This is a genomic window from Streptosporangium sp. NPDC050148, assembly GCF_055586505.1.
The window spans coordinates 293,907-338,267 of sequence record NZ_JBVJIA010000004.1 but is presented as its reverse complement, the minus strand read 5'-3'; the positions used below and the strand labels follow the sequence as shown (position 1 = coordinate 338,267).

Genomic DNA, 44,361 nt, shown 5'->3' with positions numbered 1-44,361 from the left:
ACCACCCGGTGGACCGCTGGGCCAAGCCGGAAGAGTTCGTGGAGCCCCCCCCCCCCCCCCCGACCACCCCCCCCCCCCCCCCCCCCTCCCCCCCCCCCCTCCCCCCCCCCTCCCCCCCCCCCCCCCCCCCCCCCCCCCCCCTCTGCCCCCCCCCCCCCCCCCCCCCCCCCCCCCCTCTCCCCCCCCCTCCCCCCCCCCCCCCCCCCCCCCCCCCCCGCCGCGTGAAACCCGTGCGGACCCTACTCGCCGGTCTTCTCGGCGAGGGTCACCGTGACCGTCTGGGGCTGCCCGTCCCGGACGTAGGACAGGGTCACCCGCTGGCCCGGCTTGAAGCCGCGGACCGCGCCGACCACGGTGGCGGCCTCGTCCACGACCGTGTCGTCGATCTTCGTGATCAGGTCGCCCTGCCTGATGCCCGCCTCGGCCGCGGGGCTGCCCTCGGTGACCTGGCCGACCAGGGCACCGCCCGCGTCGCCGGTGGCGTCGGTCACGCTCACGCCGAGGAAGGCGTGCGAGACCGAGCCGTCCTTGATCAGTTCCTGGGCGACCTGGTTGGCGGTGGTGATGGGGATGGCGAAGCCGACGCCGATGCTGCCCTCGCCGCCGTTGGTGGCGATGGCCGTGTTGATGCCCACCACCTGCCCGGCGGCGTTGACCAGCGCGCCTCCCGAGTTGCCCGGGTTGATCGCCGCGTCGGTCTGGATGGCCCCGCCGATGGTCGTGGGGGCGGCGCCGCCCTGCTGTTCCTGCCCGCCCCAGCCGGGCGGGAGCTGCTGCTGCCCCTGGCCCCCGCCGACGGTCAGCGTGCGGTTCAGCGCGCTGACGATCCCCGCGGTCACCGACCCGGACAGGCCCAGCGGGCTGCCGATGGCCAGGACGGGGTCGCCCACCTTGAGCCGGTCGCTGTCGCCGATCGAGGCCTTGGTGAGGCCGGAGACGCCCTGCGCCTTGATGACCGCGAGGTCGGTGGCCGGGTCGGTGCCGACGATCTCGGCGGTGGCGCTCTTGCCGTCGCTGAACCTGACGGTCACCCGGTGCCCCTCGCCGCCCTGTCCCCCGGCCGCGACCACGTGGTTGTTGGTCAGGATCAGGCCGTCGGAGGAGAGCACCACCCCGGAGCCCTCACCCCCACCGGCGGCGGTCCTGACCTCGATGGACACCACGGACGGCTGGACGGCCTCGGCGATGTCGGCGACCGTCGTCACGTTGCCCACCCGGCTGACGACCGGGCCCGACGACGAGACCGCCGCGACGGGCTCGTTCAGGGCCGTCGCGGCGAAGGCCCCTGCAACCCCGCCGCCGAGGGCCATGGCCGCCAGCGCGAGCCCGGCCCCCACCTTCTGTCCCGCGCTCAGCCGCCCCCGCGGCGCGGGCGCCCCACCGGACGCGCCGTGGGCGCCCCAGGCCCCGGGCGTCCCGTGCCCCCCGTACCCGCCGTGCCCGCCGGTGTGCCCGGGAGCGTCGGCGCCGAGGTGCTCGGGCACCGGGTGGATCAGCGTCGGCTGCGGCGCGGTGTCGTCGGTACGGGAGCGGTAGGCCCCGGCCCGCGGCGGTTCCTTGCCGAACTGGGTCCATCCGTCGTTCCGGGGGGTCGCCTCGGTCGGTGTGGCCTGCTGCTCGTTCCTTGTCGGGTCCATGTCTTCCCCCACGTCCCACATCCCCCCGGTTCGACGGGGTGGAAACCGGTGTCCACCGGTTGAGGAAAAGCATGCCCGACGACGCGTAAGACCTGGTTAAGCGTGTGATCGGGATGATCGCCTTCTCCTGACAACGGCTTTATCAGCCGTGCTCGGAGCCCTGTCCGAGGCCGGAGATCGGGCCCGGGAAATTCTCCGGGACGGCCGCGGAGCCGGTGACCGGGCCCGTCGGCGCGGGCCCGGGACGCGCCCGGGCCCGCCTCGTTCCTCCGTCCCGCCGTCCGCGGACGCCCGCCTCCGCCCCCGTCCGGCGCGGCCCGGCCCGGCCCCGGTCACGATCGGGGCCGGGCGGGGGCGCGACGGCCGAAGGCCCGGAGGCCGGACAGGGGCGCGACGTGACGGCCGGGTGCCCGCCGGAGAGCCGGTCGGTGCCCGCTAGAAGGTGAAGCCCTGATCCGTGCCGTTCCCCTGCGTTCTCTCCAGTTCGGCGCCCAGGCCGGGCACCAGGCGTTCGAGGGCCTCGTGCCATTCCCGATGACGTCCGGGGTGTTCCACCATTGCTCCGCACGTCCTGCACATGAGTGGCTGGGGTTGCGTCATGTGAGATCCCTCCGGGATAGACGACCGACGGCACCGGCCCACGGCGGTACGACGCCTTCCCGAACGCCTTTCCGCCGGACCCGGTTGAACGGATCTTCCCTTTCGGGCGGGTCCGGAACCGGATGTTCGGGGACGCTTTCTCCCGTACGGGCTACGCGCGAGCCGGTGAGAACCGCGGGGAGCACCGGGATCCGTCCCCGCCCGTACCGGGAACATGGTCAGGACGACGGCGTGGCGGGCCAGTACTCGTCGCGCAGCAGGCGCTTGTAGAGCTTCCCCGTCGGGTGCCGGGGCAGCGCGTCGCGGAAGTCCACCGACCGGGGGCACTTGTAGACCGCCAGGTGGGCCTGGCAGTACTCGATCAGCTCGGCCTCCAGCCCGGGGCCGGCCATGTCCATGGAGGTCGGCTGGACGACGGCCTTGACCTGCTCGCCCAGCTCCTCGTCGGGTACGCCGAAGACGGCCACGTCCGCCACCTTGGGGTGGACGGACAGGACGTTCTCGGCCTCCTGCGGGTAGACGTTGACCCCGCCACAGATGATCATGTACGAGCGGCGGTCGGTGAGGTAGAGGAAGCCCTCCTCGTCGACGTAGCCGATGTCCCCCAGGGTCGTCCAGCCCCGGCCGAGCGGGTCGCGGGAGGACATCGTCTTGGCCTCGTCGCCGTGGTAGACGAACTGGGGGCCGTCGGAGAAGTAGACCGTGCCGTGCTCGCGCGGGGGCAGCTCGTTGCCCTCCTCGTCGCAGATGTGGACGACGCCGAGCAGGGGGCGGCCGACGGTGCCCTTGTGCTCCAGCCAGTCCTTCGAGCCGACGTACAGGAAGCCGTTGCCCTCGGTCCCGGCGTAGTACTCGTGGACGATCGGCCCCCACCAGTCGATCATCCGCTCCTTGACGGGGATCGGGCAGGGGGCGGCGGCGTGGATGGCGCAGGCCAGCGAGGACAGGTCGTAGCGGGCGCGGGTCTCGTCGGGCAGCTTGAGCATCTTGATGAACATGGTCGGCACCCACTGCGAGTGGGTGACGCGGTGGCGCTCGATGAGCGCGAGCGCCTGCTCGGGGTCGAACCTCTCCATCACCACGATCGTGGCGCCCAGCCGCTGGAAGCTCATGGAGTAGCGCAGCGGGGCCGCGTGGTAGAGCGGCGCCGTGGAGAGGTAGACGCTGTCGGCCGAGGGCGCGAACAGGAACTGGATGAGCTGCAGCAGCGGCCCCGGGGTGTCCAGCGGGGCCGCGGACAGGGCGGGCTTGACGCCCTTGGGACGGCCGGTGGTCCCGGAGGAGTAGAGCATGTCCGCGCCCTGGCACTCGTCCTCGACGGGCGTGGCGGGACGGGCGGCGACCGCCTTCTCGTACGGCTCGAAGCCCGGGACGGTGCCGTCCAGCATGAGCCTGAGTTTGACCCTGGGGGTCAGGTCGGTGACGGAGGCGGCCACGTCCGCGAGCGCGGCCGAGGAGATGAAGACCTGGGCCTCGCAGTTGTCGACGATGTAGGCGAGCTCTTCGGTCTTCAGCCGGGAGCTGATGGCGGTGTAGTAGAGGCCGGAGCGGTGCGCGGCCCAGGCGACGGCCAGGAACAGCGGGTGGTTCTCCAGCATGAAGGCGATGTGGTCGCCCGGCCGCAGCCCGGCGGAGCGGAAGAGGTGGGCCAGGCGGTTGGACTGCTCGTCCAGCTCGCGGTAGGTGACGACCCGCCCGGACTCCGCCATGATCACAGCGGGTTTGTCCGGCGATACTGCTGCGATGGCTCCCGGGTGCATGAAACCGAACATTACTCGGTTCGGGGTGCACTGAGAAGACCCGCACGTCACGGAGCCCGGCCCCCGCGAGGGGACCGGGCTCCGTTCGTCATCGGTGCGGCGGCGTCACGTCACGGGCCGGTCCCGCGCAGGGGCCGGGCTCCGCGTGCCCGAGGATCAGGCGTGGTGGTAGACGGGCTTCCAGCCGCTCTGGTAGCCGTTGGGGTGGCCGTGGTGCCCGCGGCTCACCTTGACGTAGATGTGCTCGGCGTTCTTGCCCTCGAAGGAGTAGGAGGCCGGCTTCTTCGAGCAGTTCTTGAAGCGGGTGACGTCGGTCGAGCCGTCGAAGTTCACGACCTTGAAGGTCTCCCACGCGCAGGAGTGCTTCGACCTGCCCCACCACTTGTGGTTGGTGAGCGTGCTGTCGACGGTGTAGTGGTATTCGTGCACCCACTTCCACTGGTGCTTCTTGTACCACTTCTTCACCCAGACGCACTTCTTCTTGCCGTGGTACCAGCCGCACTTCTTGACGAGCTTGGAGTACTTCTTCCAGTACCAGTGCTTGACGGCCTTCTTCTCCACGGTGACCTTGCCTTCGGCCTCCGCCCTCTCGTCACCGGAGGTGTAGGGCCCCCAGGTGTCGGAGAAGTAGGGAGCCGTCACGGCGGCGTTCTGGACGGGGGCGGCGGTCTCGGCGTTGGCCATCGCCGGGGCGCCCGTCGCGAGCAGGGCCGCCGCTCCGGCGCCCAGAATGATTCGGGTGGCGAATCGCATGTGAGGGGTTCCTCTCGGGTGTGAGGATTTTGTCTCCCCTGTTGTACGACGTCCCGATTGCCCGTTACTTTCACTTCGCTTGAAACCCGAGGTCACTCCATTGATCACTTTCCTTTTTGCTGGACAAATCCTGGAATATCGCTAAAAGGCGGCCCGATCGCGGTCGGCCGGAGCGGCGGGATTCCCCCGGCGGGACGACGGACGGCCCGTCCCCCCGGGAGATCTCCCGGGGGGACGGGCCGTCACGGTGACCGCGGGATCAGGCGGCGGTGCGCTCGCTCGTCCCGGTCGTCCCGGCCGTCCGAGCCGGGGTGAGCGCGATGGCCAGGACCTCGCGCACGTCGCTCACCGTGTGCACGGTGAGCTCGTCGCGCACGGCCTGCGGCACGTCGTCCAGGTCGGGCTCGTTGCGCGCCGGGATCAGCACGGTGGTGATGCCCGCCCGGTGGGCGGCCAGCAGCTTCTGCTTGACCCCGCCGATCGGCAGCACCCGGCCGGTGAGGGAGACCTCACCGGTCATCGCCACGTCGGCGCGGACCTGCCGCCCGGACAGCAGCGAGGCCAGGGCCGTGATCAGGGTGACGCCCGCGGACGGGCCGTCCTTGGGAACGGCTCCGGCCGGGAAGTGGACGTGCACCGAGCGGTCCTTGAGGGACCCGACCGGCAGCTCCAGCTCCGCGCCGCGCGAGCGCAGGTAGGACAGGGCGATCCTGGCCGACTCCTTCATGACGTCGCCGAGCTGGCCGGTCAGGGTCAGGCCGGTGTCGCCGGTCTCGGGGTCGGCCAGGGACGCCTCCACGTAGAGGACGTCGCCGCCCGCCCCGGTGACCGCCAGCCCGGTGGCCACGCCGGGCACCGCCGTACGCTGGCTGGACTCGGGAAGCGAGGACTCCGGCACGTGACGCGGGCGTCCCAGGTAGGGCACGAGGTCGCCCACCTGCACGGGCAGCTCGCCCTCGCCGAGGGCGACGTTGGCCGTCACCTTGCGCAGGATCCTGGCGATCGAGCGCTCCAGCGACCGGACCCCGGCCTCGCGGGTGTACTCCCCGGCGAGCGAGCGCAGCGCGTCCTCGCCGATGACGACGTCCTCGGCGGTGAGGCCGGCCTTGTCGAGCTGGCGCGGGAGCAGGTGGTCGCGGGCGATGGCGACCTTCTCGTCCTCGGTGTAGCCGTCCAGCGTGACGATCTCCATGCGGTCCAGCAGCGGGCCGGGCACGGACTCCAGCACGTTGGCGGTCGCCAGGAACAGCACGTCGCTCAGGTCGAGCTCGACCTCCAGGTAGTGGTCGCGGAAGGTGTGGTTCTGCGCCGGGTCGAGCACCTCCAGCAGCGCGGCCGTCGGGTCGCCCCGGTAGTCGGAGCCGACCTTGTCGATCTCGTCGAGCAGCACGACCGGGTTCATCGAGCCGGCCTCGCGGATGGCCCGGACGATCCGGCCGGACTGCGCGCCGACGTAGGTGCGCCGGTGGCCGCGGATCTCGGCCTCGTCGCGGACGCCGCCGAGGGCGACGCGGACGAACGTACGGCCCATGGCGCGGGCCACGGACTCGCCGAGCGAGGTCTTGCCGACCCCGGGGGGACCGGCCAGCGCGAGCACGGCTCCGCTGCGGCGACCGCCGACCACGCCCAGGCCCTTCTCGGCCCTGCGCCCGCGGACGGCCAGGTACTCGATGATGCGGTCCTTGACGTCGTCGAGGCCGGTGTGGTCGGCGTCCAGGACGGCGCGGGCCGCGGCGATGTCGTAGGAGTCCTCGGTCCGCTCGTTCCAGGGGATGTCCAGGACGGTGTCGAGCCAGGTGCGGATCCAGCCGGTCTCGGGAGACTGGTCGGAGGTCCGCTCCAGCTTGTCGACCTCCTTGAGCGCGGCCTCGCGCACCTTGGCGGGCAGGTCGGCGGCCTCGACGCGGGCGCGGTAGTCCTCCTCCTCGGAGGCGGAGGTGTCGCCGTTGAGCTCGGCGAGCTCCTTGCGGACCGCGGCCAGCTGCTGGCGGAGCAGGAACTCGCGCTGCTGCTTCTCCATGCCCTCCTGGACGTCCTTGCGGATCGTCTCGGCCACGTCGAGCTCCGCCAGGTGCTCGCGCGACCACTCGACCAGCATCGCGAGGCGGTCGGCCGGGTCGGCGGTCTGCAGGATCTCGGCCTTGCGCGGGGTGCTCAGCCAGGGGGCGTAGCCGGAGTTGTCGGCCAGCACCGAGGGGTCGCTCATCTGGTTGACCGCGTCGACGACCTGCCAGGCGCCCCGCTTCTGCAGGATCGTGGTGGCCAGCGCCTTGTACTCCTTGGCGAGCTCGTGGGCCCGCTCACCGGCCGCGATCACGGGGATGACCGTGGCCTCCACCCACAGGGCCGCACCCGGGCCGGTCGTGCCGGTGCCCACCCGCACCCGGTCGGCACCCCGCACCACGGCCGCGGGCTCCCCTCCGGGAAGCCTTCCCACCTGCTCGACGATCGCCCGCACGCCCACCGAACCGTACCGGCCGTCGATCCGGGGAACGAGCAGGACCTCGGGCTTGTTCTCGGCGAGAGCCTGCGCCGCGTCGATCGCGGCCCGGACCTCGGGCTCGGACAGGTCAAGCGGGACCACCATGCCCGGCAGCACGACCTCGTCGTCGAGCGGCAGGACCGGGAGGATCAAGCTCTCACTCATGTGAACTCCAAGGGTTGAGTTATACAGGCTCAATTAATGGGAGCCCCAGAATGTTCCCGAGGATGAGCGTGTTCACTGTGAGCGATCGTAATGATGTAATCGCAAGCCTTGGAGCCGCCTCCCCGGCCCGGGAACCACGAGTGAGCCACCGCTCTCACCCAGGGAGGCACCGGGACGACCGGCCCTCTCACCCCAGGGGGTGACCTGCGGCGTCACCCTGCGGGGTGAGGCGGGGCGCGGCCGGGCTGCCTAAGCTGACCGGGTGACTTCCCGTCCTCCCCGGCAGCGTGCGCGTGCGGCCCGCCAGGGCGTCCTGCGGCTGATCACCCCGCTCGTCGAGGCGGCGGTGACCGGGGTGCCCGATCCGGCCCGGCCCCGGACCGGCCGGCTCAACGCGCGGGTGCCCCACTTCCTGGGGGTGCTGCCGTTCCGGACCGTCGACCTGGTCCTGCTGGCCGACCTGGCCCTGACCTTCCTGCTGTTCCAGACGGGGTTCATCCGCTTCAAGGAGCTCGCGGCCGAGACGCACTCTCCCATGGACGTGCAGGGGCTCGCGTTCGTGGCCGCGGCCTTCTCTCTGCCGCTCGCGCTGCGCCATCGCTGGCCCCTGGCCGCCTGGCGGTCGGCGGCGCTGCTGATGCCGTTGGGCACGGACATCTCCCGGCAGTTCCTCGGCATTCCGTACACCTCGGCCGCCGCGGTCATGTTCACGCTGGTGGTCTACTCGGTCGCGGTGCGCTGCGATCGGCGCATCACCCTGGGCGTGTGGGGCATCTCGGTCCTGGGCGCCTTGACGATCCACTCCGACTCGCTGGCCGTCGTCACCGTCGTCCTCACCGTGACCGTCCTGTTCGGGCACAACGTCCGCGCCCGGCGGCTGGCCCTCGGCAGGCTCGCCCAGGAGGAGCGGCGCAGCAGGCAGGCGCTGGACGGGCAGGCCGTGCTGGAGGAGCGGGCCAGGATCGCCAGGGAGCTGCACGACGTCGTCGCCCACCACATGTCCGTGATCGCCATTCAGGCGGAGGCCGTCCCGCTGCAGGCGGCCGGGGACGCGGCGCGCCTGGAGGAGGGGCTCGGGCAGATCCGCACGCTCTCGCTCACGGCCATGAACGAGATGCGCCGCGTGCTGGGCGTGCTCAGGGACGGCGACGAGAACGGCGACACCGCGCCGCAGCCGGGCCTCGGCCGCCTGGAGGAGCTCGTCGGCACCGCGCGCTCCGCCGGGCTGACCGTGACGCTCCACCTCGGCGGCGACCTGACCGGCCTGCCCACGGCGGTGAGCCTGTCCGCCTACCGGATCGCCCAGGAGTCGCTCAGCAACGCCATGCGGCACGCGCCCGGCTCCACCGTCTCGATCACGATCGTCCGCTCCGGCGCCGAGCTGCGCGTCCAGGTGACGAACACCGCCGGGCACCGCTCCCCCGACCGGCCGGGACCGGCGGGACACGGCCTGATCGGAATGCGGGAACGCGTGTCCATGCTCGGCGGGAGCCTGTGGATCGGGCCGGTCGGCAACGGGTTCGCGGTCACCGCCATACTGCCGATCATGGAGAACGCATGACGATCCGGGTGATCATCGCCGACGACCAGGGGATGGTGCGGACGGGTTTCACCGTCTTCCTGAGCGCCCAGCCGGACATCGAGGTCGTGGGAGAGGCCGCCGACGGGCGCGAGGCCGTGGCGCGGGCGGCCGAGCTGCGGCCCGACGTCGTCCTGATGGACGTGCGGATGCCCGTCATGGACGGCCTCGAGGCGACGCGGAGGATCATGGAGGTCACCGACCCCGCGCCGAAGGTCCTGATCCTGACCACGTTCGACCTCGACGACTACGTGTACGAGGCGCTGCGGGCCGGAGCGAGCGGGTTCCTGCTCAAGGACGCCTCGGCGCAGCAGCTCGCCGAGGCGGTCCGGGTGGTGGCCTCCGGGGAGGCCCTGCTGGCGCCCTCGGTGACCCGGCGGCTGATCGCGGAGTTCGCCCGCGTCGGCCCGCACCGGCCGCGCGGGCGGCTGGACGACATCACCGGCCGCGAGACCGAGGTGCTCGCGCTCATCGCGCGGGGCAGGTCCAACCAGGAGATCGCCGAGGAGCTCGTGCTCTCGGAGCAGACCGTCAAGACCCACGTCGGCCGGATCCTGGCCAAGCTGAACCTGCGCGACCGCGCCCAGGCGATCGTGTACGCCTACGAGACCGGGCTGGTCCGCCCGGGCGGGTGACCGCTCCGGCCCGCGTGCCTCCACCTGTTTCACTTCGCCCGGCCTGCGTGCCCCACCCGCTGCACGCCGCCTGCGCCTGCGGCCCCGCCCGTCTCACCCCGCTCGGTCGCGCGCCCGGTCCGTCTCCCCCTCCGGGGGGACCCCCGGGGTACGTCCCCCGGGGCGATGTGAGTGACCCGCCTGGATTTCTAGCGTGCTGTCCGGTTCCTCGACCGGACAGGAGTTCCCGATGCCCAGCCGCGCGCTCGCCGTGGTCACCGCCGCCACCCTCACCTACGTGCTCGTCCCCGCCCCACCGGGTGACCGGATCATCAAGGTCTACGGCGACCTGCGTACCGCCGAGCACGTCGCGGTCGTCGTCCCGGGCTCCGACACCACGGCCGCCACCTTCGACGGCGGCCGGGCCAAGCCGTACAGCACCCCCGGGGGCGGTGCCCGGGCGGTGCTGGCCGAGGCGCGGGCGCTGGCCCCCGGCGCCCGGCTGGCGGTGGTGGCCTGGCTCGGGTACGACAGCCCGGCCACCGTGAGCCTGGCCGTGCTGACCGGAGGCGCGGCCGAGCGGGGAGCCTCCGGCCTGCGGCGGTACGTCACCGAGACGCTCCGGGGCAAGCGGGTCAGCCTGCTGTGCCACAGCTACGGCTCGGTCGTGTGCGCCAAGGCCGCGCCCGGGTCGGGCGTCGCGGACGTGGCCGTCGTCGGCAGTCCCGGCCTGGGCGTCTCCCCTGCCGCCGGGATGGGCGGCGCCCGGCTGTGGGCCGGCAGCGGAGGCGGCGACTGGATGCGGAAGGTCCCCAAGACGCGGATCGGGCCCCTCGGGTTCGGTCCCGACCCGGTGGGACCGGCCTTCGGAGCCCGGACGTTCGCGGCGGGCGCCGCAGGGCACAGCGACTACTTCGCACCGGGCGGGGTGTCCCTGCGCAACCTGACGCTGATCGCCCTCGGCCGGACGGGCGAGGTGACCCGTGGCTGACCTCGTCTCCCGGATCGAGGCGGCCACCCCGGCCGACCGGGACCGGGGCATGGACGCGCTGCGCGCGCTGGCGATCCTCGGGGTGGTCGCCGGGCACTGGCTGGTCACGAGCTGGGTGCACGGCCCCGGCGGGAGGGTGCGCCTGTCCAGCCCGCTCGCCCACCTGCCCGCGCTCACCCCGGCCTCGTGGGTGCTGCAGACGCTGGCGGTCTTCTTCTTCGTGGGCGGGTACGCCGCGGCCCGGAGCCTGAGGCCGGCCGCCGACCGGCACGGCCGACAGGACCCGAAAGACGGGGAGGGCCAGCACGGCCGGGAGGGCCCGAAAGACCGGCACGTCCGGGAAGACGGGTCCGGCCGTCTCCGTGCCAGGATGCGGAGGCTGCTGGGGCCAGCGGTGCCGCTCGTCCTGGTCTGGGCGGGGACGGCTGCCGGGATGGCGCTGCGCGGGACACCGGTGGAGACGATCCGGTCCATGGCGCTGCCCGCGGTCGGGCCGCTGTGGTTCCTGGCCGTCTTCGCCGCGCTGACCGCGGCCACCCCGCTGCTGCTCCGTGTCCGTCCGGGCGTCACGGCCGTGGTGGCGTTCGCGGTCGTGCTCGGGACGGACCTGGTCCGGTTCGGGCTCGGCGGCCCGGCCTGGGTGGGGTGGGCGAACCTGGTGGCCGGCTGGCTGGTGCCGTACGCGCTCGGGATCGCCCTGGCGGGCGGGATGCTCGCCTCGCGCCGGGTGGCGGCGGGGCTGCTGGCCTGTGGGGCGGCCGGGGCGGTGACGCTGGTCGCGGGCTTCGGCTACCCGGCGAGCATGGTGGGGGTGACCGGGGCGGCCGTCTCCAACCTGGGCCCGCCCACGCTCGCCGCGGTCTGCTTCGGGCTGGCCCAGGTGGGGCTGGCGCTGCTGGTACGCGAGCCGCTGACCCGGCTGATGCGCCGTCCCCGGGTGTGGGCCGCGGTGGCGCTGGTGAACCTCTCGGCGATGACGATCTTCCTGTGGCACCAGACGGCGCCGTCGCTGATCGCCGTGGCGGCGCTGCGCTTCGGCGACGTCCCCGGCCTGCTGGGCCTTCCCGCCGAACCGGCCTGGATCGCGTACCGGCTGGCCTGGCTTCCGGTGTTCGCGGCGGTCCTCGCGCTCGCCTGGCTCCCACGTCCGGTACCGCGACGGCCGGTACTCGGACGGTCGGCGCCGAAACGGCCGGTGCCGGAAGGGCCGGTGCAGGAACGACCGGTTCTGGAAGGGCCGTCGCCGGGACGGCCGGGGGCCGGGTCCCGCGGACCGGTGCCGGCGGGGCCGGGGCGAGCCGCGGACAGGCCGTGAGCGGCCATGGGGACGGGCCTCAGGAGGTGAAGGCGTACTCGCCGCTATCTTCGTCCCAGATCAGTGTCTGGTCGTCGACGTGGACGTCCCACTCGGTGCCCGGCAGGGCGGATCTGAGCCGTCCGAGCGTGGAGCCCATGTAGTGCTCCAGCTGCGCGAGCATGGGCTCGATCCCGCAGTCTCCGTGGGAGACCTTGGTGGACCCCTCCAGGACCACGCCGGGGTCCCTGGACCCGTCCATGCCGTAGAAGCCGAACTCCTCGCAGATCTCCCCCGCGTCCGTGACGTACTCGGGGACGATCCCCTCCTCCTTCCAGCCCGGCAGACTCCGGTTCAGCCGCTCGAACAGCTCCGCGTTCTCCTGGAGCAGGATCCCGGCGACCCGGTCCAGCTCCTGCCCGTCGAGCTCGCGGTCACGGCGCGCGGTGTAGTAGATCGAGATTCCCATGTCCATGCCTCCTCGCGGGGCCCTTCCCGGCCCGCCCGCACCGGGTCACCGCGTCGAAGGATAGACCGGCCGCTACGGGGTCGTCGTGGTCGGCTTGACGTGGAGACGGGCTTTTTGTGACACTGTGTCATAAATTTCCCTCGTCGCGGAGTGATCATGAGCGAGCCGCCGTTCTCCGAAGTGCTCAGGAACGCCACCTGGGGTGATCACGAGTCCGCCGAGGACGAGAGCTACCTCAAGGCGCTGATGGCCGGCAGCCTCAGCCCCGAGGCCTACGGCGAGATGGTCGCCCAGCACTACTTCGCGTACGTGGCCCTGGAGAGCGCCTCGCGCTCGCTGGCCGGCGACCCCGTCGCGGCACCGTTCGTCGTCCCCGAGCTGTACCGGGAGGAGGCGCTGGTCCGCGACCTGGAGACGATCTACGGATCGGGCTGGCGGTCGAGGATCGAGCCCTCCAAGCCCACCCTGACCCTGGTGGCCCGCATCAACCAGGTCGCCACCTGGCCGGGCGGCTACATCGCCCACCACTACACCCGCTACATGGGCGACCTGTCGGGCGGGCAGTTCATCCGGATCGAGCTGGAGAAGATCTACGGATACCGGCCGGGCGGCGGCGTCGACTTCTACCGCTTCGACGGGATCGGCAGCCTGCCCCGCTTCAAGAACGACTACCGCGCCAGGCTGGACGCGCTGCCGCTGGACGAGGCCGAGAAGCGGCGCCTGATCCGTGAGACCAGGCTGGCCTACCTGCTGAACACCGAGGTCCTGGGCGAGCTCGCCCGGGTGACCCGGCCGGAGTACGCGGCCTGACCACGGCGCCTGACCACGGAGCCGGTGCTGTGCGACCATGGGGCCATGCCCCGGATTTCGGCCGCGACCGTCGGCGAGCACCGCGCCCAGACCCGGGAGCGCATCCTGCGGGCGGTCTCGCGGCTCTCCCGCGACCAGGGCATCGACGCCATCTCCATGACCGAGGTGGCCGGTGAGGCCCAGATCACCCGGACCGTGCTGTACAACTACTTCCCCGACAAGGCGGCGCTGCTGCTCGCCTTCACCGAGCGGGTGACGCACTACTTCATCGAGGCCTACGAGCGGGAGCTGCCCGAGCGGGCCACGCCCGCCGAACGCCTGCGGGTGTTCGTCAGGCTCCAGCTCGACGGGCTGCTCGCCCACCCCCACCCCGGTCCCGCCGACCTGTCCGCCGCGCTGGGCCCGGACGCCTACCAGCGCCTGGCCGACCACGTCGCGCCCATGCAGCGCATCCTGACCGGCATCATCGACAGCGGTGTGGCCTCCGGTGACTTCCACGCCCCCGACGTGACCGCCACCGCCCGGATGATCCTCGCCGTCATCGGCGCCGAACGGGTGCCGCTGCTCAGCGGCGCGGTGACACCGCGGGAGGCCGAGGAGATCGTCTCGGGTTTCGTCCTGCGCGGCCTGAGCCGCCACGCTCCGGAACCCGCCTGACGCCCCGCGCCGGGGCCGGGTGGACCGGACGCGTTCTGGAGCGGTGACGTTCGAGGTCTCCGTCGACGCCGGGCGATCGACGCTGGGGAAGCGGCGCGGGGAGAGCACCGATGAGGAATCGATGCCGGCGGGAAATGTCGGTGGGGGCGGCTAGTTTCTCCTCAACCCCGACGCAAGGAGTCCCAGATGTATCGCCAGGGAGACGTCCTGATCATCCCCGTTCCCGAGGAGGCGGTGCCCGCCTCGGCGCTGTCCTCGCCGTCCGTGCCGCGTGACGCCCGGGGGCGTCTGGTGCTGGCCCTGGGCGAGGCCACCGGTCACGCGCACGCGGTGGTCGGCCCCGGCACCCTGGTGCGCGGCCTGCGTCCGATGGATCCCGACTTCCTGCACGTCCCCTCGGGCGGGCGCGTCGTGCACGAGGAGCACGGCGCCATCCCGCTGCCCAAGGGGTGGTATCGCGTGCAGCGCCAGCGCGAGTACGTGCCGGGCGCCTTCCGCGTCGTCGCCGACTGATCCCACCCGACCGGCCCGTCCGGCTCGTCCGGTCGATCCGCCCGGCCGATCCGCCCGTCCCATCCTGACCGATCCCGCTCGACCGCCCCGCCCACCCCAGGAGCACACGTTGACCGCCATCACCCAGACCTCCGCCCCCGCCGGGCCGGCCGGGCTCCTCACGGCCGAGACCGCCGAGTCGCTGACCTCCTCCGCGCTCAGCTGGGAGGAGGTGGCCTTCCGCCAAGGGCCGGCCGAACGGCCCGCGGCCGAGGGGGGCGTGCGGCTGGCCTACCGGATCGGCGGGCTGCCCGAGCCCGAGAAGATCATCTGGGTCGACTCCCCCGTGGCGGGCGCCAGGGCGATCGTCACGCTCGGTGCCGGCAGGACGGTCCGTGACGCGGTGCGGACCAGGCCCTGGGAGCAGGCCAGGGCCGAGGTGCACTCCGCGCTCGGCACCACGGCCTGGCCGCTGGCCTGGTCGCTGACCGGTGACCGTCTCTGGCGGCCGGTGAACCGGCTGGTCACCCAGATCCGCAGGGCCGTGGCCGCGTCGGAGGAGTCGGAGGCCGCCGGGGCCGCGCTGCGCGCCTCGACGCTCGACGCCGTGCTCGGCCAGCACGACGCGCCGTGGCTCTCCCTGTTCGACGCGCTGGGCCGTCCCGAGGTGGCGGGCCTGGTCCAGGTGGCCGAGGCGGCGGGCTGGTGGTGGCCGTTCGAGCGTGTCGTGCTGATCTGCGAGCGGCCGGTGGAGCTGCACCGTGACGACTCCGACAGGCTTCACCGCGGCGAGGGCCCGGCCCTGGTCTATCCGGACGGTTTCGCCCTGCACGCCTGGCACGGCATGCCGGTCCCATCCGATTTCGGCGCCTCCATCGCGAACCTGACCCCCGCGCGCATCCGGGCCGAGCAGAACGCCGAGCTGCGCAGGGTCATGCTGGAGCACTTCGGCTACGACCGGTACCTCGCCGAGTCCGGCGCCACCCCCGTGCACCGCGACGAGACCGGCGTCCTGTGGCGCATCGAGCTGGGCGAGGACGAGCCGGTGGTGATGGTGGAGGTGGTCAACTCCACCGCCGAGCCCGACGGCACGTTCAACCGCTACTGGCTGCGCGTCCCGCCCGCCACCCGCACCGCCCGCGAGGGCGTGGCATGGACCTTCCAGCTCTCCGAGTCCGACTACCACCCCGAGCGTGAGACCTGACAGGACCGCCCGATCCCCGGGCAGAAGGCCGGTCGGCTCCGCGATCGCCCAGGTCTCCTGCCCGGGTGGCCCATCGGCCTCCCGCCAAGGCGGGTCCACCGCTCCGTCGGTCAGCCGGGCCATCCACCCACTCACCGGTGCGTCGAGCCGTCCGGTCATCGAGCCGTCGAGACCCCAGACCGCCGAGGCGTCGAGCCGTCCGGGCGTCGGGGCGTCGAGACCCCGGACCGCCGAGGCGTCGAACCGTCGGGGCGTCGATCAGCCGGGCATCGACCGGCCCGTCCGCTCGAGACGGGCCGGGATCCGTTCCAGGATCCCACCGGCGAAGACGTCGTAGAGGCCGGTCGGTTCCAGGTGCACGTACCCGATGTGGCAGTCGCACAACGCCGCCGGGCACGCCCTGGCGCTCGGCCGGAACGTGCCGTCGTAGAGGTTGCCCAGCGTGTCCGGGACGAAGTGGCAGCGCCGCACCGTGCCGTCACCGTCGACGGAGATCACGCTCTCCCCGGTACGGCAGGGCAGCCCGGCGCTGCGGTGCGGCGTCCGGCTGTAGCGGAACAGCGGGTCGACGACCGTCCAGGCGTCCGCCTCCTCGTCGGTGTAGAGGGCGCCCTCGGCGGCGTTCACCCAGAGATAGACCTCGTCGGGAAGGTCCGCCCGCAGGCGACGGGCATGATCGAGGTGCTCGGGCAGCCCGACGATACCGACGCTGAAGCGGACTCCCCGGGCCACCAGGTCCCGGCAGCGGGCGAGGAAACGCTCGTAGCCGACCTGGCCGGGGTGGTAGGTCACCCACAGGGCGAGCGTGTCCAGGTCGGCCTCGGCCAGCCAGTCCGGCCGGCAACTGAAGTTGGTCTGGATGGCGACCCGGCGTACGTGCGCGAGATGGCTCAGCCCGACCATCGCCGTGCGGTACCAGGAGCGGACCAGCCCCTCCCCCCACGGGGTGAAGAGCACCGAGACCGGGTGGTCACGACCGGCCACCCAGGCGGTGAAGCGTTTCAGCGCGGCCCGGTCCAGCCTCAGACGGCCGGGGTCGTCGCGCCGTTTGGCGAACGGGCAGTAGGGGCAGTCGTAGTCGCAGCTCGCCAGCGGGCCCCGGTACAGGATCGTCAGGTGCCCGGAGTCCCGCCCGCCGACGGACGGCACGGCCGGGGTCGTGGACGGGGCGAGGACCGTGGGTTTTCTGGACGGCGTCGCGAGCAGCGGGGACGACACCCTCGGGATCGCGGGCCTCGGGGACGGTGGCCCGGACACGGGCCCTTCGGGAGCCGGGGCGTCCACCGGATCGGGCATCGTGGTCACCGCTCCCGGTAGCCGGCCATCAGCGTCCGGACCCGGTCGGAGAACAGCGCCGGGCCGATCGCGTCGGAGTGAGCCAGCCCTTCGGCGGTCAGACGGACCCGCCCGGACCTCGTACCGGGCCCGGCCGGACCGTCCGCGGCCGGGTGCTCCAGCCAGCCCCGGGCGGCCAGGCGTTCCAGCTCCTCACCGAAGTGGGTCTCCACCTCCGCGCCGAAGCGGTCGCGGTAGGCCGCCCGTTCCAGGCCCTCGGCCTGCAGCAGCGACTGGATCAGGTGGCGGCGGCGCCGGTCCTCCTCGTCGAGCGTGAAGCCCACGTTGGCGACCGCGAACTCCTCCGCGGGCAGGCGCACGTAGTCGTCGATGATGCCGCGCACCGCACCGGCGCCGACCGCGTACTCGTAGGAGTAGTGCAGGTCCGAGGTGTAGGACCGGGCGCCGCAGCCGAGCCCGACCATGCCGTCGCTCTGGCAGGTGTACTCGGCCGGGGACGAGCGGCCCGGCAGCCGGAACATCCGCATCGAGACCTGTTCGTACCCGGCGGCGAGCAGGTGGTCACGGCCCTGCCGGTAGAGGGCGAGCCGCTGGTCGTCCCAGTCGCGGGCACGGCGGCCGAGGCCGGTCAGCGGGCGGACGTACAGCGGGTAGAGGTAGATCTCCTCGGGCCTCCAGGCCAGCGCGGCGTCCAGCGAGTACCACCAGGAGTCCTCGGTCTGCCCGTCGATGCCGTAGATCAGGTCGAGGTTCAGCGTCTCGAACCCGGCCTCCCTGATCCGGCCGAGCGCCGTCTCGACCTCCTGCCGCTTCTGCGGCCTGACCGCCGCGCGGGCCTCGGCGTCGATGAAGCTCTGCACGCCGATCGAGATCCGGGTGGTGCCCCGCTCGACGAGGACCGCCAGCCGGTCGGCCGTGGCGGTCGCCGGGGAGGTCTCCACCGCCAGCGGGACGGCCCGCAGGTCGGCCCCGGTGATCTTCTCGGTGAGGTCGAACATCCGGGTCAGCTCGGCGGCGCTCAGGTAGGTCGGCGTGCCGCCGCCGATGGCCGCCGCCGCGAACCGGGGCCCGGCCAGGGCGTCCCGTACGGCACGGGCCTGGCGTTCCAGCGCGTCGAGGTAGGCGTCGACGAGCTCCTCGGGGGCACCGGTGCGGGTGAAGAGGTTGCAGAACCCGCAGCGCATCTCGCAGAACGGGATGTGCAGGTAGAGGAAGAGGTGCCCCAGGGGCTCGTCGGCCCAGACCCGCTCCAGCGAGGGGCGCGGGTCGAGCGGCCGGTAGGCCGTCTTGTGGGGGTAGGCGTAGACGTACCCCTGGTAGGGGCTCGCGCCCGGATCCGACGTCACCGTCACCGCCATCGCCCCCGCTCCATCGTGAACTCACCGTAGGGCACCGTCCAGACGACCTCGTGGCCGATCCGGTGCCCGACATATCCATCCTCACCGTAGGCGGTGCCGTGGTCGGAGCAGACGATCGCGTACCCCGGCCGCCTCTCGCTCATCAGCGCGAACAGCCTGCCGATGTGCCGGTCGACGTACTCCAGCGCGGCGGCGTGGCTGCGCGGGCCGTCGCCCTGCTCGGGGGTGCCGCCCGGCAGGTGGAACCAGTTGGGCTGGTGCAGCGCCGAGACGTTGACGAACAGGAAGACCGGCCCGTCGGCCCCGGCCACCGCCCGCTCGGCGCAGGCGATCTGCGCCTCGAACGAGGCGGGGGCGGTGACCCCGAACCCCGGCTCCCAGTGGCTCTCGGCGAACAGCGCCGGGAGCGCGGACCCGAGCGGGGTGAGCTTGTTGAAGAATCCGACCCCGCCGACGCAGATCGTGCGGTAGCCGGCCGCGGCCAGCCCGCCGGGCAGGTCCGGCGCGTCGAAGACCCAGGTGCCCGGGGCCGTGGTCTCGCTGCCGGGGAACGCCGCGGCGAACGGCCGCGGATGCGGCCCCGGCGCGGCCGGGGTGGGCAGGAACCCGGCGAGGATCGCCGCGTGCGCGGCGTAGGTGAAGCTGCCCGGGCTGTGCCGGCGCTCCCAGCGCCCGCCCGGCAGCGCCCGGGCCAGGGTGGGCAGCCGTCCGGCCGCGAGCAGTTCCTCGGCCACGTCGTAGCGGAGCGTGTCGAGCGTGACCAGCAGCAGGTCGTGGCTGCCCACGATCTCGTTCATGTCCCGCACGGGGTGGCCTCCCTGCGGGCGGGGACCGCGCGGGCCCACCCCGGTCGGGGCGCCTCGCGCCCGCACGTCTCCTGCCCGGCCCTTTCCGGTCCGGCCGCCCCGGACCCGTCCGTCCCGGAACCGCCCCTCCCAGACCCTGATGTCTTCCGCTCGGACGTCTCCTGTCCGGCCGTCCCCGGCTCGGACGTCTCCCGCCCGGACGGCCCGGACCGGGCCAGGATCGCCCGGACCTGGGCGTCGTAGGTGTCCAGGCCCTCGGCGGCGCCGCCGGGCAGCCCCTGAAGCCGGGGAAGCAGGTCGCCGAACGCGTTGACCTCGGCCACCGCCAAGGTCCGCCAGTCCACGCCGATCATCAGGTCGACCCCCACGGCCAGGCTTCCCGGGAAACAGGCCGCGGCCCGCGCGCAGACGTCCAGCGCCCGCGCCCAGCCCTCGGGACCGAGCCGGGCCCGGACCTCGCCGAGGTCGCCCCGCGAGCCCCCGAGGTGCAGGTTGGTCATGGGGCCGCGCCCGGCCCGGACCACCGCGTGGGTGGGCACGCCGTCCACGACCACCACCCGCAGGTCGATCGCGCGCCCGGCCAGGCTCGCCTTGGGGAACCAGCGCTCGACGTGCAGCCCGTCCGCGGACAGCAGGCCGACGATCAGCGCCAGGTCGCCCTCGTGCTCGTAGGAGCGCAGGCGCAGCGAGTTGTGCAGCTCACCGGCCTCCAGGGCCGCCGAGGTCACCGCCTTGACCTTCGCGCCCCGGGCCTGCAGGGCGATGATCCCGGACGCCGACGAGCCGTGGGCCGGTTTGACGAACACCCGGCCCCATCCGGCCTCGCCCATCCGCCGGCGCAGCTCCCCGTACCCCTCGATCGGGCCGGGAAGGGCCGGGGGCACGGGGACACCGGCGGCCGACAGCCTGGCGTGGCAGAGCCGCTTGTCGAACATCACCGCGATCTCGCCGACGTCGGCGAGCAGCACGGCGCCGGGCGTCCGGGCGACGGCCTGGCGGATCCGTGCCGTTCCCGCGGTGAAGGCGGCGTACCAGCGGGCCCCGCCACCGACCCGGGACGGCGCGCCCGGGCCGCGCAGCAGCTCGTCCGCCTCGGCGTCCTCACCCGGCGAGTCGATCCGCACGAGCGTGCCCGGCGCGAGCCGGATCTCCTCGCCGCGCAGCACGGACGTCCACGGCAGCGACGCGGGCTCGGCCAGGCCGTGCCGGGCGCAGGCCTCGGCGAACAGGGTGACCCGCCGCTCCCCGGGGGTGCCGACGACGGCGAGCGCGGTCACTCGGCGACCGCGATGTAGCGCCACTCGCCGTCGGGCTCCTCCTGCTCGGACACGTCGAGCTCGACGCCGGAGCCGGAGAACGTCGCGGTCAGGCGCTCGACCATGGCGGTGGTCATGAAGTGGTGGTGCAGGTCCAGGCGCCGCAGGTGGGTGAGCGGCTGGCCGGAGAGCAGCGCCTCAGCGCCCTCGTCGGTGAGCACGCCCATCGACTGGGCCAGCGACTCCAGCCGCGCCACCACGGGGGCCGAGGCGACCGCGGCGGCGACCTCGTCCTGGATCTCGCTGTTCTGCAGCCCCAGGTGCCTGAGCGCGGGCAGCCGCTCGCCGGACAGGATCGCCTCCAGGTCCGCCACGGTGGAGTCGCCACCGTACTCGCTGGTGCCGAGCCAGAGCTCCAGGTACTCCAGGGCGGGGAGGTCGCTCTGGCCGACCGCCCTGACCACGGCGGCGGGCAGCCCGCCCGCCTCGAAGCGCAGCACTTTCAGGTGCTCGTGCCGGACCGGCCGGAACACCAGCTCGGTGCCGCCGCGGATCTCCAGCCGCTCCAGCAGCGGGAACGCCTCCAGCAGCGGCGTGACGTCGCTCTGCTGGATCCAGGAGATCTCGCACTCCTCCGACGGCATCGCGCCCAGGAAGAGCGAGCGCAGCGCGGGCAGGCGCGACGCGTTCCCGGTCAGCAGCCCGACGATCTCCGCGGAGCTCTCCTCGTAGGCCTCGCCCCACCCGCCGATGATGATCGCCTTGACCTCGGTGGTCTCGACGGTCTCGAAGAACCGCGCGACCTGGTCGGGGAGGCTCTCCTCGGAGTCGTAGACGTCGGCCGACAGACGCCAGGCGGTCTCGCCCGCCACGGGCATGGGGGCGCCCGGCGGGCGCAGGCCCTCGATGGGCAGGCCGGCGTACCGCCCCTTGTAGAGACCGTCGACCTTGTCGTCGAACTCGCTGTGGTCCATGGCAGGCTCCCCTCGGGCGTAAGTGACAGGACCCGTCCTACCAGAGATGCACGACACTTCAGGAATCGCGTGCGCCGGCGGAGTGCTCACGGGCGTCCGCGATGATGAGCGGTATGGACAACGGTCATCTGCGGTTCGGCTCCACGGCGGGACGCTGGGTCCTGCTCACCACCGTGCTCGGCTCGGGCATCGCCCTGCTGGACGGCACGGTCGTCAACGTGGCCCTGCCCGCCCTCGGTGCCGACCTCGACGCCGACATGGCCGGTCTGCAGTGGACGGTCAACGCCTACACCCTCACCCTGGCGGGCCTGATCCTGCTCGGCGGCTCGCTCGGCGACCGCTACGGCAGGCGCCGGATCTTCCTGATCGGGGTGGCCTGGTTCGCCGTGGCGTCGGCCCTGTGCGGCCTGGCGCCGAACGTGGAGACGCTGATCGGGGCCCGCGCGCTCCAGGGCGTCGGCGGGGCACTGCTCACCCCCGGCTCCCTGGCGATCATCCAGGCGTCCTTCGCGCCCGAGGACCGGCCCAGGGCGATCGGGGCGTGGTCGGGCCTGGGCGGGGTGGCCGCGGCCGTCGGCCCGCTGCTCGGCGGGTGGCTGGTGGAGACGGCCGGCTGGCGCTGGGTGTTCCTGATCAACCTGCCGCTGGCCGCGCTCGTGGTGGTGGTCGCGCTGCGGCACGTGCCCGAGAGCAGGAACCCCGGCGCGGAGGGCCGGTTCGACGTGCTGGGCGCGGCGCTGGCGGCGCTGGCGCTGGCCGGGATCACCTACGGCCTGATCGACCTGGAGGTCGTCCCGATCGTGGTGGGCGTGCTGCTGGGGGCGGCCTTCGTCTGGGTGGAGATCAGGCGCTCGCCCCGGGCGCTGGTGCCGGTCGACGTCTTCGCCTCCCGGGTGTTCACCGCGGTCAACGTCGTCACGTTCGTCATGTACGCCGCCATGGGCGTGGTCTTCTTCCTGCTGGTCGTCCAGTTGCAGGTGTCGTCGGGCTTCTCGCCCCTGGCCGCCGGGTCCTCGATGATCCCGGTGACGATCCTGATGCTGCTGCTGTCGTCGCGGGCGGGCGAGCTGGCCAGGAGGGTCGGGCCGCGGCTGCCGATGACGGCCGGCCTGGTGATCTGCGCGGGGGCCCTGCTGCTGATGTCGCGGATCGGCCCCGGCTCGTCGTACGTGGTGGACGTGCTGCTCCCTGCGGCGCTGTTCGGCCTGGGGCTCTCCGCGGCGGTGGCGCCGCTCACCGCGACCGTGCTGGCCACCGCCGCCGAGCGGCACGCCGGGGTGGCCAGCGGCGTCAACAACGCCGTCGCCAGGACCGGCGGGCTGCTCGCGGTGGCCGCGATCCCGCCGCTGGTCGGGCTGACCGGCACCGCCTTCACCTCCCCGGAGATCTTCACCGCCGGCTTCCGCACGACGATGCTGGTCAGCGCGGCCATGCTGGGCCTGTCCGCGCTGATCACCCTCCTCACCATCCGGGAGAACGTGCTGGTCCGGCCGGAGCACAGGATGAACTGCCCGGTGACGGCTCCCGATCCGGGCAGGTGAGCCGCCCGGGACGGGCGGCCGCGGGCCCGCGCCGGGACGGGCACGGGCCGAGGCGGGCACGGGCCCGAGGAGGTGCCGGGAGCGGACGGGACGAGGGGCCCCGGAAGGCGGCGGGGCCCTCCCGGAAGGACGTCCTCAGAAGGTGAACGCCTGGCTGCGGACGCTGTTGTCGAAGTTGGACACCAGCAGCTCGGGCTCGCCGACCGACCGGATCTCCGGCAGCCTGGTGAACAGCTCGCGGAACATGGTCCGGATCTCCTGCCGGGCGAGGTTGGCGCCCAGGCAGAAGTGCGGGCCGGGACCGCCGAAGCCCACGTGGGGTTTGGTGTCGCGGGTGATGTCGAACCGGTCGGGGTCGGGGAAGACGCTCTCGTCGCGGTTGGCCGAGCCGTAGAAGAGCACGACCTTGTCCCCCGCCTTGAGATGCAGGCCCCGCAGGTCGTGGTCCTCGGTGACGGTGCGGCGGAACTGCATGATCGGGGAGACGTAGCGGACCATCTCCTCGATGGCGCCGCCGATGCGCGCGTCGAAGTCCTCGGTCAGCAGCCGCCGCTGCTCGGGGTTGTCGGTCAGCAGCTTGATGCCGTGCGCCATGGTGTTGCGGGCCGTCTCGTTCCCCGCCACCAGCAGCAGCGTGAAGAACGACCCGAGCTCGCGGTCGGTCAGCCGCTCGCCGTCGACGTTCGCGGTGACCAGCGCCGACACCAGGTCGCCGCGCGGCTGCCCGGCGCGTTCCCTGCCCAGGTCGATCACCAGGCGCTGCAGGGCGAGCAGCGCGAGCGTGTTCTGCGCGGCCATCCTGACGGTCTGCGCCAGGCTGGGCCGCACGCCGGAGTAGGCGGTGGAGATGTCGACGTGCCTGTGGACCCTGGCCCGCACGTCGTCGGGGACGCCCATCATGTCGCAGATGACGTGGATGGGGAGTTTCGCGGCCACCTGGCCGACGAAGTCACCGGGCCCGGAGGCCGTGACGTCGTCGACGATCCTGGCGCAGGCGGCGTCGATGTCGTCCTGCAGGCCGGCCAGCATCTTCGGGCTGAACGCGCGCGAGACGATGCGCCGGAGCCGGGCGTGCCGGGGGTCGTCCATGTTGACCATGGATTCGCCGAACACGTGCTTGACCCAGCCGGGCGGCTCGGGACTGGTCACGCCCGGCTCGCTGGAGAACACCTTGGCGTTGCGGCTGGCCTCGACCACGTCGGCGTGCCGGACCAGCGCGTAGAACCCCTTGCCCGAACGGAGCAGCGGGACCCGCTTCTCCTCGAAGAACACCGGCCGGTCCAGCTGCCGGAGCCGCGCGAACGCCTCGTGCCGCTCCTTGAGCGGCCGCCGCCAGAACCCCAGGTCGGCCAGGTCGATTTCCATGCGCCAATCCTGGCATGTTCTCTACGCGTACCGGCCATGTGAACGTCACGTCCCGGTGGGCCGGGGGACCGAATCACCAGGAACCATCACGAGCATGAGAGCCGTGCTTCTCGCCCCCGCCGCCCTGGTGTCCGTGGCGCTCGCCTGCCCCGCCCTCGTCCCCGCCTCCGCCTCCGCCGCCGCTCCGGCCGCTTCCGCTCCGGCCGCCTCTCCCCCGGCCGCCCACGCCTCGGGCGCCTGCTCCGGCGTGCCGTCGGACTTCGACGGCGACGGGCGCGCCGACCTCGCGGTCGCCGCGCCGTACACCAGGACGGGCGGGCACGCCCGCGCCGGATCGGTCACCGTCCTGTACGGCCTGCGCACCGCCCGCAGGCTCACCCAGGACGCCGGCGTCGAGCAGGCCGGGCACACCGAACGCGCCGAGCCGGACGACGAGCGGCCGGACCGCGGAGCGCCGGACGACGACGGGCGACCGGACCGCGGAACGGACGGGAGCGAGACCGGGGACGCGTTCGGCTCGGCGCTGGCGACCGGCGACTTCGACGGCGACCGCTGCGCCGACCTGGCCGTGGGCGTCTCCGAGGAGGACCGCTCCCGGCCCGGGGCCGACGGCGACGGCGCGGTACGGCTCTTCCACGGCTCCGCCGGCGGGCTGCGTCCCGGCGAGACCATCGACGCCGGGGACCTGGGCCACAAGCGGGTGCCCGGCCGGTTCGGGGCCGCGCTCGCGGCGGGGGACCTGGACGGCGACGGCGACGACGAGCTGGCGATCGGCGCCCCCGGGCTGGGCGGCGGCGCCGTCGGGGTGTACGGGCTCACCGGCCGCAGGCCCTCCATGGTGACCCAGAGGACCGGCTGGGTCGGGCAGCACGAGCGCGAGACCGACCAGTTCGGCGCGGTGCTCGCCACCGGGGACTTCGACGGGGACGGCCGCGCCGAGATCGCCGTGGGCGCGCCCGCGGACACGATGCTGAAGAACGGCCAGGGTGCGGTCACCGTGCTCGACGTCCGGCGCCGCAGGGCCGTCCTGCTCACCCAGGACACCCCGGGGATCGGCGGGCGCGCCGAGGTCTGGGACTTCTTCGGCTCGGCCCTGGCCACCGGCGACTTCGACGCCGACGGCCGCGACGACCTGGCGATCGGCGTACCGGGCGAGGGCCTGTCGCGAAACCAGCGGGCCATGGACTACGGCGACGGCACCGTGCACGTCGTCTACGGCTCCTCCGCAGGGCTGCGCGCCGCCACCTCCGAGGCGTGGTCGCAGCGCTCCCTGAACGGCCGGCCGCGCTACTTCGACCGCTTCGGCGCCTCCCTCGCCGCCGGGGACCTCAACGGCGACGGCGACGACGAGCTGGCGATCGGCGTACCGGGCGAGAACGCCGTCCAGATCCTGGCGGGGACCCGCTCCGGCGGCCTCACCCGGCACGGCGACCTGCTGGTCACCGGCAAGGGCGGGGACTTCGGCGCGGCCCTGACCGCGGTCGGGGGGCGCGGCCTGGTCGTCGCCGCCCCGCGCGCCGGCAGGCTCACGCTGCTGCGCGGCACCGTGCGCAAGGGCCCCTACCCGGGGATCAGGCCCTCGACGGCGCGGACGCTGGCGACCGCTCCCAAGGACGCCCTGTTCGGCTACGCGTTCGCGTCCGCGTCCGCCGGACGCTAGGAGCCCGTACCGTTCCGGCCCGGAACCACTTTCGAGCCGGGAACGAGACCCTCCCGTTCCTGGGCGTTATCTAGGATGTCGGTCATGATCGGCGCAGCGCAGAGAACCGTCCGTGATCTACGTCGAGGCAACCGGGCGACCGTGCTGCGCGCCCTCTACTTCGACGGGCCCGCCAGCCGCCAGGAACTCAGCGAGACCATCGGGCTCAGCCCCGCCACCGTGAGCAACGTGACCGGTGACCTGCTGGAGAGCGGGGTCGTCGTCGAGGCCGGCCTGGTCGACTCCGACGGCGGCAGGCCCCGGGTGCTGCTGCGCGTCAACACCACCCACGGCTACACCATCGGCGTCGACGTCGGCGAGACGCACGTGCGCGCCGAGCTCTTCGACCTGGACATGAACCGCCAGGGCCGCGCCGAGTACGCGCTCAGCCCGGTCCGGCACGACGCGGACCTGGTCGTCGGCCACGTCCTGGCCGGGATCGACGCGCTCCTCGGCGAGAGCGGCGTGCCCGCGGAGCGCGTGCTGGGCGTGGGGGTGGGCGTCCCCGGGATCGTCGAGCCCGGGCCCGACGCGCTGATCCACGCCCCGACGCTGGGCTGGGACGGGGTGCCGCTGGGCAGGCTCCTGCGGGCGGGCACTGACCTGCCGCTCTTCGTGGACAACGGCGCCCGGTCGATGGGCCAGGCCGAGCTGTGGTTCGGCGTGGGGCGCCGCGCCCGGCACGCCGTCGTGGTGCTGATCGGCTCGGGGGTCGGGGCGAGCATCATCACCGACGGGACCACGTACCTGGGCGCCGACAGCAGCGCCGGCGAGTGGGGCCACACGAAGATCGCGATCGGCGGGCACCGCTGCCACTGCGGCGCGCGGGGCTGCCTGGAGGCGTACGTCGGGGCCAGGGGCATCCTGGAACGGGCCGGGGTGTGGACCGAGACCGTCGACGAGCAGGCCGCGCTGGCCGAGCTGGTGACCGGCGGCTCCCCGGTGATCGACGAGACCGTCACCTACCTGGGCGTCGGCCTGGCCAACCTGATCAACATGTTCAACCCCGAACGGATCATCATCGGCGGCTGGGCCGGGGTGCTGCTCGGAGAGCACCTGCTGCCGAGGATCAGGAAGGTCGCCGCGGACAACTGCCTGGCGCAGCCGTACAGGACGGTCTCCATCGGGCTGGGCCGTCTCGGCGTCGACTCCGTCACGCTGGGCGCCGCCACGCTCGTGGTGGAGGACTTCCTGCGCGCCGCGGGGAGCCCGGCGGGCGCCGCCGTTCCCGCGCGCCCCCGGAACCCGGCCGGGGCACGCCCCTGACGCCGGGCATCCGGGTGGTCACCGGGTCAGCGGATGCGCGTGTCGGCCTTGATGGTGCGCCGGACCTTCTTGACGAGCCTGCCCCTGTCGGCCTTGGCGTCGGAGGTGGTGATCGCGCCGAACCTCACCGCGGCGGTGCCGCGGCGCGAACCGGCCCAGGCGCGGATCCGCACGGCCGTCGCGTCGCCCCGGTCGAGGGAGGTGATCCAGCAGGACAGGCTGCGGCGCTTGACGGAACAGCTGACGCTCCGCGGCTTGGAGATCACCTTGATCCTGCGGAAGCGGGTGGAGAAGGTCCCGGCGAGCATCACGTAGTGCTGTCCCTTGGCCTTCCTGTTCTTGATCTTGACGGTGTAGACGAGGGAGCCGCCCCGGCGGACGTGCCGGGGGAAGGAGATGGTGTACCCGAAGTCGGCAGCCGCCCTGCCGGACGCCGAGAAACCGGACGCCGAGAAGCCTGACGCCGGGGAACCGGACGCCTGGGAGGCGGACTGCGGAAAGGCGGGTCCGGCCGTCGCGGCCGTCGCGGCGGGCGTGTGGGCGAGGAGGGTGCCGCCCAGCGCCGCGGTGAGAACCGCGGCGCCGAGCCTCGTGGTGGTTGGCCTCATACGCGGCATCATCCACCAAATCCGGACGGATTCCTCTGGTGCTCAGGTCAGTGAGGCCTGTCCTGCCGGGATGGTGAGCCGGGCACCGGTCTTCGCCGGGGCGCCCTTCCTGCTGATGCGCTCCAGGACGCGGAAGTCGGCGTCGAGCTTCTCGGCGGTGACGCGGCAGACGATGTACCCGCGCCGCTGGTCCAGGTAGGAGATGTGCGGGTTCTCCGCCATCGTCTCGGCGATCCGGCCCTCGTCGCGGTAGCCGTCGCCGTCGCTGGCGATCGAGGAGGCGACCAGCTCCACCGCCACCCGGGGCGAGTCGGGGTCGTCGAAGTCGAGCTTCAGGTCGGCCGCGTGGTGCATGTGCGCGTCACCGGTCAGCACCACCGGGTTGGCCGCGCCCGACTTCTGGAAACCGGTCAGCAGGCGGGTGCGCTCCGCGGCGTAGCCGTCCCAGGAGTCCATGTTGACCTCGGTGCCCGGCCCCACCTTGACGTCGCGCTGGGCCATCAGGATCTGCTGGCCCACCAGGTTCCAGCGGGCTTCCGAGGTGGCCAGGCCGTCCAGCAGCCACTCCCGCTGGTCCCTGCCGAGCAGGGTGCGCCCGCTCGCGAGCCGGTCGTCGCAACCGGACCGCAGCCCGTCCTCGCAGGCCTGGTCGTCGCGGAACTGCCGGGTGTCGAGCAGGTGGAAGCGGGCCAGCGGCCCCCAGTCCACCCTGCGGTGCACGCGCATCGCCGCCCCGCCGGGCACGCTGGTCCGGCGCAGCGGCATGTTCTCGTAGTACGCCTGGAAGGCGTCGGCCCTGCGCCTGGCGAAGGCCGGGGCGCCGGAGCTGGACACGTCCGCCGCCCAGTTGTTCTCGATCTCGTGGTCGTCGAACGAGACCAGCCAGGGCGCGACCGCGTGCGCCTCCTGCAGGTCGGTGTCGCTCTTGTACTGCGCGTGCCGCATCCGGTAGTCGGCCAGGGTCACGCACGGGCCCGGGGTGTGCTGCCGGACGCTCCCGCCGAGCGCCGCGTACCCCCGGGGGCCGTACTCGTACATGTAGTCGCCCAGGTGCACGACCAGATCCGGCTCCTGCTCGGCCAGCCTCCGGTACGCGGTGTAGAAACCGTGCTCGTAGTGGGCGCAGGCCGCGACCGCGAAGGTGAGCGAGGCCGACGCCGACAGTGCCGGGGCTCCCGGCGACGCCCCGGACGACCCGGACGGCGGGGCCGACGGGGTGGTGCGGGTGCGCCCGACCGGGGACAGCCGTCCCTCGGCCCGGAAGCGGTAGAAGTACTCCCTGCCGGGCTCCAGGCCCTCGACCTCGACGTGGACGCTGTGCGCCCGCCTCCAGCGGGCGTTCTCGGTGCCCCTGCGGACCACCCGGGAGAACCGCTCGTCGGTGGCGAGCTGCCACTCCACGTCCACGTCCCGGCTCGGCATCCCCCCTCGGCCGTTCAGGCCCAGCGGGTCGAGGGCGAGCCTGGTCCACAGCACCACGCCGTCCGCCGACGGGTCGCCCGAGGCGACGCCCAGGGTGAACGGGTCGGCGGCCAGGGCCCGCGAGGCGAGGGAGACGCTCGGCGAGGCGAGAGAGGCCCCGGTCAGCAACAGGCCGCCCGTACCGGCGGCGGCGATGGAAAGGAACGCTCTGCGTGACGGCTTCTGCTCCACGCCCCCAGTGCAACCGGCCGACCTTTCCCCGTCGTGGCCTGCGGCTCACGGCAGGATGAACAGGGACCGCACAGGCGGGCGCCCGGCCCCGCCGGGCCGTTCAGCCCAGGTACGGCTTGAGGTGCGCGTTCAGGGCGCCGCAGCCCAGGTACTTCTCCACGGTGTGGAAGTCGATCCAGTCGAGGTCGACCAGGGCCTCCTGGTCCACCCCGGTGAAGCAGGTCCGCAGGCCCGGCGGGATCGCCGCGATGTCGTCCTTGTCGGCGATGTTGACCCAGCGGCCGACCGAGCGGGGCCGCTCGCCCCGGCCGTCGACCGGGGCGGGCACCAGGTGCTCGAAGATGACGTTGCGCATGCCCAGCGGGCTGCCGAGGGTGATCAGCAGCTCGACCTCCAGGTCGGGGTTGGCCCAGAGCGTCTCGTAGGTCACCACGCTGCCCAGCGAGTGCGCGATCACCACCCGGGGACGGTTGCGCCTGATCACCTCGGCCACGGCCGCCCGCGACCTGGCCCGCGCCTGGCTCCCGGCGGCCATGTAGGCGGCCACCTCGGGGCAGAAGAGCCTGGCGAAGTCGGCGGCGTTGCCCTGAAGGCGACCCAGCAGCCAGCCGGCCACCCGGTTCAGGGCCCCGGTCACCCCCTCCCCCACCGCGTCGAGCTGCCCGGCCCAGGCGACGAGGACCTTCTGGGCCCCGGCGTCCATGCTCTGCACCGCGCGCGCCGTCTCGTCCTTCTTCTCCCCGAGCAGGTGGGCGTAGTAGGCGATCTCCGTGACGTAGCGCTCCTTCGCGTACGGCCTGCCCCCGGTCAGTCCCATGTGCAGGTAGCGGTCCCACTTGTCGCGCATCGCCGTGGCGGCACCGGTGACCGAGTTGCCCGCCTCGCGGTAGTACCGGTATTTGCCGATGCCGTGCACACCGACGATCGTGCCCATGCGTCCCCGCCTCCCGTACCGGATGTCCCGCCGTGACCGATGCCGGCGGTGTGCGCCTCCGCCGGGCGCGCGGCCCCGGGCGAAGGTCTTCTCCGGGCAACTGTGACGGAAGGAAACCTCCCGCCACAAGGCCGTGCCGGGGCCCGCGCGGACGGGACCCCCGGAAACCGGTGATCACATCCCGGACGGGCATGAAACCCTGTGGTCCGCGCCCGTCCCCCTGGATACCCTGGGAACGCACCCCGCGCCCGGCCGCACCCGGCCGGGAACGCGTCCCGCGAGCAGCGAGAAGGAGGTCCCCATGCCCGGCCCGCTCCAGGTCAACGGTTCGGTCTCCATCCCCGAGGCCGAGCTCGGCTGGCGGTTCTCCCGCTCCTCCGGGCCCGGCGGGCAGGGGGTCAACACCACCGACAGCCGGGTCGAGCTCAGCTTCGACCTGGCCGCCACCGAGGCGCTCGGCCCCGTCTTCAAGGCCCGCGCCCTCGAACGGCTCGGCCCCCGCCTGGTGAACGGCGTGATCACCATCGCGGCCTCGGAGTTCCGCTCCCAGCTGCGCAACCGCGAGGCCGCCGAGATGCGGCTGGCCCAGACGTTGCGCGAGGCGATCGCCCCGCCGCCCAAGAAGCGCCGCCCGACCAAGCCGAGCCGGGGCGCGGTCGAACGGCGGATCGCCGCCAAGAAGCGGCGCTCCGACCTCAAGCGCCTGCGCGGGGACCAGCGCTGACCGTCCCGCCCCCGCGCACGGCCGCGCCTCCGCACGGCCGCGTGCACCCGGGAAGGGGTCTCGCGGGCAGGGCAAGCCGCCGGGGACGGCGTGACACAATGGCCGCATGCCCGTCGTGCCGAGCGTCCGCGCCGTTCTCCTCGATGACGACGACCGGCTGGTGCTGTTCCGGCGCACGGTCCCGGGCAAGGAGCTCTACTGGTCGATCCCGGGCGGCCACGTCGAGCCCGAGGACGCCTCGCTGGAGCACACCCTGCACCGCGAGGTCATGGAGGAGCTCGGCGCCGTGGTCTCCGCGGTCACCCCGCTGACCACCCTGGAGTGCGTCCGCGACGAGGGCGTCAAGACCCAGCACGTGTACGGCTGCCGGCTGGTCTCCATGGACCCGGCGCTGCGCTGCGGCCCGGAGTTCGACGACCCCGCGCGCGGCCACTACGAGGTGATGCGCCTCCCCCTCGACCCCGCCGCGCTCTCCGCCCTCAACCTCGTCCCCCCGGAGCTCGGCGCCTATCTCGCCGACACCGTCACCCGCCTGCCCGCCCTGATCGGCTGACCCCGCCCGGACGGTCCCGCGCGGTCCCGCCCCTTCGCACCGCCCCGCTCCGCGCAGCGTCCCGCGACGGAGCGGAAAGGGACCGGACGCCCCCTAGTCGATCAGTTCGATCAGGTCGGCGACCGAGTCGACCACCCGGGACGGGCGGAACGGGTAGCGGTCGACCTGGTCCTTGCTGACGACCCCGCTGAGCACCAGGATCGTGTGCAGCCCCGCCTCCATGCCGGAGACGATGTCGGTGTCCATCCGGTCACCGATCATCGCGGTGGTCTCGCTGTGGCCGTCGATGGCCCGCAGCGCGCTGCGCATCATCATCGGGTTGGGCTTGCCCACGAAGTACGGCTCCACCCCGGTCGCCTTGGTGATCATCGCGGCGACGGCGCCGCACGCCGGCAGCGACCCCTCGTTGGACGGCCCGACCGGGTCGGGGTTGGTCGCGATGAACCGGGCACCGCCCTCGATCAGCCGGATCGCCCGGGTGATCTGGGTGAAGCTGTAGGTGCGGGTCTCGCCGAGGACCACGTAGTCGGGGGCGAGGTCGGTCAGCACGTAGCCGATCTCGTGCAGGGCCGTGGTCAGCCCCGCCTCTCCCACCACGTACGCCGAGCCGCCGGGCCGCTGGCCGTCCAGGAACCTGGCCGTGGCCAGCGCGGAGGTCCAGATCGCCTCCGGCGGGACGTCCAGGCCGGCGGCGCGCAGCCGGACGGCCAGGTCGCGCGGGGTGTAGATCGAGTTGTTGGTCAGGACCAGGAACCGCTTGCCGGACTCGCGCAGGCGGCGGATGAACTCGTCGGCACCGGGCACCGGGTGTCCTTCGTGGACGAGGACACCGTCCATGTCCGACAACCAGCACTCGATCGGCTTGCGCTCGTCCACCGTTCTCCCCTGCTCCCTGTCGATGAGTACAGGACCAAGGATGACAGGTACCGGAGCGGCCCTTCGTCGGCAGGCCCGCCCCCGCTCCCCCGGCCGTACATCGTGCGGACCGGCCTGTGGTGATACCCGAACGCCTGCTCAGGGCGCGAGCGCCTCCAGGGCCTCCTCCGCCCGGCGCATCGACCCCGCGGGGTCGGCGTCCGGTGACCCGATCTCCGGGTCGAAGTTGAGATCGTGGAAGACCTCGGTGACACCCCTGGCCCCCAGCGCGGCGACGTCGCCCCGGATCTCCTCGAACGAGCCGGTCAGCGCCTCGCGGCCGGCCGCTCCCGCCGGGCGGACGCGCGTGACGCCCCGGCTGACGAACCGCAGCGCCCCGAGATCGCGTCCGGCGTGACGGGCCGCTTCCTTTACAATGTAGATTTTTTCATTGATGCCGTCGAGGTCCTCGCGGCTCGAACTGATCCAGCCGTCCGCCAGCCGGCCCGCGCGCCGCAGCGCCACGCCCGCCGACCCGCCCAGCAGGATGGGCGGCACCGACGGCGGCCTGGGATCCTGGTGCGCCGCCGGCAGGTCGTAGAACTCGCCGCGGTGCTCCACGGTCTCCTCGGTCCACAACCGGCGCAGCAGCGGGACGAACTCCTCCGCGCGCCGCCCGCGCCGCTCGAACGACGCCCCCGAGGCCGCGAACTCCTCGGGCAGCCAGCCCAGCCCGAGACCGGCGTCCAGCCGCCCGCCCGAGACCGCCTGCAGGCTCGCCAGCTGCTTGGCCAGCAGCGCGGGCGAGGCGAACGGGATGTTCAGCACCGCCACCCCCAGCCGGATCCGCTCGGTCAGCCCGGCCAGGTAGGCGAGCGTGACCACCGGGTCGTGCACGCTGCGGTAGACCGGGCCCATCCCGTGGCCCCGCGGGTAGAGCAGGCGCTGGAAGGTCCACAGCTCGTGGTAGCCGAGCTCCTCGGCCCTGCGGGCGACCCGCGCCATGTTGGCCGGTGTCGCCCAGGACCCCGACACCGGCACCGCGAAACCGATCCTCATGCCCGCACCCTATTCGCCCGGATGCGCGGGTGCCGATCGGTGGTTCACTTGCCGGATGGAGAGCGAGGACCTGATCGACCGGCTGCGCCGGATCGGCCTCCGGTACGGCGGCGTGCCCGGCACGGTGATGCCGACCAGACCGGACGTGATCATCGTGCGGGCCGGTCCCGTCGTGGTCAAGGCGCACGCGCCCGGCGCGGAGCGGGAACCGCTGGTGGAGCGGATGCGGGCCGTCGCCCACCCGGCGCTGCGCGGGATCGTGCTGCGTCCGGTGACCGAGGAGGTCATGACCGCCGGGGACCGGCTGGTCACCGTCTGGCCGGCCGGGACGCCGGTGGACCACGACGACCCGGACGCGGCGCCCTGGGAGGCGGCCGCCCGGCTGCTGGCGCGGCTGCACGCCGTACCGGCGGGGACGCTCCCCCCGCTGCGCGCCGCGGGCGGTCCCGCGCGGGTGGGCACGACCGTCGCCCGGCTCGGGGAGGGCTCCGCCGCGGAGCTGGTCGTGCGCCGGGCCTTCACCTGCCTGCCCCTCGACGCCGATCCGGGTACGGGTGCCGGCGCTCCGGGTGCCGGGCTGACCCACGGCGACTGGCACATGGGCCAGCTGGTCCGCGCCCCGGACGAGTGGATCCTCATCGACGTCGACGACCTGGGCGTCGGCGACCAGGCCTGGGACCTGTCCCGGCCGGCCGCCTGGTTCGCGGCCGGGCTGCTGGACCCCGAGGTGTGGCACCGCTTCCTGGCGGCCTACCGCGCCGCGGGCGGGGTCGCCGTCCCCGCGGACGGCGACCCGTGGGAGCGGCTGGAGGTCCCGGCGCAGGCGATGACCGTGCAGCTCGCGGCGGCCGCGGTGGCCACGGCGGAGCGGCAGGCGCGACCGCTGGACGAGGTGGAGGAGGTCCTGGTCGAGTCCTGCCTCAGGATTGTCCGGCATCGAAGCGCCTGCCATAGTGTGCCCACGCAGTAGGTTGTGGTTACGTCGGTAACCACGTCCGAGCAAGGAGAACAACCAGATGCAGTGCCCCAAGTGTCGGGGTGCCATGCGCACCTACGAGCGCAACGGCGTTCACATCGACCAGTGTGAGAGCTGTCGCGGAATCTTCCTGGACTACGGCGAGCTCGAGACACTGACCCGCATGGAGAGCCAGTGGGCACAGCAGTCCCACGGCGCGCCCCCGCCCCCGCCCCCGCCGCCCGCGCACGGAGCCCCCGCCTACGGCGCCCCCGCCTACGGCGCTCCCGCGTGGGGCGCCCCGCACCACGGCGGCCACTACGGTCACCACCGCCAGCGCAGCTGGGTGGGAATGCTCTTCTCCACCTGACCGGCCCGCGGCCTCACAGCAGAGCGCGAAGACCGCGCTCCCGTGGACGGGGGCGCGGTCTTCGCGTTCGCGGGAGCACGGGAGGCACGAGGGCACGGGGACACGAGGGCGCGAGGGCACGAGGGCGCGGGGGCACGAGGGCACGGTCCTCGCGGACGGGCGCGGCTCAGCCGGGGAAGTCGCCCGGGTTGACCTTCTTGGGCTTCACGTTCCCGCCGATGACGCTGTGCAGCGTGATCCTCCACGTGGACCAGCGGATCTGGGTCGCGGTGGTGACGGTGGTGAACCGCACGCTCTTGCCGAACTGCTGGAAGTCGCACGACCGGGTGAAGGTGCGGGCCTTGGAGTCCCAGTCCTCGCCGAAGGTGTAAAAGATCTTGTAGTTGCCGTCCCGCACGCCCTGGATCTTGAAGTTCGACTTCTTGCGGACGTACACGCCGACGACCTTCCTGCCGCCGCGCGTCATGATGACGACGGCGTCCTGCGGGTTGCCGTTGCGCACCTCGAGGGAGCCGCGGCCCGTCCGGCTCTCCGAGGTGATGAAGCTGCCGTTGGACAGCCGCCGGTCGCGCTCCTTGGCCGCCTTGACCGGGACGACGCTCGCCGAGTACCCGTTCAGCGCCTCGGCCGCCTTCTCCACCGTGTCCAGCGCGCCCTCCCGGTCCATGTTGGTCAGCACGGCCGGGCCGGTGCACAGCTGCTGGGACGCGGCGTCCTGGCGGGCGCTGCCGAGGGCGGCCGACAGCTCGCGCAGGGCCCCGACGTACCCGTCGTGCTGGGCCTTCACCTCGGCGGGCGGGGCCAGCGCGGCCAGCCGGGTCACCGCGCCGTCCACCGCGGTCGTGGTCCGCTCCAGCTGCCTGCCGAGCGTCTTCAGCCCGCCGGTCCCGGCGAGCCTCTTCACCGCGTCGCGGATCGGGTCGCGCGCCTTCTCCAGCTCCGCGCGGTACTCGTCGGGCGTCAGCGCCACGGCGCCGGGCGGGGAACTGGGCGCCCCGGAGGAGGTACGGCCACCGGCTCCCTGGTCCGTTCCCACGACTCCGCCCGCGGTCGCCGGGCCGACCACGGGGTCGCCGGCGGAGCTGCAGGCGGTCAGGGCCACCAGGGTGACCAGGGCACACGAGAGAATACGGGGGGCAGTCACCGCACAACTATTGCCGTATCCGTCACGGTGCGTCAAACAGCACCGGATCGCCGGGCCGTTCCCGGCCTCCGGGCGCCGCGGGCCCCGCAGCCACCGTCCCGTCCCCCTCCCGGAAGGGGGCGCGGACGGCGCTCAGCCCGCCGGGCGGATCACCAGCAGCGACCGCGGGCGTTTGGTGAACTCCACCTCTCCGGTGACGGTGAACGTCTCGCCGTCACGGGCCAGCAGCAGCCGTCCCGAGGGCGCCGACAGGCGCAACGTGTCGGCCTGCCACTGCTGGTAGTGCTGCGACAGCTTCACCCTCCCGGCAAGGAGGCTGAGGAAGACCCGTACCCGGGGCAGCCGGTCGGCGGCGGCGAGCACGCGGATGTCCAGCAGCCCGTCCTCCAGGCGGTGCCTGCGGGAGGGGGCGCCGCCGCGCGGCTCGTGCAGGCAGTTGCCCACGAACACCGTCCAGACGCGGCGGGGCACGCCGTCCACGACCAGCTCGACGGGGCGCGCGCCTTCCGGGCCGAGCAGCTCGGCCATGGCCCAGAGCAGGGCGGGCCACTTGCCGATCCGGCGCTTCCTGCGTTCCCTGCGTTCCATCAGGGCCGGGTGGACGCCCACGGTGGCGCTGTTGACGAACGTCCGGCCCGCCACCTCCCCGACGTCGACGGCGACGAGGTCGCCGTTGTGGTACGCGTCCACGGCCTCCTGGACGCTCTCCACCCCGAGCGCGCGGGCGAAGCGGCCACGGCCCCCGGTGGGCACGACCAGCAGCGGGGTGGCCCCGCCCGCCGTCTCCTGGGCGGCGAGGTCGACCGCGGGGTCGTCCCCGGCCACGACGAGCACCTTGGCCCGGGCGGCCGCGTCCCGCAGGGCGGACCCGAGGTCGGCGCCCCGCGTCACCTCGACGACCTCGGCCCGGGGCAGGGCCGCGCGCAGTTCCTGGGCGACGCCCGCCTCGGCGGCGTCGTCGACCACGGCGATCGCCCCCTCGCCGTCGGGGTCCAGCCGCGCCGAGGGCGCGGTGAGCGCGGCGCGGGCCTGCCCGGCCTCACCGGCCTCGGGCCAGATGCGACGGGTGATCAGCCCCGCCGCCACCCCGATCGCGGCTCCCGCGAGCACGTCGCCGGGGTAGTGCACGCCGGTGTAGACGCGGGAGAAGCAGACTCCGGCCGCCAGCAGCGCGACCGGGACGGCGACCGTCCGGGGCGCCTCCATCGCCACGGCGGCGGCGAAGGCGGCGGCCGAGGCGGAGTGGCCCGAGGGGAACGACGCGGAGACCGGCATCTTGATCAGGCTGGCCGGGAGCCCCTCGGCCGACGGCCGGTTGCGGCCGAAGGCCTGCTTGCCGACCAGGTTGACCAGCGGGCTGGCCAGGCTGACCGCGAGCAGCCCCCTGGTCGCGGCGCGGCGCAACGGCCGGCGTCCGCTGATCGCCAGCGCACCGGCCAGCCCGGCCCACAGCAGCGAGTTGTCGGCCGCGCGGGACAGCGCGGGCACGATCCGGTCGAGGCCGGCCCCCCTGGTGCCCGCCACCATGGCGAACACCCGCCGGTCCAGCCTGCCCAGACGCGAGCTCAACCGCATGCGCCGCACCCCCTGCGATGACGAAAAGCACTGACGAACCGGCAGCCGTTCGGTCCTGCCGGATACCCCGATACCCGGTGCCTACCACGTTTGCACGGCGCCCGTCCCGGCTCCGGTCCCGCGCCGCGTCCCGTCCTCGCTCCCCGTCCCCGCTCCCCGTCCCCGGTCTCCTCCCGGGATCGGGGACGGGACGGGGATCCGGACCGGGTCCGGGCACGGAGGGAAGGGCCGGGGCCCGGCCCTCCGCGCCACGAAGAGGGCCGCGGTCAGTCGTCCGCCGCGGCGTCCGCGCGCGCCGAGGCCGGGGCCGGCTCGTGGCCCCGGGCGGCGAGCTCCGCCTCGACGGCGTCGCAGACGGTCTCCACCACGGTGACGCGGGCCAGGCGCTTGTCGTCGCCCGGGACCACGTGCCACGGCGCCCCCGGGTGGTCGGTGCGGGCGAGCATCTCCTCCACGGCGGCCTCGTACTGCGGGCGCTTCTCGCGGTTGCGCCAGTCCTCGTCGGTGAGCTTCCAGGCCCGCAGCGGATCGTCGGCCCGGTCCTGGAAGCGGCGCAGCTGCTCCTCCTCGGAGACGTGCATCCAGAACTTGACCATGATCATGCCCTCGGCGACCAGGGTCCGCTCGAACTCCACGATCTCCTCGTACGCGCGCGACCACTGCCGCTCGGTGGCGAAGCCCTCGACCCGCTCCACCAGCACCCGCCCGTACCAGGAGCGGTCGAACACGGCCATCCCGCCCCAGCCGGGCAGGACCGGCCAGAACCGCCACAGGAAGTGGTGGCGCTTCTCGTCGTAGGTCGGCGCGGCGAACTGCGCGACGCGGACGTGGCGCGGGTCCAGCGGGCGCACCAGGCGCTTGATGGCGCCTCCCTTGCCGGAGGCGTCCCAGCCCTCGAAGACCACGCACAGCGGCGGGCCGATGCGTTTCTCACCGACCTGGCCGCCGAGCGTGAGCCGCAGGCGGAGCAGGCGTTCGAGGGCCTCGTCGAGGCGCGCGGACGCCTCCTTCTTGGGGAGCTTCCGCGAAAGGTCGATCTTGGACAGGCGGTTCATACCGACAAGCCTCGCATGTCCCTCGGAGCGGGGGGTGCCGGGAACGGCACGCGTCACGCTCTCCCGGCCCGCACCGCATCGTGACAGCCCACCGCACCGCACCGTGACGGGCCCACCGCACCGGACGGGCCCGCGACCGCACGGGGCCGGTGCGGGGTCGGTGCGGGGCCGGTGCGGGGTCGGAGCACGCGGCAGCGCGGGGACGGGGTCCGCGGCCGGGTCAGGTCACGTCAGGTCAGGTCAGGTCAGGCGGTCCCGGTAGACCCTTCTGGCCCGCTCGATCACGTCCAGGTGGTCGCCGAGCTGTCCGGGCGCCTCGAACGTGCCCTCCTCGCGCAGCAGTCTCTCCAGGGTGTCCAGCCATTCCAGGCACCAGGCGACGTCCTCGGCCCTGGCCACGTGGCGGCCGTCCACGTCGAGGTAGACCGGGCTGGTGTGGGCGTACACCTCGCGGGTGAAGGAGCGCTCGTGCGGCCCGCCCGTGGCGACGGCGACGACGTAGGTGGGCTCGCCGGCGACCAGTTCGGCGGTGAGCTCGTCCGGTGGCCCCTCGGCCAGGACGCCGTCGGCGGTACGGATCTCCAGCCGTTCCACCTCCGGGCCGATCGAGCGGGCGGTGACCGTGATCCGCTCGCCGGGTGAGAGGTCCAGGGTCGCGCCGGGGCCGTGCCCGGCGGCCGACAGCTCCAGCCAGGGCCCGGTGGTGCCGAAGGTACGCCCCCGCCTGACCGCCTCGGCGAACGACGCCGCGCTCAGCGGCCCGTCCACCCGGGCGTAGACGCGGGCCCAGCCGGGCGGGTTGGACTGGTTGCCGCGCCGGGTGAAGGAGACCATCGCGTCGGTCCCGGCGGTGACCGCGATGCGGTTGCCCGCCCCGATCAGGCGCCGGTAGACGGCTGCGGTGGCGGTGATGGAGGTCTGGCTGAGCACGTCGAGCGTGTCGACGAGGCCGAGCGCGGCGTCGGCGACGATCTCCCGGGAGGAGCAGTCGCGTCCCTGCCGCAGCGCCTTGTCGGGCGCGTCGGTCTCGGCGAACGGCGCGTGGAAGGGGTGGCTGTAGCCGGTGACGGCGCCCAGCGCGCGGAGCTCCTCGCAGGCGACGCTGTTGGGCGGCCAGTCGGCGGTGCCGAGGAACCCCGTGTGGAAGCGCGACGGCGGGGCCGACACGCCGAACGCGTACAGGTGGCCGAGCAGGTCGTTGCGGTACTCGACGCCGATCCTGGCCACGTGGGAGGCGTCCGACCAGGGCAGGTCGCGTCCGGCCCAGTGCTCCAGCGCCTCGGAGTCGTAGACCCGCTCGGAGGAGACGTTGCCGGCGACCAGGTTGAGCACGTGCAGGTCCTCGCCGTGCTGCATGACCCCGGCCAGGCCCGGCGTGCCCACCATGTCACCGGCCCAGTTGAGGTGGACGTGCATGTCGCCGCCGTACCAGCCGCGTGCCGCGGCGTCGTAGAGCCGCTCGGGGGCCAGCTCGGCCAGCGTCTCCTCACCGGGCACCGGGGTGATCACGGCCTCGGCGGAGGCGTACTCCATCCCCCGGGAGACCCGTACGGTCAGCGGCTCGGCCGGGACGTCCAGGACCAGGTCGTCCCCGTGGAAGTAGGGCATCACGTGGTAGTCGTGCCGGGCGGGCGCGCCCTCGGGGTACCAGCCCTGGCCGTGCTCGCCGTACACGGTCCACTTGCACGGGAAGCCCGCGCGCACCCGCAGGCGGGCGGCCGGGGCGGCGCGGGTCAGCGGTGACAGGTCCACGGGCGCGCCGTCGGCGACCACCTCGCTGCGGCTCGTGATCGTGATGAGCCGGGCGCCGCCCGAGGCGATCACGTGGGCCCGCCCGTCGACCAGCACGGTGGCCGGTTCCTGCCGCGCGGAGTCGACCAGCAGCGTGGTGCGCAGCGGCCGGCCGTCCAGTACGGCCTGGGCCCGCGCCTCCAGCGTGACGCCCTCGGCGGCCAGGCGGAGCGCGGCGAGGTTGCCGAGCACCCTGCCCGCCAGGACCGCGCGGACGACCTCGTCCATGTCCAGCTCGTCGAGCCGGGTGCCGAGCTCCTCGGCCGACGCCCCGGGGTAGCGGGCGCCGAGCATGCCGTAGCAGACCTCCCAGAAGGTCGTCGTCCCCATCAGGTAGGCGTCGGCGACCATCGACCGGACGTAGAAGACGGGATCCTCGCCCCAGGTGACCCCGTGCTCGGCCAGCAGCGTCCGGTACTCGCCGAGCGCCCGCGTCACGCTCAGCGGCATGTCCGCATCGTCACACATAGAGGTCTCTCCGCACGGTAGGGCTCCCGGTGTGGCCGCCATCGTGGCACGGCCCGTCCGGGGCACCGCCGGCCCACGTCCCGGGGGGAGGGATTCGTCCCTAGCGGAGGGGCAAAAGCCCCTCCGGGGTGGTGGTCCTCCTCCCGGAGCGGACGGGCGGCGGCTCCACGGCGCACGACCGCCGCACGACCGGCCGGTGGCCGGACGACGATCCGGCCGCGGGACCCGACCGGTGGACCCGGCCGGTGGACGCGGCCGGTGTCGTCAGCGGGGCCGGCGGGCCCGGCCGGCCGGTCAGCGGGCTAGCGGGCTGGCGGAGGCCGCGGGTCACGGCCGGTGGATCGCGGCCGGCTGCGCCGGGGACGCCGCCTCCGGCCGGGACGGGGGCGACGTGCCCAGCCGCCTGTGCATCGCGTGCTCCACCAGGGCGATGAGCACCTCCTTGCCGCACTCGCGCCGCCTGGCGTCGCACAGCACGATCGGTACGTCCTCGTGCAGCGTCAGACCGTTCCTGATCTCGTCCAGCTCGTAGCGCCGGGCGCCGTCGAAGCAGTTGACCGCGACGACGAAGGGGGTGCCGCACCGCTCGAAGTAGTCGAGCGAGGGAAAGCAGTCGGCCAGCCTGCGGGTGTCGGCGAGGACCACCGCGCCCAGGGCGCCCAGGGTCAGCTCGTCCCAGAGGAACCAGAAGCGCTCCTGCCCGGGGGTGCCGAACAGGTAGAGGCGGTAGTCGTCACCGATGGTGATGCGGCCGAAGTCCATCGCGACCGTGGTGGTCCGCTTGGTCTCCACCCCGGACAGGTCGTCGATGTCGAGGCTGCGGTTGCTCAGGGTCTCCTCGGTGCGCAGCGGCTCGATCTCGGAGATCGCGCCGACCAGCGTGGTCTTGCCCACGCCGAACCCTCCCGCGACCAGGATCTTGATCGCCCTGGGCAGTTTCGTCTGCCCGGTGCCGCGGCTAGAGCGCCCGGAGTTCATCCGAGATCACCCCGTACGGCCTCTCGTCGTGCATGTCGGTCTCCGGATGCGGTTCGTGCACGGCGGCGAACTCCTGGTCGGGCTGGACGCCGGGAGGGACACGGGCCGTGCCCGCCGCGGGGCCGACGCGGACGGTGATCTTCACGATCGGCCGCGGTCCCGGTCTTCGACACGTCCGGATCGTCACGCAGCGTGATGTACGCCGTGAACGTCCGGAGGGCGGTGAGCGACACCGGACGCGAGGTGATCTCGGTCCGCGGGCTCGCGTCCCGCAGGTGCATGACATCCATCCCGGAAGGAGAAAGAAAACGAACGGTACTTTCGAACGGTCGACACGCAGGGTTCGGACGGTCGCCATATCGCACGGGATCAGACGTGCATCCCCACCGCTCCTGCCGAACCTTAGCAATGCCACTAAAAACCCTCAAGAGCGAACAGAATAGATCCTGTTCGCCGCTCCTTGTTAATTCCGGATGGTTTTCTCGGTACGGGCCCCTTCGGAAGGGGTGCGGTCCGCCGAGCCGGACGAGGCGCGCTCGCCCCGTCCGCGTGGCCGTCATCGGCGGGCACGGCCCTCCGGACACGGGAACGGTGTCCCGGCCGGGAACCCGGGGGCCCGTCCAACGGCTGGTCGAGGTCGGGATCGGGACCGGGATCGCGACGGCCACGGCCGCCATTCCGGCCGCCGAAGGAACACCAAGGAACACCGAGAACACCGAGGAACATCGCGTCACCGGATCGTGACCGTCGCTTCGGGGAAGGTCCTCTTACCGCCCCATTCCCGCTTTAAACATTGGAACGTGTCGTATCGCGACTTCGATAAATCAGCGCGTGCGGTATCTACGGCTCCGCCGGGAGTGAGCAGGCTCATATACGCCGCCGCCCCCGGCCGGAGCCGCCTCCCCCGCTGCCCTCACGGCCGCCCGGCGGGCCGGTCTCCCCGTCAGCCGGTCACGCTGGGTGAGAGGGGGGTCGCGACCGGAGTCCCGCCGCCGGTGGGTCGCCCGGCGTGCGACGGGGTGGTCAGCCGGCCGCGCCGAAGGCCGCGAGGACGCGGTCGGCCGCCGCCGAAGGCGTCAGGAGGCCCTCGCGCACCTCGTCCTCCACCCCGGTGATGATCGCCGCGACCTCGGGGTTCTCGCGGAGCCGGGCGAGCAGCCGGTCGGTGATCAGCGCCCAGGTCCAGCGGACCTGCTGCAGCCGGCGGCGCTCGGCGAGCTCCCCGGAGACCTCCAGGGCGTCGCGGTGGGCGACGATCCGCTCCCAGAGCTCGTCCAGCCCGGTGCCGGTCAGCCCGCTGCAGGTGAGCACGGGAGGCGTCCGGTCCGCGCCCAGCAGGCGGAGCGCCCCGGCCAGCTCCCTGGCGGCCCTGCGCGCGTCCAGCTCGTGCGGGCTGCCCTCGGCGCCGTCGGCCTTGTTGATGGCGATCACGTCGGCGAGCTCCAGCACGCCCTTCTTGATGCCCTGGAGCTGGTCGCCGGTCCTGGCCAGGGTGAGCAGCAGGAAGGTGTCCACCATGTCGGCGACGGCCGTCTCGGACTGGCCGACGCCCACGGTCTCCACCAGCACGACGTCGTACCCGGCCGCCTCCACCACGACCATCGCCTCGCGGGTCGCGCGGGCGACGCCGCCCAGCGTGCCCGAGGTGGGCGAGGGACGGATGAACGCGTCCGGGTCCGTCGCCAGGCGGGACATCCGGGTCTTGTCCCCCAGGATGCTCCCGCCGGTGCGCGTCGAGGACGGGTCCACGGCCAGCACCGCCACCCGGTGCCCCCTGCCCGTCAGCCGGGTGCCGAGGGCGTCGATGAAGGTGGACTTGCCGACGCCCGGCACGCCGGTGATGCCGACCCTGCGCGCCGCTCCGGCGCGCGGGGTCAGCTCGGCCAGCAGCCGCTGGGCCAGCTCCCGGTGGTCGGCCCGGGAGGACTCGACCAGCGTGATCGCGCGCCCGATCCAGGCCCTGGACCCCTCGGTCACCCCGCGGACGTAGTCGTCAAGCGTCCGCGTCATGGCCCAGCCGGGTGAGCAGGTCCGCCAGCAGCCCCCGGGCGGCGTCGGCGATCACGGTGCCGGGCGGGAAGATCGCGCTCGCGCCCGCCGCGCGCAGCGCGTCGAAGTCGCCCGGCGGGATGACCCCGCCGACCACGATCATGACGTCCTCGGCGCCCAGGTCGACCAGGGCCTCGCGCAGCGCCGGCACGAGCGTGAGGTGCCCTGCGGCCAGGGAGTTCACGCCGACCACGTGCACGTCGGCCTCGACGGCCTGGCGGGCGACCTCCTCGGGCGTCTGGAACAGCGGGCCGACGTCCACGTCGAAGCCGAGGTCGGCGAAGGCGGTGGCGATCACCTTCTGGCCCCGGTCGTGACCGTCCTGTCCCATCTTGGCCACCAGGATCCGGGGACGGCGCCCCTGGAGGCGCTCGAACTCGGCGCACGCGGCCCGTACCTCGTCCACGCCCGATCCCACCTCCTCGCGGTACACCCCGGTGATCGTACGGATCTGTGCCGCGTGCCTGCCGAAGACCCGCTCCAGCGCGTCGGAGATCTCCCCGACCGTGGCCATGGCGCGGG

40 protein-coding genes (1 of these 40 cut by a window edge) are annotated in these 44,361 nt (G+C 73.4%); 15 read left to right on the top strand and 25 right to left on the bottom strand.

The features are described 5' to 3' along the window. Positions 1 to 239: 239 nt before the first annotated feature. The 5 genes from ACZ6RT_RS06445 to lon all read right to left on the bottom strand — a co-directional run bounded on the left by ACZ6RT_RS06445 (position 240) and on the right by lon (position 7,397). The gene (locus tag ACZ6RT_RS06445) at positions 240 to 1,637 is read right to left on the bottom strand and encodes a S1C family serine protease (protein ID WP_470152452.1); all 1,398 of its coding nucleotides are present in this window, start codon (positions 1,635 to 1,637) and stop codon (positions 240 to 242) included. Positions 1,638 to 2,072: 435 nt separating this feature from the next. Continuing rightward, positions 2,073 to 2,195 carry a hypothetical protein gene (locus ACZ6RT_RS06440; protein WP_399194045.1) on the bottom strand — a complete coding sequence of 41 codons (123 nt, stop codon included), beginning with the start codon at positions 2,193 to 2,195 and terminating at the stop codon, positions 2,073 to 2,075. Positions 2,196 to 2,455: 260 nt separating this feature from the next. Further along, the gene (locus ACZ6RT_RS06435; RefSeq protein WP_470152451.1) at positions 2,456 to 3,997 is read right to left on the bottom strand and encodes an acyl-CoA synthetase; all 1,542 of its coding nucleotides are present in this window, start codon (positions 3,995 to 3,997) and stop codon (positions 2,456 to 2,458) included. Positions 3,998 to 4,153: 156 nt separating this feature from the next. Beyond that, positions 4,154 to 4,750: a hypothetical protein gene (locus tag ACZ6RT_RS06430; protein WP_399194049.1), complete on the bottom strand. Its 597-nt coding sequence runs from the start codon at positions 4,748 to 4,750 to the stop codon at positions 4,154 to 4,156. 259 nt (positions 4,751 to 5,009) lie between these two features. Next, a complete protein-coding gene (lon, locus tag ACZ6RT_RS06425; protein WP_399194051.1) occupies positions 5,010 to 7,397 on the bottom strand; it encodes an endopeptidase La in 2,388 nt (795 codons plus the stop codon). A 262-nt stretch (positions 7,398 to 7,659) separates the two neighbouring features. On the opposite strand from lon, the gene ACZ6RT_RS06420 reads away from it, so the two are divergent. The 4 genes from ACZ6RT_RS06420 (at position 7,660) to ACZ6RT_RS06405 (ending at position 11,896) form a co-directional block, all read left to right on the top strand. Further along, positions 7,660 to 8,958 carry a sensor histidine kinase gene (locus ACZ6RT_RS06420; RefSeq protein ID WP_470152450.1) on the top strand — a complete coding sequence of 433 codons (1,299 nt, stop codon included), beginning with the start codon at positions 7,660 to 7,662 and terminating at the stop codon, positions 8,956 to 8,958. Continuing rightward, positions 8,955 to 9,611 (top strand): response regulator, encoded by a 657-nt coding sequence (locus ACZ6RT_RS06415; RefSeq protein WP_399194055.1) that lies wholly within the window; start codon positions 8,955 to 8,957, stop codon positions 9,609 to 9,611. Before ACZ6RT_RS06420 ends, ACZ6RT_RS06415 begins: the two co-directional genes overlap by 4 nt. A gap of 229 nt (positions 9,612 to 9,840) precedes the next feature. After that, entirely contained in the window at positions 9,841 to 10,581 is a 741-nt protein-coding gene (locus ACZ6RT_RS06410; RefSeq protein WP_470152449.1) for an alpha/beta hydrolase, read from the top strand. Then, positions 10,574 to 11,896, top strand: a complete 1,323-nt coding sequence (locus tag ACZ6RT_RS06405; RefSeq protein WP_470152448.1) for an acyltransferase family protein — start codon at positions 10,574 to 10,576, stop codon at positions 11,894 to 11,896. Before ACZ6RT_RS06410 ends, ACZ6RT_RS06405 begins: the two co-directional genes overlap by 8 nt. Positions 11,897 to 11,915: 19 nt before the next feature. Here the strand turns inward: ACZ6RT_RS06405 and ACZ6RT_RS06400 are convergent, their stop codons facing one another. Continuing rightward, on the bottom strand, positions 11,916 to 12,344 hold the full coding sequence (locus ACZ6RT_RS06400) for a hypothetical protein (RefSeq protein WP_470152447.1): 429 nt from the start codon (positions 12,342 to 12,344) through the stop codon (positions 11,916 to 11,918). A gap of 156 nt (positions 12,345 to 12,500) precedes the next feature. Between ACZ6RT_RS06400 and ACZ6RT_RS06395 the strand changes: the two genes are divergently transcribed. The 4 genes from ACZ6RT_RS06395 (at position 12,501) to ACZ6RT_RS06380 (ending at position 15,507) form a co-directional block, all read left to right on the top strand. Further along, positions 12,501 to 13,154, top strand: a complete 654-nt coding sequence (locus tag ACZ6RT_RS06395; protein ID WP_470152446.1) for a biliverdin-producing heme oxygenase — start codon at positions 12,501 to 12,503, stop codon at positions 13,152 to 13,154. Between the two features lie 45 nt (positions 13,155 to 13,199). Beyond that, positions 13,200 to 13,811: a TetR/AcrR family transcriptional regulator gene (locus tag ACZ6RT_RS06390; RefSeq protein WP_399194064.1), complete on the top strand. Its 612-nt coding sequence runs from the start codon at positions 13,200 to 13,202 to the stop codon at positions 13,809 to 13,811. A 186-nt stretch (positions 13,812 to 13,997) separates the two neighbouring features. After that, entirely contained in the window at positions 13,998 to 14,324 is a 327-nt protein-coding gene (locus ACZ6RT_RS06385) for a hypothetical protein (RefSeq protein ID WP_399194066.1), read from the top strand. 109 nt (positions 14,325 to 14,433) lie between these two features. Continuing rightward, positions 14,434 to 15,507, top strand: a complete 1,074-nt coding sequence (locus ACZ6RT_RS06380) for a DUF6745 domain-containing protein (RefSeq protein WP_470152445.1) — start codon at positions 14,434 to 14,436, stop codon at positions 15,505 to 15,507. A 258-nt stretch (positions 15,508 to 15,765) separates the two neighbouring features. Here ACZ6RT_RS06380 and ACZ6RT_RS06375 read toward each other — a convergent pair whose 3' ends face one another. The 5 genes from ACZ6RT_RS06375 to ACZ6RT_RS06355 form a co-directional block, all read right to left on the bottom strand. Further along, the gene (locus ACZ6RT_RS06375; RefSeq protein ID WP_470152456.1) at positions 15,766 to 16,656 is read right to left on the bottom strand and encodes an STM4011 family radical SAM protein; all 891 of its coding nucleotides are present in this window, start codon (positions 16,654 to 16,656) and stop codon (positions 15,766 to 15,768) included. A 152-nt stretch (positions 16,657 to 16,808) separates the two neighbouring features. After that, positions 16,809 to 18,161, bottom strand: coding sequence for an STM4012 family radical SAM protein (locus ACZ6RT_RS06370; protein ID WP_470152444.1), 1,353 nt, complete (start codon positions 18,159 to 18,161; stop codon positions 16,809 to 16,811). Further along, the gene (locus ACZ6RT_RS06365; RefSeq protein WP_470152443.1) at positions 18,152 to 18,958 is read right to left on the bottom strand and encodes an STM4013/SEN3800 family hydrolase; all 807 of its coding nucleotides are present in this window, start codon (positions 18,956 to 18,958) and stop codon (positions 18,152 to 18,154) included. The genes ACZ6RT_RS06370 and ACZ6RT_RS06365 overlap by 10 nt, the downstream gene beginning before the upstream one ends. Next, entirely contained in the window at positions 18,955 to 20,244 is a 1,290-nt protein-coding gene (locus tag ACZ6RT_RS06360; RefSeq protein WP_470152442.1) for an STM4014 family protein, read from the bottom strand. Before ACZ6RT_RS06360 ends, ACZ6RT_RS06365 begins: the two co-directional genes overlap by 4 nt. Then, a complete protein-coding gene (locus tag ACZ6RT_RS06355; protein ID WP_399194076.1) occupies positions 20,241 to 21,197 on the bottom strand; it encodes an STM4015 family protein in 957 nt (318 codons plus the stop codon). The genes ACZ6RT_RS06360 and ACZ6RT_RS06355 overlap by 4 nt, the downstream gene beginning before the upstream one ends. A 113-nt stretch (positions 21,198 to 21,310) precedes the next feature. Between ACZ6RT_RS06355 and ACZ6RT_RS06350 the strand changes: the two genes are divergently transcribed. Then, on the top strand, positions 21,311 to 22,738 hold the full coding sequence (locus ACZ6RT_RS06350) for an MFS transporter (protein WP_399194078.1): 1,428 nt from the start codon (positions 21,311 to 21,313) through the stop codon (positions 22,736 to 22,738). Positions 22,739 to 22,873: 135 nt separating this feature from the next. On the opposite strand, the gene ACZ6RT_RS06345 is transcribed toward ACZ6RT_RS06350, so the two are convergent. After that, positions 22,874 to 24,103: a cytochrome P450 gene (locus ACZ6RT_RS06345; protein WP_470152441.1), complete on the bottom strand. Its 1,230-nt coding sequence runs from the start codon at positions 24,101 to 24,103 to the stop codon at positions 22,874 to 22,876. 94 nt (positions 24,104 to 24,197) lie between these two features. Between ACZ6RT_RS06345 and ACZ6RT_RS06340 the strand changes: the two genes are divergently transcribed. Together ACZ6RT_RS06340 and ACZ6RT_RS06335 are read left to right on the top strand one after the other, a co-directional pair. Further along, positions 24,198 to 25,763 carry an FG-GAP repeat protein gene (locus ACZ6RT_RS06340; RefSeq protein WP_470152440.1) on the top strand — a complete coding sequence of 522 codons (1,566 nt, stop codon included), beginning with the start codon at positions 24,198 to 24,200 and terminating at the stop codon, positions 25,761 to 25,763. 84 nt (positions 25,764 to 25,847) lie between these two features. After that, the gene (locus ACZ6RT_RS06335) at positions 25,848 to 27,068 is read left to right on the top strand and encodes an ROK family transcriptional regulator (protein ID WP_470152439.1); all 1,221 of its coding nucleotides are present in this window, start codon (positions 25,848 to 25,850) and stop codon (positions 27,066 to 27,068) included. A gap of 26 nt (positions 27,069 to 27,094) precedes the next feature. Here ACZ6RT_RS06335 and ACZ6RT_RS06330 read toward each other — a convergent pair whose 3' ends face one another. The 3 genes from ACZ6RT_RS06330 to ACZ6RT_RS06320 all read right to left on the bottom strand — a co-directional run bounded on the left by ACZ6RT_RS06330 (position 27,095) and on the right by ACZ6RT_RS06320 (position 30,263). After that, the gene (locus ACZ6RT_RS06330; RefSeq protein ID WP_399194086.1) at positions 27,095 to 27,676 is read right to left on the bottom strand and encodes a hypothetical protein; all 582 of its coding nucleotides are present in this window, start codon (positions 27,674 to 27,676) and stop codon (positions 27,095 to 27,097) included. A gap of 42 nt (positions 27,677 to 27,718) precedes the next feature. After that, positions 27,719 to 29,329 (bottom strand): alkaline phosphatase D family protein, encoded by a 1,611-nt coding sequence (locus ACZ6RT_RS06325; RefSeq protein ID WP_470152438.1) that lies wholly within the window; start codon positions 29,327 to 29,329, stop codon positions 27,719 to 27,721. 100 nt (positions 29,330 to 29,429) lie between these two features. Further along, the gene (locus ACZ6RT_RS06320; RefSeq protein ID WP_399194090.1) at positions 29,430 to 30,263 is read right to left on the bottom strand and encodes a hypothetical protein; all 834 of its coding nucleotides are present in this window, start codon (positions 30,261 to 30,263) and stop codon (positions 29,430 to 29,432) included. Between the two features lie 301 nt (positions 30,264 to 30,564). Here ACZ6RT_RS06320 and arfB point away from each other — a divergent pair, with 301 nt between their 5' ends. Both arfB and ACZ6RT_RS06310 read left to right on the top strand, forming a co-directional pair. Further along, a complete protein-coding gene (arfB, locus tag ACZ6RT_RS06315) occupies positions 30,565 to 30,987 on the top strand; it encodes an alternative ribosome rescue aminoacyl-tRNA hydrolase ArfB (RefSeq protein WP_399194092.1) in 423 nt (140 codons plus the stop codon). 106 nt (positions 30,988 to 31,093) lie between these two features. Continuing rightward, positions 31,094 to 31,540, top strand: a complete 447-nt coding sequence (locus ACZ6RT_RS06310) for an NUDIX hydrolase (RefSeq protein WP_470152437.1) — start codon at positions 31,094 to 31,096, stop codon at positions 31,538 to 31,540. Between the two features lie 93 nt (positions 31,541 to 31,633). Here ACZ6RT_RS06310 and ACZ6RT_RS06305 read toward each other — a convergent pair whose 3' ends face one another. Next, positions 31,634 to 32,416 carry an HAD-IIA family hydrolase gene (locus ACZ6RT_RS06305; protein ID WP_344900137.1) on the bottom strand — a complete coding sequence of 261 codons (783 nt, stop codon included), beginning with the start codon at positions 32,414 to 32,416 and terminating at the stop codon, positions 31,634 to 31,636. Positions 32,417 to 32,554: 138 nt separating this feature from the next. Next, complete coding sequence (locus ACZ6RT_RS06300; RefSeq protein WP_470152436.1) at positions 32,555 to 33,454, bottom strand: TIGR03619 family F420-dependent LLM class oxidoreductase; 900 nt, start codon at positions 33,452 to 33,454, stop codon at positions 32,555 to 32,557. Positions 33,455 to 33,509: 55 nt separating this feature from the next. Here ACZ6RT_RS06300 and ACZ6RT_RS06295 point away from each other — a divergent pair, with 55 nt between their 5' ends. Then, the gene (locus ACZ6RT_RS06295) at positions 33,510 to 34,424 is read left to right on the top strand and encodes a phosphotransferase family protein (RefSeq protein ID WP_470152435.1); all 915 of its coding nucleotides are present in this window, start codon (positions 33,510 to 33,512) and stop codon (positions 34,422 to 34,424) included. Between the two features lie 46 nt (positions 34,425 to 34,470). Then, the gene (locus ACZ6RT_RS06290) at positions 34,471 to 34,779 is read left to right on the top strand and encodes a TFIIB-type zinc ribbon-containing protein (protein WP_399194099.1); all 309 of its coding nucleotides are present in this window, start codon (positions 34,471 to 34,473) and stop codon (positions 34,777 to 34,779) included. Positions 34,780 to 34,945: 166 nt separating this feature from the next. Here the strand turns inward: ACZ6RT_RS06290 and ACZ6RT_RS06285 are convergent, their stop codons facing one another. From ACZ6RT_RS06285 to scpA, 8 genes are all read right to left on the bottom strand, one after another. Then, positions 34,946 to 35,923: a hypothetical protein gene (locus tag ACZ6RT_RS06285; protein ID WP_470152434.1), complete on the bottom strand. Its 978-nt coding sequence runs from the start codon at positions 35,921 to 35,923 to the stop codon at positions 34,946 to 34,948. 132 nt (positions 35,924 to 36,055) lie between these two features. Then, positions 36,056 to 37,498 carry a phosphatase PAP2 family protein gene (locus ACZ6RT_RS06280; protein ID WP_470152433.1) on the bottom strand — a complete coding sequence of 481 codons (1,443 nt, stop codon included), beginning with the start codon at positions 37,496 to 37,498 and terminating at the stop codon, positions 36,056 to 36,058. Positions 37,499 to 37,764: 266 nt separating this feature from the next. Beyond that, positions 37,765 to 38,553 carry a polyphosphate kinase 2 family protein gene (locus tag ACZ6RT_RS06275; protein WP_399194104.1) on the bottom strand — a complete coding sequence of 263 codons (789 nt, stop codon included), beginning with the start codon at positions 38,551 to 38,553 and terminating at the stop codon, positions 37,765 to 37,767. Positions 38,554 to 38,793: 240 nt separating this feature from the next. Continuing rightward, positions 38,794 to 40,794 carry a CehA/McbA family metallohydrolase gene (locus ACZ6RT_RS06270; protein ID WP_470152432.1) on the bottom strand — a complete coding sequence of 667 codons (2,001 nt, stop codon included), beginning with the start codon at positions 40,792 to 40,794 and terminating at the stop codon, positions 38,794 to 38,796. A 345-nt stretch (positions 40,795 to 41,139) separates the two neighbouring features. Continuing rightward, a complete protein-coding gene (locus ACZ6RT_RS06265) occupies positions 41,140 to 41,790 on the bottom strand; it encodes a GTP-binding protein (RefSeq protein ID WP_470152431.1) in 651 nt (216 codons plus the stop codon). Next, positions 41,771 to 41,935 carry a hypothetical protein gene (locus tag ACZ6RT_RS06260; protein WP_399194110.1) on the bottom strand — a complete coding sequence of 55 codons (165 nt, stop codon included), beginning with the start codon at positions 41,933 to 41,935 and terminating at the stop codon, positions 41,771 to 41,773. Before ACZ6RT_RS06260 ends, ACZ6RT_RS06265 begins: the two co-directional genes overlap by 20 nt. Before the next feature lie 878 nt (positions 41,936 to 42,813). Then, positions 42,814 to 43,800: a methylmalonyl Co-A mutase-associated GTPase MeaB gene (gene meaB, locus ACZ6RT_RS06255; protein ID WP_470152430.1), complete on the bottom strand. Its 987-nt coding sequence runs from the start codon at positions 43,798 to 43,800 to the stop codon at positions 42,814 to 42,816. Beyond that, a protein-coding gene (scpA, locus tag ACZ6RT_RS06250) for a methylmalonyl-CoA mutase (RefSeq protein WP_470152429.1) crosses the window boundary here: on the bottom strand, positions 43,784 to 44,361 show its 3' portion. Its footprint extends 1,588 nt past the window's final position; only the last 578 of its 2,166 coding nucleotides appear in the window; the start codon falls outside the window, past its right edge — the gene reads right to left on this strand; it ends in the stop codon at positions 43,784 to 43,786. The genes meaB and scpA overlap by 17 nt, the downstream gene beginning before the upstream one ends.

Bases quoted from the DNA above. Each gene is read 5' to 3' on its own strand.
- ACZ6RT_RS06445 (WP_470152452.1), bottom strand. From the start codon at position 1,637: ATGGACCCGACAAGGAACGAGCAGCAGGCCACACCGACCGAGGCGACC.
- ACZ6RT_RS06440 (WP_399194045.1), bottom strand. From the start codon at position 2,195: ATGGTGGAACACCCCGGACGTCATCGGGAATGGCACGAGGCCCTCGAA.
- ACZ6RT_RS06435 (WP_470152451.1), bottom strand. From the start codon at position 3,997: ATGCACCCGGGAGCCATCGCAGCAGTATCGCCGGACAAACCCGCTGTG.
- ACZ6RT_RS06430 (WP_399194049.1), bottom strand. From the start codon at position 4,750: ATGCGATTCGCCACCCGAATCATTCTGGGCGCCGGAGCGGCGGCCCTG.
- lon (WP_399194051.1), bottom strand. From the start codon at position 7,397: ATGAGTGAGAGCTTGATCCTCCCGGTCCTGCCGCTCGACGACGAGGTC.
- ACZ6RT_RS06415 (WP_399194055.1), top strand. From the start codon at position 8,955: ATGACGATCCGGGTGATCATCGCCGACGACCAGGGGATGGTGCGGACG.
- ACZ6RT_RS06410 (WP_470152449.1), top strand. From the start codon at position 9,841: ATGCCCAGCCGCGCGCTCGCCGTGGTCACCGCCGCCACCCTCACCTAC.
- ACZ6RT_RS06400 (WP_470152447.1), bottom strand. From the start codon at position 12,344: ATGGGAATCTCGATCTACTACACCGCGCGCCGTGACCGCGAGCTCGAC.
- ACZ6RT_RS06395 (WP_470152446.1), top strand. From the start codon at position 12,501: ATGAGCGAGCCGCCGTTCTCCGAAGTGCTCAGGAACGCCACCTGGGGT.
- ACZ6RT_RS06390 (WP_399194064.1), top strand. From the start codon at position 13,200: ATGCCCCGGATTTCGGCCGCGACCGTCGGCGAGCACCGCGCCCAGACC.
- ACZ6RT_RS06385 (WP_399194066.1), top strand. From the start codon at position 13,998: ATGTATCGCCAGGGAGACGTCCTGATCATCCCCGTTCCCGAGGAGGCG.
- ACZ6RT_RS06370 (WP_470152444.1), bottom strand. From the start codon at position 18,161: ATGGCGGTGACGGTGACGTCGGATCCGGGCGCGAGCCCCTACCAGGGG.
- ACZ6RT_RS06365 (WP_470152443.1), bottom strand. From the start codon at position 18,958: ATGAACGAGATCGTGGGCAGCCACGACCTGCTGCTGGTCACGCTCGAC.
- ACZ6RT_RS06355 (WP_399194076.1), bottom strand. From the start codon at position 21,197: ATGGACCACAGCGAGTTCGACGACAAGGTCGACGGTCTCTACAAGGGG.
- ACZ6RT_RS06350 (WP_399194078.1), top strand. From the start codon at position 21,311: ATGGACAACGGTCATCTGCGGTTCGGCTCCACGGCGGGACGCTGGGTC.
- ACZ6RT_RS06345 (WP_470152441.1), bottom strand. From the start codon at position 24,103: ATGGAAATCGACCTGGCCGACCTGGGGTTCTGGCGGCGGCCGCTCAAG.
- ACZ6RT_RS06340 (WP_470152440.1), top strand. From the start codon at position 24,198: ATGAGAGCCGTGCTTCTCGCCCCCGCCGCCCTGGTGTCCGTGGCGCTC.
- ACZ6RT_RS06335 (WP_470152439.1), top strand. From the start codon at position 25,848: ATGATCGGCGCAGCGCAGAGAACCGTCCGTGATCTACGTCGAGGCAAC.
- ACZ6RT_RS06330 (WP_399194086.1), bottom strand. From the start codon at position 27,676: ATGAGGCCAACCACCACGAGGCTCGGCGCCGCGGTTCTCACCGCGGCG.
- ACZ6RT_RS06320 (WP_399194090.1), bottom strand. From the start codon at position 30,263: ATGGGCACGATCGTCGGTGTGCACGGCATCGGCAAATACCGGTACTAC.
- arfB (WP_399194092.1), top strand. From the start codon at position 30,565: ATGCCCGGCCCGCTCCAGGTCAACGGTTCGGTCTCCATCCCCGAGGCC.
- ACZ6RT_RS06310 (WP_470152437.1), top strand. From the start codon at position 31,094: ATGCCCGTCGTGCCGAGCGTCCGCGCCGTTCTCCTCGATGACGACGAC.
- ACZ6RT_RS06300 (WP_470152436.1), bottom strand. From the start codon at position 33,454: ATGAGGATCGGTTTCGCGGTGCCGGTGTCGGGGTCCTGGGCGACACCG.
- ACZ6RT_RS06295 (WP_470152435.1), top strand. From the start codon at position 33,510: ATGGAGAGCGAGGACCTGATCGACCGGCTGCGCCGGATCGGCCTCCGG.
- ACZ6RT_RS06290 (WP_399194099.1), top strand. From the start codon at position 34,471: ATGCAGTGCCCCAAGTGTCGGGGTGCCATGCGCACCTACGAGCGCAAC.
- ACZ6RT_RS06280 (WP_470152433.1), bottom strand. From the start codon at position 37,498: ATGCGGTTGAGCTCGCGTCTGGGCAGGCTGGACCGGCGGGTGTTCGCC.
- ACZ6RT_RS06275 (WP_399194104.1), bottom strand. From the start codon at position 38,553: ATGAACCGCCTGTCCAAGATCGACCTTTCGCGGAAGCTCCCCAAGAAG.
- ACZ6RT_RS06270 (WP_470152432.1), bottom strand. From the start codon at position 40,794: ATGCCGCTGAGCGTGACGCGGGCGCTCGGCGAGTACCGGACGCTGCTG.
- ACZ6RT_RS06265 (WP_470152431.1), bottom strand. From the start codon at position 41,790: ATGAACTCCGGGCGCTCTAGCCGCGGCACCGGGCAGACGAAACTGCCC.
- meaB (WP_470152430.1), bottom strand. From the start codon at position 43,800: ATGACGCGGACGCTTGACGACTACGTCCGCGGGGTGACCGAGGGGTCC.